This window comes from Pseudomonas sp. NPDC088429 (assembly GCF_044753305.1).
In the GTDB taxonomy this organism is placed as follows: Bacteria; Pseudomonadota; Gammaproteobacteria; order Pseudomonadales; family Pseudomonadaceae; genus Aquipseudomonas; species Aquipseudomonas rustica.
Genome location: NZ_JBIVMX010000022.1, coordinates 1 through 53,275, shown reverse-complemented (window position 1 = coordinate 53,275; position 53,275 = coordinate 1). Strand labels below are relative to the sequence as shown.

Annotated in this window: 54 protein-coding genes; 23 read left to right on the top strand and 31 right to left on the bottom strand. The window is 60.3% G+C overall.

Annotated features, from left to right (window positions below; all coding sequences use genetic code 11):
* The 7 genes from ACIP66_RS13840 to bioB form a co-directional block, all read right to left on the bottom strand.
* A partial coding sequence (locus tag ACIP66_RS13840; RefSeq protein ID WP_400648757.1) for a phenylacyl-CoA dehydrogenase occupies positions 1 to 1,212 on the bottom strand: 1,212 nt, incomplete at its 3' end.
* A gap of 275 nt (positions 1,213 to 1,487) precedes the next feature.
* Positions 1,488 to 1,784 (bottom strand): hypothetical protein, encoded by a 297-nt coding sequence (locus ACIP66_RS13835; RefSeq protein WP_053124459.1) that lies wholly within the window; start codon positions 1,782 to 1,784, stop codon positions 1,488 to 1,490.
* Between the two features lie 108 nt (positions 1,785 to 1,892).
* The gene (gene bioD, locus ACIP66_RS13830) at positions 1,893 to 2,573 is read right to left on the bottom strand and encodes a dethiobiotin synthase (protein ID WP_400648756.1); all 681 of its coding nucleotides are present in this window, start codon (positions 2,571 to 2,573) and stop codon (positions 1,893 to 1,895) included.
* The gene (gene bioC / locus ACIP66_RS13825) at positions 2,570 to 3,379 is read right to left on the bottom strand and encodes a malonyl-ACP O-methyltransferase BioC (protein ID WP_400648754.1); all 810 of its coding nucleotides are present in this window, start codon (positions 3,377 to 3,379) and stop codon (positions 2,570 to 2,572) included. Before bioC ends, bioD begins: the two co-directional genes overlap by 4 nt.
* The gene (locus tag ACIP66_RS13820) at positions 3,372 to 4,103 is read right to left on the bottom strand and encodes an alpha/beta fold hydrolase (protein ID WP_400648753.1); all 732 of its coding nucleotides are present in this window, start codon (positions 4,101 to 4,103) and stop codon (positions 3,372 to 3,374) included. The genes bioC and ACIP66_RS13820 overlap by 8 nt, the downstream gene beginning before the upstream one ends.
* Complete coding sequence (gene bioF / locus ACIP66_RS13815) at positions 4,096 to 5,274, bottom strand: 8-amino-7-oxononanoate synthase (protein WP_400648751.1); 1,179 nt, start codon at positions 5,272 to 5,274, stop codon at positions 4,096 to 4,098. The genes ACIP66_RS13820 and bioF overlap by 8 nt, the downstream gene beginning before the upstream one ends.
* Before the next feature lie 130 nt (positions 5,275 to 5,404).
* Positions 5,405 to 6,460: a biotin synthase BioB gene (bioB, locus tag ACIP66_RS13810; RefSeq protein WP_008084274.1), complete on the bottom strand. Its 1,056-nt coding sequence runs from the start codon at positions 6,458 to 6,460 to the stop codon at positions 5,405 to 5,407.
* Positions 6,461 to 6,551: 91 nt separating this feature from the next.
* Between bioB and ACIP66_RS13805 the strand changes: the two genes are divergently transcribed.
* The 4 genes from ACIP66_RS13805 to ACIP66_RS13790 all read left to right on the top strand — a co-directional run bounded on the left by ACIP66_RS13805 (position 6,552) and on the right by ACIP66_RS13790 (position 11,340).
* A complete protein-coding gene (locus ACIP66_RS13805; RefSeq protein WP_400648749.1) occupies positions 6,552 to 7,286 on the top strand; it encodes a ComF family protein in 735 nt (244 codons plus the stop codon).
* A gap of 176 nt (positions 7,287 to 7,462) precedes the next feature.
* The gene (locus tag ACIP66_RS13800) at positions 7,463 to 8,227 is read left to right on the top strand and encodes a TOBE domain-containing protein (protein ID WP_159815399.1); all 765 of its coding nucleotides are present in this window, start codon (positions 7,463 to 7,465) and stop codon (positions 8,225 to 8,227) included.
* Positions 8,228 to 8,296: 69 nt separating this feature from the next.
* Positions 8,297 to 10,198, top strand: a complete 1,902-nt coding sequence (locus ACIP66_RS13795; protein WP_400648747.1) for a PhoX family protein — start codon at positions 8,297 to 8,299, stop codon at positions 10,196 to 10,198.
* 167 nt (positions 10,199 to 10,365) lie between these two features.
* Positions 10,366 to 11,340: a serine/threonine protein kinase gene (locus ACIP66_RS13790; RefSeq protein WP_400648745.1), complete on the top strand. Its 975-nt coding sequence runs from the start codon at positions 10,366 to 10,368 to the stop codon at positions 11,338 to 11,340.
* A 12-nt stretch (positions 11,341 to 11,352) separates the two neighbouring features.
* On the opposite strand, the gene mtgA is transcribed toward ACIP66_RS13790, so the two are convergent.
* The gene (gene mtgA, locus ACIP66_RS13785) at positions 11,353 to 12,075 is read right to left on the bottom strand and encodes a monofunctional biosynthetic peptidoglycan transglycosylase (RefSeq protein ID WP_008083830.1); all 723 of its coding nucleotides are present in this window, start codon (positions 12,073 to 12,075) and stop codon (positions 11,353 to 11,355) included.
* A gap of 74 nt (positions 12,076 to 12,149) precedes the next feature.
* Between mtgA and ACIP66_RS13780 the strand changes: the two genes are divergently transcribed.
* From ACIP66_RS13780 to trmB, 4 genes are all read left to right on the top strand, one after another.
* Positions 12,150 to 12,521 carry a DUF423 domain-containing protein gene (locus tag ACIP66_RS13780; protein WP_201228806.1) on the top strand — a complete coding sequence of 124 codons (372 nt, stop codon included), beginning with the start codon at positions 12,150 to 12,152 and terminating at the stop codon, positions 12,519 to 12,521.
* 248 nt (positions 12,522 to 12,769) lie between these two features.
* Entirely contained in the window at positions 12,770 to 12,970 is a 201-nt protein-coding gene (gene thiS / locus ACIP66_RS13775; RefSeq protein WP_122604433.1) for a sulfur carrier protein ThiS, read from the top strand.
* Positions 12,971 to 13,030: 60 nt separating this feature from the next.
* On the top strand, positions 13,031 to 13,825 hold the full coding sequence (locus ACIP66_RS13770) for a thiazole synthase (RefSeq protein ID WP_007913621.1): 795 nt from the start codon (positions 13,031 to 13,033) through the stop codon (positions 13,823 to 13,825).
* A gap of 9 nt (positions 13,826 to 13,834) precedes the next feature.
* Positions 13,835 to 14,560 (top strand): tRNA (guanosine(46)-N7)-methyltransferase TrmB, encoded by a 726-nt coding sequence (trmB, locus tag ACIP66_RS13765; protein WP_008083818.1) that lies wholly within the window; start codon positions 13,835 to 13,837, stop codon positions 14,558 to 14,560.
* A 134-nt stretch (positions 14,561 to 14,694) separates the two neighbouring features.
* Here the strand turns inward: trmB and ACIP66_RS13760 are convergent, their stop codons facing one another.
* The 10 genes from ACIP66_RS13760 to ACIP66_RS13715 all read right to left on the bottom strand — a co-directional run bounded on the left by ACIP66_RS13760 (position 14,695) and on the right by ACIP66_RS13715 (position 21,669).
* On the bottom strand, positions 14,695 to 15,018 hold the full coding sequence (locus tag ACIP66_RS13760; protein WP_007913629.1) for a DUF3392 domain-containing protein: 324 nt from the start codon (positions 15,016 to 15,018) through the stop codon (positions 14,695 to 14,697).
* Between the two features lie 34 nt (positions 15,019 to 15,052).
* A complete protein-coding gene (gene hemW, locus ACIP66_RS13755; protein ID WP_249342500.1) occupies positions 15,053 to 16,258 on the bottom strand; it encodes a radical SAM family heme chaperone HemW in 1,206 nt (401 codons plus the stop codon).
* A complete protein-coding gene (rdgB, locus tag ACIP66_RS13750; RefSeq protein ID WP_218959280.1) occupies positions 16,255 to 16,848 on the bottom strand; it encodes an RdgB/HAM1 family non-canonical purine NTP pyrophosphatase in 594 nt (197 codons plus the stop codon). The genes hemW and rdgB overlap by 4 nt, the downstream gene beginning before the upstream one ends.
* The gene (locus tag ACIP66_RS13745) at positions 16,848 to 17,282 is read right to left on the bottom strand and encodes a DUF4426 domain-containing protein (RefSeq protein ID WP_400648741.1); all 435 of its coding nucleotides are present in this window, start codon (positions 17,280 to 17,282) and stop codon (positions 16,848 to 16,850) included. The genes rdgB and ACIP66_RS13745 overlap by 1 nt, the downstream gene beginning before the upstream one ends.
* Positions 17,283 to 17,308: 26 nt before the next feature.
* Positions 17,309 to 17,929, bottom strand: coding sequence for a methionine biosynthesis protein MetW (gene metW, locus ACIP66_RS13740; protein ID WP_053124483.1), 621 nt, complete (start codon positions 17,927 to 17,929; stop codon positions 17,309 to 17,311).
* A gap of 7 nt (positions 17,930 to 17,936) precedes the next feature.
* Entirely contained in the window at positions 17,937 to 19,076 is a 1,140-nt protein-coding gene (locus ACIP66_RS13735; RefSeq protein ID WP_053124485.1) for a homoserine O-acetyltransferase, read from the bottom strand.
* A 179-nt stretch (positions 19,077 to 19,255) separates the two neighbouring features.
* Positions 19,256 to 19,543, bottom strand: coding sequence for a DUF167 domain-containing protein (locus ACIP66_RS13730; protein ID WP_095121519.1), 288 nt, complete (start codon positions 19,541 to 19,543; stop codon positions 19,256 to 19,258).
* Positions 19,540 to 20,130, bottom strand: a complete 591-nt coding sequence (locus ACIP66_RS13725; protein ID WP_053124487.1) for a YggT family protein — start codon at positions 20,128 to 20,130, stop codon at positions 19,540 to 19,542. Before ACIP66_RS13725 ends, ACIP66_RS13730 begins: the two co-directional genes overlap by 4 nt.
* 10 nt (positions 20,131 to 20,140) lie before the next feature.
* The gene (gene proC / locus ACIP66_RS13720) at positions 20,141 to 20,959 is read right to left on the bottom strand and encodes a pyrroline-5-carboxylate reductase (protein ID WP_212545013.1); all 819 of its coding nucleotides are present in this window, start codon (positions 20,957 to 20,959) and stop codon (positions 20,141 to 20,143) included.
* A 23-nt stretch (positions 20,960 to 20,982) separates the two neighbouring features.
* Complete coding sequence (locus ACIP66_RS13715; RefSeq protein WP_400648739.1) at positions 20,983 to 21,669, bottom strand: YggS family pyridoxal phosphate-dependent enzyme; 687 nt, start codon at positions 21,667 to 21,669, stop codon at positions 20,983 to 20,985.
* 56 nt (positions 21,670 to 21,725) lie between these two features.
* On the opposite strand from ACIP66_RS13715, the gene ACIP66_RS13710 reads away from it, so the two are divergent.
* Both ACIP66_RS13710 and rarD read left to right on the top strand, forming a co-directional pair.
* Positions 21,726 to 22,760, top strand: coding sequence for a type IV pilus twitching motility protein PilT (locus tag ACIP66_RS13710; protein ID WP_400648737.1), 1,035 nt, complete (start codon positions 21,726 to 21,728; stop codon positions 22,758 to 22,760).
* A 132-nt stretch (positions 22,761 to 22,892) separates the two neighbouring features.
* Positions 22,893 to 23,780 carry an EamA family transporter RarD gene (gene rarD / locus ACIP66_RS13705; protein WP_400648736.1) on the top strand — a complete coding sequence of 296 codons (888 nt, stop codon included), beginning with the start codon at positions 22,893 to 22,895 and terminating at the stop codon, positions 23,778 to 23,780.
* Between the two features lie 223 nt (positions 23,781 to 24,003).
* Here rarD and ACIP66_RS13700 read toward each other — a convergent pair whose 3' ends face one another.
* Positions 24,004 to 24,522 carry a glycine cleavage system protein R gene (locus ACIP66_RS13700; protein ID WP_400648734.1) on the bottom strand — a complete coding sequence of 173 codons (519 nt, stop codon included), beginning with the start codon at positions 24,520 to 24,522 and terminating at the stop codon, positions 24,004 to 24,006.
* A 668-nt stretch (positions 24,523 to 25,190) separates the two neighbouring features.
* Here ACIP66_RS13700 and ACIP66_RS13695 point away from each other — a divergent pair.
* A complete protein-coding gene (locus tag ACIP66_RS13695; protein WP_400648733.1) occupies positions 25,191 to 27,368 on the top strand; it encodes a malate synthase G in 2,178 nt (725 codons plus the stop codon).
* A 258-nt stretch (positions 27,369 to 27,626) separates the two neighbouring features.
* Here ACIP66_RS13695 and ACIP66_RS13690 read toward each other — a convergent pair whose 3' ends face one another.
* Positions 27,627 to 28,073, bottom strand: a complete 447-nt coding sequence (locus ACIP66_RS13690) for a response regulator (RefSeq protein ID WP_053124502.1) — start codon at positions 28,071 to 28,073, stop codon at positions 27,627 to 27,629.
* A 258-nt stretch (positions 28,074 to 28,331) separates the two neighbouring features.
* Between ACIP66_RS13690 and ACIP66_RS13685 the strand changes: the two genes are divergently transcribed.
* The 8 genes from ACIP66_RS13685 (at position 28,332) to ACIP66_RS13650 (ending at position 37,584) form a co-directional block, all read left to right on the top strand.
* The gene (locus tag ACIP66_RS13685; RefSeq protein WP_400648731.1) at positions 28,332 to 30,266 is read left to right on the top strand and encodes a DUF294 nucleotidyltransferase-like domain-containing protein; all 1,935 of its coding nucleotides are present in this window, start codon (positions 28,332 to 28,334) and stop codon (positions 30,264 to 30,266) included.
* Entirely contained in the window at positions 30,263 to 30,970 is a 708-nt protein-coding gene (locus ACIP66_RS13680; RefSeq protein WP_400648729.1) for a PolC-type DNA polymerase III, read from the top strand. The genes ACIP66_RS13685 and ACIP66_RS13680 overlap by 4 nt, the downstream gene beginning before the upstream one ends.
* Before the next feature lie 332 nt (positions 30,971 to 31,302).
* The gene (locus ACIP66_RS13675; protein ID WP_400648776.1) at positions 31,303 to 31,779 is read left to right on the top strand and encodes an RNA polymerase sigma factor; all 477 of its coding nucleotides are present in this window, start codon (positions 31,303 to 31,305) and stop codon (positions 31,777 to 31,779) included.
* On the top strand, positions 31,776 to 32,750 hold the full coding sequence (locus ACIP66_RS13670; RefSeq protein ID WP_400648727.1) for a FecR domain-containing protein: 975 nt from the start codon (positions 31,776 to 31,778) through the stop codon (positions 32,748 to 32,750). Before ACIP66_RS13675 ends, ACIP66_RS13670 begins: the two co-directional genes overlap by 4 nt.
* Positions 32,751 to 32,958: 208 nt before the next feature.
* Positions 32,959 to 35,397, top strand: coding sequence for a TonB-dependent siderophore receptor (locus ACIP66_RS13665; RefSeq protein WP_400648725.1), 2,439 nt, complete (start codon positions 32,959 to 32,961; stop codon positions 35,395 to 35,397).
* 74 nt (positions 35,398 to 35,471) lie between these two features.
* A complete protein-coding gene (locus ACIP66_RS13660; protein ID WP_400648724.1) occupies positions 35,472 to 36,602 on the top strand; it encodes a PepSY-associated TM helix domain-containing protein in 1,131 nt (376 codons plus the stop codon).
* The gene (locus ACIP66_RS13655; RefSeq protein WP_159815411.1) at positions 36,599 to 36,778 is read left to right on the top strand and encodes a hypothetical protein; all 180 of its coding nucleotides are present in this window, start codon (positions 36,599 to 36,601) and stop codon (positions 36,776 to 36,778) included. Before ACIP66_RS13660 ends, ACIP66_RS13655 begins: the two co-directional genes overlap by 4 nt.
* Positions 36,779 to 36,954: 176 nt before the next feature.
* Positions 36,955 to 37,584: a glutathione S-transferase gene (locus ACIP66_RS13650; protein ID WP_212545021.1), complete on the top strand. Its 630-nt coding sequence runs from the start codon at positions 36,955 to 36,957 to the stop codon at positions 37,582 to 37,584.
* A 181-nt stretch (positions 37,585 to 37,765) separates the two neighbouring features.
* On the opposite strand, the gene creD is transcribed toward ACIP66_RS13650, so the two are convergent.
* On the bottom strand, positions 37,766 to 39,133 hold the full coding sequence (gene creD, locus ACIP66_RS13645) for a cell envelope integrity protein CreD (protein ID WP_400648723.1): 1,368 nt from the start codon (positions 39,131 to 39,133) through the stop codon (positions 37,766 to 37,768).
* Between the two features lie 168 nt (positions 39,134 to 39,301).
* Between creD and ACIP66_RS13640 the strand changes: the two genes are divergently transcribed.
* Entirely contained in the window at positions 39,302 to 40,312 is a 1,011-nt protein-coding gene (locus ACIP66_RS13640; protein ID WP_400648722.1) for an acyltransferase family protein, read from the top strand.
* A gap of 3 nt (positions 40,313 to 40,315) precedes the next feature.
* Here ACIP66_RS13640 and creC read toward each other — a convergent pair whose 3' ends face one another.
* From creC to ACIP66_RS13625, 3 genes are all read right to left on the bottom strand, one after another.
* Positions 40,316 to 41,734 (bottom strand): two-component system sensor histidine kinase CreC, encoded by a 1,419-nt coding sequence (gene creC, locus ACIP66_RS13635; protein ID WP_400648721.1) that lies wholly within the window; start codon positions 41,732 to 41,734, stop codon positions 40,316 to 40,318.
* Positions 41,734 to 42,414 carry a two-component system response regulator CreB gene (gene creB / locus ACIP66_RS13630; protein WP_400648720.1) on the bottom strand — a complete coding sequence of 227 codons (681 nt, stop codon included), beginning with the start codon at positions 42,412 to 42,414 and terminating at the stop codon, positions 41,734 to 41,736. The genes creC and creB overlap by 1 nt, the downstream gene beginning before the upstream one ends.
* Before the next feature lie 72 nt (positions 42,415 to 42,486).
* On the bottom strand, positions 42,487 to 42,990 hold the full coding sequence (locus ACIP66_RS13625) for an ATP-dependent zinc protease (RefSeq protein ID WP_053124525.1): 504 nt from the start codon (positions 42,988 to 42,990) through the stop codon (positions 42,487 to 42,489).
* Positions 42,991 to 43,246: 256 nt separating this feature from the next.
* On the opposite strand from ACIP66_RS13625, the gene ACIP66_RS13620 reads away from it, so the two are divergent.
* Positions 43,247 to 44,134 (top strand): acyltransferase, encoded by an 888-nt coding sequence (locus tag ACIP66_RS13620; RefSeq protein WP_400648718.1) that lies wholly within the window; start codon positions 43,247 to 43,249, stop codon positions 44,132 to 44,134.
* Position 44,135: 1 nt separating this feature from the next.
* Here the strand turns inward: ACIP66_RS13620 and ACIP66_RS13615 are convergent, their stop codons facing one another.
* Positions 44,136 to 44,693, bottom strand: a complete 558-nt coding sequence (locus tag ACIP66_RS13615) for a DUF2780 domain-containing protein (protein ID WP_053124529.1) — start codon at positions 44,691 to 44,693, stop codon at positions 44,136 to 44,138.
* A gap of 148 nt (positions 44,694 to 44,841) precedes the next feature.
* On the opposite strand from ACIP66_RS13615, the gene ACIP66_RS13610 reads away from it, so the two are divergent.
* Positions 44,842 to 45,477, top strand: a complete 636-nt coding sequence (locus tag ACIP66_RS13610) for a sigma-70 family RNA polymerase sigma factor (RefSeq protein WP_400648717.1) — start codon at positions 44,842 to 44,844, stop codon at positions 45,475 to 45,477.
* Complete coding sequence (locus ACIP66_RS13605) at positions 45,474 to 46,148, top strand: anti-sigma factor domain-containing protein (protein WP_400648716.1); 675 nt, start codon at positions 45,474 to 45,476, stop codon at positions 46,146 to 46,148. Before ACIP66_RS13610 ends, ACIP66_RS13605 begins: the two co-directional genes overlap by 4 nt.
* Before the next feature lie 120 nt (positions 46,149 to 46,268).
* On the opposite strand, the gene fdhA is transcribed toward ACIP66_RS13605, so the two are convergent.
* The 6 genes from fdhA to ACIP66_RS13575 form a co-directional block, all read right to left on the bottom strand.
* A complete protein-coding gene (gene fdhA, locus ACIP66_RS13600; protein ID WP_008086916.1) occupies positions 46,269 to 47,468 on the bottom strand; it encodes a formaldehyde dehydrogenase, glutathione-independent in 1,200 nt (399 codons plus the stop codon).
* 153 nt (positions 47,469 to 47,621) lie between these two features.
* Complete coding sequence (gene purU, locus ACIP66_RS13595; RefSeq protein ID WP_008086918.1) at positions 47,622 to 48,479, bottom strand: formyltetrahydrofolate deformylase; 858 nt, start codon at positions 48,477 to 48,479, stop codon at positions 47,622 to 47,624.
* Between the two features lie 217 nt (positions 48,480 to 48,696).
* Positions 48,697 to 49,329 carry a sarcosine oxidase subunit gamma gene (locus tag ACIP66_RS13590; protein ID WP_400648714.1) on the bottom strand — a complete coding sequence of 211 codons (633 nt, stop codon included), beginning with the start codon at positions 49,327 to 49,329 and terminating at the stop codon, positions 48,697 to 48,699.
* 132 nt (positions 49,330 to 49,461) lie between these two features.
* Positions 49,462 to 52,479: a sarcosine oxidase subunit alpha gene (locus tag ACIP66_RS13585; RefSeq protein WP_159814738.1), complete on the bottom strand. Its 3,018-nt coding sequence runs from the start codon at positions 52,477 to 52,479 to the stop codon at positions 49,462 to 49,464.
* On the bottom strand, positions 52,476 to 52,805 hold the full coding sequence (locus tag ACIP66_RS13580; protein ID WP_016986286.1) for a sarcosine oxidase subunit delta: 330 nt from the start codon (positions 52,803 to 52,805) through the stop codon (positions 52,476 to 52,478). The genes ACIP66_RS13585 and ACIP66_RS13580 overlap by 4 nt, the downstream gene beginning before the upstream one ends.
* A 14-nt stretch (positions 52,806 to 52,819) precedes the next feature.
* The coding region (locus tag ACIP66_RS13575) for an FAD-dependent oxidoreductase (RefSeq protein WP_400648712.1) at positions 52,820 to 53,275 on the bottom strand (456 nt) is incomplete at its 5' end.

Genomic DNA, 53,275 nt, shown 5'->3' with positions numbered 1-53,275 from the left:
GACGTCGGTCATGAACGCTTTGGCGATCGGAGTCATGAAGGCCAGCTGTGCGTCGGCTTTCTTCTTCTCTTCTTCATCGACGCCGTATTTGACGATGTCGACCTGTTTGGCGGTGAAATACACCATCGCACGGTTGCCTTCGGCGAACGCCTTCATGGTTAACAGCATGCGGCGTACGTCTGGGTGAACGATGATCGGGTCGGCAGCTTTTTCCGGCGCTTTCGGGCCAGTCAGCGAGCGCATTTGCAGACGATCGCGAGCGTATTTCAGGCCGCCCTGGAAACCGATTTCGGCGTGGGCCAGACCTTGCAGCGCGGTACCCAGACGTGCGGTGTTCATAAAGGTGAACATGCAGTTCAGGCCTTTGTTCGCCGGGCCGATCAGGAAACCGGTAGCGCCGTCGAAGTTCATCACGCAAGTGGCGTTGCCGTGGATGCCCATCTTGTGTTCCAGCGAACCACAGGTCACTGCGTTGCGCTCACCGACGGTGCCATCGGCATTCGGCATGAACTTGGGAACGATGAACAGCGAGATGCCTTTGGTGCCAGCCGGTGCGTCCGGCAGGCGGGCCAGGACGATGTGGACGATGTTGTCGGCCATGTCGTGTTCACCGGCCGAGATGAAGATCTTGGTGCCGGAGACTTTGTAGGAACCGTCGGCCTGAGGTTCGGCCTTGGTGCGCAGCATGCCCAGGTCGGTGCCGCAGTGCGGTTCGGTCAGGCACATGGTGCCGGTCCATTCGCCGGAAACCAATTTGGTCAGATAGGCTTCTTGCTGCTCAGGCGTGCCGTGCTCGGAGATGGTGTTCATCGCGCCGTGCGACAGGCCTGGGTACATGCCCCACGACCAGTTGGCTTCGCCCACCATTTCGCTCACGGCCAGACCCAACGACTCCGGCAGGCCTTGGCCGCCGTGCTCAACGTCGTGAGCGAGGCTTGGCCAGCCGCCTTCAACGAATTGCTTGTAAGCCTCTTTGAAGCCAGTCGGGGTTTTCACGCCGGACTCGCTCCAGGTGCAACCTTCGAGGTCGCCCACGCGGTTCAGCGGTGCCAGTACCTGCTCACAAAACTTGGCGCCTTCTTCGAGAATGGCGTCAACCATGTCCGGAGTCGCGTCTGCGCAAGCCGGAAGGCTCTGATAGTGCGCTTCGTAGCCGAGCAGCTCGTCACGAACGAAGCGAATATCACGCAAGGGGGCCTTGTAGTCAGGCATAGCGATAAACCTCTGCTGATGTAACCGGGAATGAACGACCGTGTTGATTTGTTGTGACGGTCAAACAGTTGTTTGAAACATACGTTTACGCTGAAATCTTGTCAAGCGTCGATCTTTTGCCGTTCGTCATCGCAGCTTTCAAACGCCGGACACAGCAAACCGCCATGGACTCGAACGAGCCACGGGCGCTGAAAAAAGATTAGTTGAGGGAGAAGGACTTACAACGAAAAACGCCGCGACAAGGCGCGGCGTTCAGAAGGCAGGTGAAGAGGTATTCAGGCGAACGTATCGATGATCGTACCGAGCACTTCGTCGGATGCCTTGACGACCTTCGCGCCCAGATCCACCTGGAATTTGCCCTGCGCCATCTGCACCATGTCGCTGCCCGGATCCATTTGCTGGCTGCGATCCACGCCACGCAGACGATCAACCTGAGCTTCCGAGGACTGGCTGGTGACCGAACGTTCGATAGTGGTGTTGGCGATCTGGCTGGCAGCCTGATCCACACGGTTCTGCCCGCTCTGAATCGAGCTTAGCCCCGCATAAAAAGCTGTGTTACCGGAGATTTCCATAACGGTTCTCATCCTTGGGAAGGATCAATAGCCGTCATTGAAGCAGACGCGCCAGAAAAACACCCGTCAAAAACACTAATGGCACAGTGCCTGCTCATAGTGAAAAACTTAGTCGAGCAAATCCAGTTGCAGATGATCGGCCACCGCCTCTGCGCTCAACGCCTTGAGTTTCGGCACCCGGCCCAAACACGGCGCCGGGATCCGCTCGGCCAATGTCGCCAGATTCTCCTCCAGCCGCGACGTCTTCGGATCGATGATATTCGCCACCCACCCCGCCAGTTGCAGACCATCCCGGGCAATCGCCTCAGCTGTCAGCAGCGCATGACTGATGCAGCCCAAGCGCACGCCGACGACCAGAATCACCGGCAGCTTCAGCGCAATCGCCAGATCCGACAAATTATCCTGATCCGCCAACGGCACGCGCCAGCCACCTGCACCTTCGATCAGAGTGAAATCGGCATTCATCGCCAGAATCTCGCGCATCGGCCCCAGCAGCGATTGCACGGTCAACGCCACACCCGCTTCACGCGCCGCCAGATGCGGAGCGATCGCCGGTTCGAACGCCACCGGATTGACCTGTTGATAACTCAGCGGCAATGAACATTCGGCCAGCAGCGCCAGCGCATCCGAGTTGCGCAAACCCTTGGGCGTGACTTCGCAGCCGGAAGCCACCGGTTTGCCCGCCGCCGTGCTCAGCCCGGCCGAGCGCGCCGCGTGCAGCAACCCGGCGGCCACCGTGGTCTTGCCGACATCGGTATCGGTTCCGGTGATGAAATAGGCTGCGCTCATACGGGTTTCTCCAACACGGCGTAGACCACCTGATAAGTCGCCGGCAATCCCGACGCCTCACGGAACTGCTCGTAAGCTTCGACCAACCCAAGAATCCGCGCGCGCCCGGTCAAACCGCCCGGCCGCCCCGGATTCAGATTGTGTGCACCCAACGCCTTCAATTCATGGGTCAGGCTGCGCACATCCGGGTAATGCAGCACATGCGCCTGATTCTGCAGACTCAGCGTGCGCAAGCCACTCGCTGCACACAATTGTTCATAACGGGAAAACTCGCGGAAGCGGTTGACGTGCACCATCCCGTCGACCTGCCGCCAGCTGTCGCGCAACTCAAACAACGTCCCTACACAAAGACTAGCAAACGCAAAAATTCCGCCCGGTTTCAGCACGCGAAAGGCTTCGCTGAGCACCGCCTCGAAATCCGCACACCACTGCACCGCAAGGCTGGAGAAGATCAGATCGCAGGTCGAATCCTGCAACGGCAACCGCTCCGCATCACCGGCGATGAAATGCTCGGCACCACCCAATGGCCGCGCGTGATCGAGCATGCCCTCGGCAATGTCCAGCGCCAGCCCGTGGCCCTCGGCAAACCGCGAAGCCAGCGCGCGGGTGAAATAACCGGTGCCGCAACCGAGATCCAGCCAGCGCGCCGGGACAAAATCCGTTGGCAAACGCTGAATCAACTGTGTACCGACATCACGTTGCAACTCGGCGACACTGTCGTAACTGGCCGCTGCACGCGAAAAAGAGGCTGCGACCTGACGCTTGTCAGGCAAGCCGCCAGGCAGCACAAGAGACAAATCAGTCATCACCGCACTCATGTAAAAAACCCTGGATCGCGCCCGCCAGTCCGTGGGGGTCTTCCAGAAGAAACGCATGACTGGCCTGTTCGATCAGACCAATTTCGATATCCGGCAACAAAGTGAACAACTCCCCCGCTGCTTCCGCCGGCACCAGCGCGTCCTGCCCGCCGAACAGATGCAACTGCGGCCCACGAAACGCCTGCAGCGCATCGCGGGTGTCGATCTGTGCGAGCAATTCCAGCCCGGCCATCAATGCTGACGGCGCGGTATTCGGCGCGCCGCCGAGCAACAATCGCGACAAGCCGCGCGGGTCTTGCGCGCCCTGAGCACACAGCAGCGAAAACCGTTTGAGAGTGGTGCGCGGGTCGGCTTGGCAACCGGCGAGAAACGCGTCGAACGTCTCGCCCGCCATCGCACTCGGCCACTGCTCATGGGCAACAAAACAAGGATTGCTCGCCAGCGTCAGCAACCCGCAGCAATGCTCGCCACGCCGCGCCGCCAACTCGGATGCGAGCATGCCACCCAGCGACCAGCCGCCGAGCCATACATCTTGAGGAATGCTTTCATCGAGCTCGTCGAGCCAGTCTTGCAGGTCACTGGAATCCAGTTCCGGCAGCGGCTCGATTTCGACTTTCAGGTGTTCATCGAGGCCTTGCAACGCCGCGGCCAGAGGCTCCATCGGCGACACACCGAGGCCCCAGCCGGGCAGCAGAATCAGGCGATTACGCATGGCTTGGCTCCGACGAGAGTTGGGCAAAGCAATCGGCCAGTCCTTCTAACAATAGCTGCACCTGCGCCTCGCTGTGCGCTGCGGTCAGGGTCACGCGCAAACGCGCACTGCCGGCAGGCACCGTTGGCGGACGGATCGCAGTAACCATCAGCCCGCGCTCGCGCAACATCTGCGACAAACGCACCGCACGCCCGGCATCACCAATCATGATCGGCTGGATCGGCGTGAAGCTGTCCATCAGTTCCAGACCGATCTGCTCGGCGCCACGGCGGAACTGGCGGATCAGCGTTTGCAGATGCTCTCGACGCCAATGTTCAGTGCGCAGCAACTCCAGACTTTTCAGCGTTGCACACGCCAGCGCCGGTGGCTGGCTGGTGGTGTAGATATATGGGCGAGCGAACTGGATCAGGCTTTCGATCAGTTCCTCGCTGCCGGCGACGAAAGCTCCAGCCGTGCCGAAGGCTTTGCCGAGGGTGCCGACCAACACCGGCACATCCTCCTGACTTAAACCGAAGTGTTCGACGATGCCGCCGCCATTCGCGCCGAGCGGGCCGAAACCGTGCGCGTCATCGACCATCAGCCACGCGCCTTTGGCCTTGGCTGCGCGGGCGAGAGCCGGCAAATCGGCCAGATCGCCGTCCATGCTGAACACACCGTCGGTGACCACCAGCGTATTGCCGGTGGCTTTCTCCAGGCGCTTGGCCAGACTCTCGGCGTCATTGTGCAGATAGCGATTGAAACGCGCGCCGGACAACAACCCGGCATCCAGCAACGAGGCGTGATTGAGGCGGTCTTCCAGCACCGTATCGCCCTGCCCGACCAGCGCCGTGACCGCGCCGAGATTGGCCATGTAACCGGTGGTGAACAGCAGCGCACGCGGGCGACCGGTGAGGTCGGCCAAGGCTTCTTCGAGGGCGTGGTGCGGGCCGCTGTGGCCGATCACCAAATGCGAGGCACCGCCACCGACGCCCCAGCGTTCAGCGCCAGCGCGCCAGGCTTCGATGACTTGCGGGTGGTTGGCCAAGCCGAGGTAATCGTTGTTGCAGAAGGCCAGCAATGGTTTGCCATCGACCACCACTTCAGGTCCCTGCGGGGATTCGAGCAGCGGACGTTGGCGATAGAGATTTTCGGCACAACGGGCAGCAAGGCGTGCGGCGAGATCGAAAGACATGCAGGCCTCACATCTGAAAAATGACTGTGTAGGAGCTGCCGAAGGCTGCGATCTTTTGATGTTGTTTTTTAAAAGACAAGATCAAAAGATCGCAGCCTTCGGCAGCTCCTACTTGGAATCCGTGGGGCGATCAGACGGCAGCGTTGTAGAACTGCTCGCTGCTCTTCTGCTCCACCAGCGCCTGCTCGATCGCCGCCTGGTGAACCTCGTCGGCATGCTCTTCACGCGCTTCCGGCTGGATGCCCAGACGCGCAAACAATTGCATGTCCTTGTCCGCCTGCGGGTTGGCGGTGGTCAGCAGTTTGTCGCCGTAGAAAATCGAGTTGGCACCCGCGAAGAACGCGAGGGCCTGCATCTGCTCGTTCATCGCTTCGCGGCCAGCGGACAAGCGCACGTGGGATTGCGGCATGAGGATGCGCGCCACCGCGAGCATGCGGATGAAGTCGAACGGGTCGATGTCTTCGGCGTTTTCCAGCGGCGTGCCGGCGACTTTCACCAGCATGTTGATCGGCACCGATTCCGGGTGTTCCGGCAGGTTGGCCAACTGGATCAGCAGATTGGCGCGATCGTCCAGCGACTCGCCCATACCAAGAATGCCGCCCGAGCAGATCTTCATCCCCGACTCACGCACGTAGGCCAGGGTTTGCAGGCGCTCGCTGTAAGTGCGGGTGGTGATGATGCTGCCGTAGAACTCAGGCGACGTGTCGAGGTTGTGGTTGTAGTAATCGAGGCCGGCCTTGGCCAGTGCTTCGGTCTGATCCTGATCGAGACGGCCGAGGGTCATGCAGGTCTCCAGGCCCATGGCTTTCACGCCTTCAACCATTTTCAGCACGTACGGCATGTCTTTGGCGGACGGGTGCTTCCACGCCGCGCCCATGCAGAAACGCGTTGAGCCGATGGCTTTGGCGCGCGCCGCCTCTTCGAGGACTTTCTGCACTTCCATCAGCTTTTCTTTTTCAAGACCGGTGTTGTAGTGCCCGGACTGCGGGCAGTACTTGCAGTCTTCCGGGCAGGCGCCGGTCTTGATCGACAACAGGGTCGAGACCTGCACGCGGTTGGCGTTGAAATGCGCGCGGTGCACCGTTTGCGCCTGGAACAGCAAGTCGTTGAAGGGCTGTACGAAGAGTGCTCTGACTTCGGCCAGAGACCAGTCGTGACGCAGGGTGGCGGTGGTGCTCGCGCTCATGGGTAATTCCTTGGTTATGCTTGGCTCGCGACTGGGGAAACGGAATACCCACAGGCGCTACACGGATGTTCGGCATATTTAAGGAAGAGTCATGCGCTGTCAACCACGATACAAAGGCTCGGTTTACATCTGTTTAAAAAACGTACAGACATGTTTGTTGTGCGATGAGGCCGCAGAAGCAGAAATGCCAATTTGCGTCGCTTGCGAAACTGAGCTGCCATGGCTCGGAGACCACTGCGTCACCTGTGCATTGCCGCTGGCCGCAGCGGGCCTGACTTGCGGCGAGTGCCTGCTAGAGCCGCCGGCGTTCGAACAGGTCGTTGTGCCGTGGCTGTATGGCTTCCCGGTCGACAGTTTGATTACGCGGTTTAAACACAACGCGAAATGGCCGTTTGGCCACCTGCTCGCCGACGTTCTCGGGCAATACCTGCAACATCGCTTCGAAGAGGACCTGCCGAGGCCGGATGTGTTGTTGCCGGTGCCGCTGGCGAAACAGCGCTTGCGTCAACGAGGCTTCAATCAGGCGGCGATGCTGGCGCGATGGTTGAGCGCGTCGCTGGATTTGCCCTGTGAGGAACGGATGCTGCACAGGGTGCAAAACACCAGCGCCCAGCAGAATCTGGACGCCAAAGCGCGCAAACGTAATTTGCGTGAAGCGTTCAGTCTGGATCCTGACGCCAATGTCCAAGGCCGACATCTGGCGTTGGTCGATGATGTGCTGACCACCGGCGCCACGGCCCAAGCGTTAGCCCGATTGCTAATGAATGCCGGTGCAGCAAGAGTCGATGTCTACTGCCTCGCCCGCACGCCAAAACCCGGAACCTGAAACCAACACATAACCCCTGTAGGAGCTGCGGCACGCTGCGATCTTTTGATCTTCAAAAACAACATCAAAAGATCGCAGCGTGCCGCAGCTCCTACAAGGGATTGGGTTGGGCTTGACTCTCGCGTGGCAAGCGGCCAACTTCACTCCCCACCGCCACGGCTAAAAAGCACCCCTTCATGTCCATGCCTTCCCTGCTCTCCCAGCACATCGTCCGTCGTCCGCAGCGTATCGCCCTGCTGCAACACATCGCCGAACAAGGCTCGATCACCCGCGCCGCAAAAAGCGCCGGCCTGAGCTACAAAGCCGCGTGGGACGCCATCGATGAGCTGAACAATCTGGCGCAGAAACCGTTGGTTGAACGTGCCGTCGGTGGCAAGGGCGGCGGTGGCGCCAAGCTGTCCAGCGAAGGCGAACGCGTGCTGCGCCTGTATCAAAAGCTGCAAGCCTTGCAGGCGCAGGTGCTGGAAGCGGCGGAAGACGCCAGCGATCTCGATCTGCTCGGCCGATTGATGCTGCGAACCAGCGCGCGCAATCAGTTGCACGGCAAAGTCATCGCCATCGAAGCGCAGGGCCGCAATGACCTGATCCGTCTGGAGCTGGCCGAAGGCTTGTGCCTCGACGCACAGATCACCCACGACAGCACCGTGCACCTTGAACTGCAAAACGGCACCGAAGTGGTCGCCCTGATCAAGGCTGGCTGGCTGGAATTGCTCACCGCTGAACAATCTGCAACGCCGGGACACAATCTCCTCACCGGCACCATCGAAGCGATCCTTGACGCCGAAGACGGCCCGAGTGAAGTGCGAATCTCCCTGCCCAACGGCCACACACTCTGCGCACTGGCTGAGCCGATGGATCTGCGCACTCGTGGGCTGACCGTCGAACAACCGGTGCAGGTGCAGTTCTCGCCGTCGAATGTGTTGATCGGTACGCCGCTCTAAATCGAGCCTGCAACAAAAACGTCATAGACCCTGATTAAGGTGGCTGCCAAACCAAGCAGGGAGCCTGACGTGAGCCTATTAGAAGAAAACCAATCCACTGACCTGGAAAAAATGGTCGGCCTCAGCCGTCGCGGCTTCATCAGCGCCGGCGCGTTGTGCGGCGCGGCGATGTTCCTTGGCGGTAACCTGCTGAGCCGCAGCGTGCTGGCCGCCAGCGTCAGCGCCGGCAACAGTCGCCTGCTCGGTTTCGACAGCATTCCCGCCGCGACCAGCGACGTCATCAGCCTGCCCAAAGGCTACAAGTCATCGGTGCTGATCAGTTGGGGCCAGCCGCTGAGCAAGAACGGCCCGGCCTTTGACCCGAGTGGCAACGGCAGCGCCGCCGCACAGGAAGTGCAGTTCGGCGACAACAACGACGGCATGAGCCTGTTCGCCTTCCCCGACGACAAAAACCGCGCGCTGATGGCGATCAACAACGAATACACCAACTACCGCTACCTCTACCCGCACGGCGGCATGCCGCAGTCGGCCGAAGAAGTGCGCAAGGCACTGGCCTGTGAAGGCGTGTCGGTGATTGAAGTGCAGCGCAAGAGTGGTCAGTGGCAGTTCGTTCAGGGCTCGCGCTACAACCGCCGAGTTCACGGCAACTCGCCGTTGCGCATTGGCGGCCCGGCGGCTGGTCACGCGTTGCTGAAAACCAGCGCCGACCCGAGCGGCAAAAAAGTCCTCGGCACCTTTCAGAATTGCGCCAACGGCAAAACGCCGTGGGGCACTTACCTGACCTGCGAAGAGAACTTCACCGACTGTTTCGGTAGCAGCAACGCCGAGCTGAAATTCGACGCCGCGCAAAAACGCTACGGCGTGGTCGCCACCAGCAAAGAGATCAACTGGCACCCGCACGATCCGCGCTTCGACATGGCGAAGAATCCCAACGAGCTCAACCGTCACGGCTGGGTGGTCGAGATCGATCCGTTCGATCCGCAATCGACGCCGGTCAAACGCACCGCGCTGGGCCGCTTCAAACATGAAAACGCCGCACTGGCGGAAACCGCTGATGGCCACGCCGTGGTGTACATGGGCGACGACGAGCGCGGCGAGTTCATCTACAAATTCGTCAGCCGCGACAAGATCAACCACCGCAACGCCAAGGCCAATCGCGACATTCTCGATCACGGCACCTTGTACGTGGCCAAGTTCGACGCCGGCGACAGCAACCCCGATCACCCGAAGGGCCAAGGTCAGTGGATCGAACTGAGCCACGGCAAAAACGGCATCGACGCCAGCAGCGGTTTTGCCGATCAGGCCGAAGTGCTGATTCACGCGCGCCTCGCCGCCAGTGTCGTCGGTGCCACGCGCATGGATCGCCCGGAGTGGATCGTCGTCAGCCCCAAGGACGGCCAGGTTTATTGCACCCTGACCAACAACGCCAAACGTGGCGAGGACGGGCAACCGGTGGGCGGGCCGAACCCGCGTGAGAAGAATGTCTACGGGCAGATTCTGCGCTGGCGCACCGACCGTGATGATCACGGCTCGAACACCTTCGCCTGGGATCTGTTTGTAGTCGCCGGCAATCCGGGTGTGCACGCCGGAACGCCGAAGGGCGGTTCGTCTAACATCACCCCGCAGAACATGTTCAACAGCCCCGATGGTTTGGGTTTTGACGATGCCGGGCGCTTGTGGATTCTGACTGACGGCGATTCGAGCAACGCCGGGGATTTTGCCGGAATGGGCAATAACCAGATGTTGTGCGCCGACCCTGTGACCGGTGAGATTCGCCGGTTTATGGTCGGGCCGATTGGTTGCGAGGTGACGGGGATCAGCTTCTCGCCGGATCAGAAGACGCTGTTTGTCGGGATTCAGCATCCGGGGGAGAACGGTGGGTCGACGTTCCCTGAGCATTTGCCGAATGGCAAACCGCGGTCGTCGGTGATGGCGATTTCCCGTGAGGATGGCGGGATCGTCGGCGCCTGAGCCAATGCCTTCGCGGGCAAGCCTTGCTCCTACGGGTCTTGCGCCTGATCTGTAGGAGCAAGGCTTGCCCGCGATAGCGTCAGCCCAGACACCAACCCCCTAAGGGCCTGCCATCTGCGCTACCATGCTGGGCCGGACGCGGCAGCCTGCTGCGCGCAGGAGTCAGCATGGCCCACCCGTTTGAAACCCTCACACCCGATCTCGTGCTCGATGCCGTTGAAAGCATCGGTTTCCTCAGTGATGCGCGCATTCTGGCGCTCAACAGCTACGAGAACCGCGTCTATCAGGTCGGCATCGAAGACTCCGAACCGCTGATCGCCAAGTTCTATCGCCCGCAACGCTGGACCAACGAAGCCATCCTCGAAGAACACAAGTTTACCTTCGAGCTGGCCGACGTCGACATCCCGGTGGTTGCGCCCATGATCCACAACGACGAAACCCTGCACGAACACGCCGGTTTCCGCTTCACCCTGTTTCCGCGTCGTGGCGGCCGGGCGCCGGAGCCGGGCAATCTTGATCAGCTGTATCGCCTCGGCCAGTTGCTCGGGCGCATTCACGCGGTCGGCGCGACCAAGCCGTTCGAACACCGTGAAGCGCTGGGCGTACAAAACTTCGGCCACGCCTCGCTGAACACTTTGCTCGAAGGCAATTTCATTCCGAAAAGTTTGCTGCCGGCTTATGAGTCGGTGGCCCGCGATCTGCTCAAACGTGTCGAGGATGTCTACGCCGCGACGCCGCACCAGAACATCCGCATGCACGGCGACTGCCACCCCGGCAACATGATGTGCCGCGACGAGATGTTCCACATCGTCGACCTCGACGACTGCCGCATGGGCCCGGCGGTGCAGGATATCTGGATGATGCTCGCCGGCGACCGTCAGGAATGCCTCGGGCAGTTATCGGAATTGATGGATGGCTACAACGAGTTTCACGATTTCGACCCGCGCGAACTGGCGCTGATCGAACCGCTGCGCGCCTTGCGTCTGATGCACTACAGCGCGTGGCTGGCACGACGCTGGGATGACCCGGCGTTCCCGCACAGTTTCCCGTGGTTCGGCACCGAGCGTTATTGGGGCGATCAGGTGTTGGCGTTGCGCGAACAACTGTCGGCCCTCAATGAAGAGCCGCTGAAGTTGTTCTGACACAGGAAAGGATCAGCGCGCCCACGGTGCCCGGCGCGAATCGTTGAGACCCAGCAGATAGCTGTCGCCACCCAACTGGCTCATCTGCTGGCGAATCCAGCCGGCGCGGCGCGACACGTAAGCGGTCGGATGGCTGGCGCTCCACACGCGTGGATTCGGCAACACCGCCGCCAGATAACTCGCCTGCTGGCGAGACAGCGACTTGGCGCTCACACCGAAATGATGACGGGCGGCAGCTTCGGCGCCAAATACACCGTCATCCCACTCGACGCTGTTCAGGTACACCTCAAGAATCCGCTGCTTGGGCCAGAACACCTCGATCAACGCGGTGAACCAGGCTTCGAGGCCTTTGCGCAGATAGCTGCGCCCGGCCCACAGAAACAGGTTTTTCGACACTTGCTGGCTCAACGTACTGGCGCCACGAATCGAGCCGCCGAGTTCGTTGTGCGCCAGTGCGGCCTGGATCGCGCTGAAATCAAAACCCCAATGCTCGGGGAATTTCTGATCTTCACCGGCCATGACCGCGACTTTGAGATCGTCGGAGATCTCGTCCCACGGCTTCCACGTGCGTTGCAGATCAATAGGCTCGCCGTCAACCCACGACTCGACCTTGCGCTCGACCATCAGCGCCGTGCCCGGCGGCGGTACGAAACGAAAGATCAGCACCAGCACGATGCTGCCGCCCGCGAACCAGAGTAGGGCCTTCGTAAGACGACGGAAAATTGTACGCAGCATAGAGATGGCTTGGCCGAACCCGTGGAGCGGGCCATTATACAGACCCTGCCGATCGAGTCTGACTGGAGTTCTTCATGTTGCGTGGCTTTCTGCTGCTGGCCGCTTTCTTTGGTTTTACCGGTGTCGCGCTGGGCGCATTCGCCGCCCACGGCCTGAAAAACCGCCTGACGCCGGAATATCTGGCGATTTTCCACACCGGCGTCACCTATCAATTGGTGCACACTCTGGCGCTGTTTGGCGTCGCGCTGCTGGCCACGCAGATTCAGGGCCGACTGGTCGCCTGGGCCGGCGTGTCCTTCACTGTCGGCATTCTGCTGTTCTCCGGCAGCCTGTATGTGCTGACCACCACCGGCATCAGCAAGCTCGGCATCATCACCCCGTTCGGCGGCCTCGCCTTCCTGATTGGCTGGCTGTGCCTGGGCCTCGCCGCGTGGCGCCTGACCTGAGCCACCCTCCGACCTGAACTGATCGCAAACCGCTCCCTGTATCTGGTCGCAAACCGCTCCCTGTAGGAGCTGCCGAAGGCTGCGATCTTTTGATCTTGAAAAACAACATCAAAAGATCGCAGCCTGCGGCAGCTCCTACACGGGCCTGGGCATTTCAGCGGGGCAGCGGGTTTCAAGACGAATGGCTTGGGTCACCCTGTCTGATCGGGCTAGAATGCCAGCCCCTAAAAATGATGGCGGCATTGCGCATGCGCATTCAGTTGAACGGCGAATCCCTTGAACTGCCCGACGGTGAAACCGTTGCGGCCCTGATCACCCGTCTGGAACTGACCGGACGCCGGGTGGCAGTTGAACTCAATCTGGATATCGTCCCGCGCAGCCAGCATGCCGACACCACGCTCAACGACGGCGACAACGTCGAAGTCGTGCACGCCATCGGCGGCGGCTAAGCGGGCGGCCCGCAAGGGCACAGAATTCTGCAAGACCCTCACTCCTAAAGAGGATTCCCCATGAGCATCGTTCGTAGCGACAAGCCTTTTGTGCTGGCCGGTCGTACTTACCAGTCGCGTTTGCTGGTTGGTACCGGCAAGTACCGTGACATGGAAGAAACCCGTCAGGCCATCGAAGCCTCGGGTGCCGAGATCGTCACCTTCGCCGTGCGCCGCACCAACCTCGGTCAGATCGAAGGCGAGCCGAACCTGCTCGACGTGCTGTCGCCGGAGCGCTACACCTTCCTGCCGAACACCGCCGGTTGCTACGACGCCATCGAAGCCGTGCGCACCTGCCGCCTGGCCCGTGAGCTGCTCGACGGTCACAACCTGGTGAAGCTGGAAGTCCTGGCTGACCAGAAGACCCTGTTCCCTAACGTCATCGAAACCCTCAAGGCTGCCGAAACGCTGGTCAAGGAAGGTTTCGACGTGATGGTGTACACCAGCGATGACCCGATCATCGCCCGTCAACTGGCGGAAATCGGCTGCATCGCGGTGATGCCGCTGGCCGGTCTGATCGGTTCCGGTCTGGGGATCTGCAACCCGTACAACCTGCAGATCATCCTTGAAGAAGCCAAGATTCCTGTGTTGGTCGATGCCGGTGTCGGCACTGCGTCCGACGCAACCATCGCCATGGAACTGGGTTGCGATGCGGTGCTGATGAACTCGGCCATCGCCCACGCCCAGCAGCCGGTGATGATGGCTGAAGCCATGAAACACGCCATCGTTGCAGGCCGTCTGGCCTACCTCGCTGGCCGTATGCCGAAAAAACTCTATGCCAGCGCCTCTTCGCCGCTGGATGGTCTGATCAAGTAAGAGCCATTGATGACTGAATCGAACGACACGCCTATCCAGCCGGAAGAAGGCGACGAGCGCCAACACCGCCGCATCAAGAGTTTCGTGATGCGTGCCGGGCGCATGACCGAAGGCCAGCAAAAAGGTCTGGATCAAGGCACCCCGCTGTTCGTGCTGCCGCTGGCCGACGCGCCGGTGGATTACGATCAAGTGTTCGGCCGTTCGGCGCCGCGCTCGCTGGAGATCGGTTTCGGCATGGGCCACTCGCTGCTGGAAATGGCTGCAGCGGCACCGGATCAGGATTTCATCGGCGTTGAAGTTCACCGTCCGGGTGTCGGCGCGCTGCTCAATGGCGTGCTGACCCAAGGCCTGACCAACCTGCGGGTCTACGATTGCGACGCGATCGAAGTGCTCAACCGCTGCATCGCCGACAACAGCCTCGATCGCCTGATGCTGTTCTTCCCGGATCCGTGGCACAAGAGCCGTCACCACAAGCGTCGTATCGTTCAGGCCTCGTTCGCTGAACTGGTACGCAGCAAGTTGAAGGTCGGCGGCATTCTGCACATGGCCACCGACTGGGAACCGTACGCTGAATACATGCTGGAAGTGATGAACGTCGCGCCGGGTTACCGCAACCTCGCCGAAGACGGCAAGTGTGTACCGCGCCCGGCCGAACGCCCGATCACCAAGTTCGAACGCCGCGGCGAACGTCTTGGCCACGGCGTGTGGGACCTGAAGTTCGAAAAACAGTCCTAAGCATCACGCGATGATCGTTCCCACGCTCTGCGTGGGAATGCTGCCCGGGACGCTCTGCGTCCCACAGCGGACGCAGAGCGTCCATTGAGGCATTCCCACGCGGAGCATGGGAACGATCAAAAGCGGCCGAAAGATCAGCGGCGGTCGGCGACTACGCCGATGAGGACGAGGACTACCAACAGCACTGGCGCCAGGCTGTAGTTGTTGAACTGGCTCAAGCCTTTGATCACCCACGGTGTCGCGTAGATCAGCGCCGCGCCGCTGCCGATCACGCACAGCAGCGCCATCAGCGGTACGCGCAAAGCGCCGGCGATGCTGCCCAGACGTTGCTCGACCCAGCCTTTGAAGTCGGCGCCGAACAACACCAGCAGGCAACCCACCAGCGCCAGGGCGATTTCCGAGAGGTTGCTGCGGCTCCAGCGGGAGACGGTGGCGAGCAGGTCGAGTATCAAATCCATGGTTTTTCCTTAGGGCTGCCGTTGGGCGTTGGGCTCAGCTCAGAAATTTCTGCAGCAAATCGTTGAGGAACAATTGTCCGCGCTCGGTGGCCGCCAGACGTGACGGTTCGACCTGCAACAGACCGCTTTGTTCTGCATCTGCCCGCGCCTCGGCAAGACTGTCGAGCGACAGCCCGGTACGCTGCGGATAGAGCCGCGATTCCACGCCATCAGTCAGGCGCAACGCGTTCATCAAAAAGTCGAAGGGCAGCTCATCATTGCTCAGCGATTTCTCGCCAGCCTGAAAGTTTTTCGCCGGATTCAGATAGTCCTTCGGCAGCCGCGTCTTCCACGTCCGCACGATGCGCCCGTCCGGATGACTCAACTTGCCATGCGCGCCCGCACCAATGCCGATGAAGTCGCCAAAACTCCAGTAATTGAGGTTATGCCGCGCCGGACGTCCGGCCTGTGCATAAGCCGAGACTTCGTATTGCGCGTAACCGTGCTCGGCCAACAGCGCCTGTCCGGCTTCTTGAATGTCCCACAGCGTGTCGTCTTCCGGCAGCACTGGCGGCTGATTCCAGAACACCGTGTTCGGCTCCAGCGTCAGTTGATACCAGGAAATGTGTGTCGGATTCAGTTCGATGGCCTGGCGCAAATCGCTCAAGGCATCGTCCAGCGACTGATCGGGCAAACCGTGCATCAAGTCGAGGTTGAAGTTATCGAAGCCAGCCTGCCGCGCCATCCCCGCCGCGCGCACCGCTTCGTCACCGTTGTGAATCCGGCCCAGCGCCTTGAGTTTTTCCTGCTGAAAGCTCTGGATACCGATCGACAGACGATTGATCCCCAACTTGCGGTAGGCGACAAACTTTTCTTGCTCGAAGGTGCCCGGATTGGCTTCCAGAGTGATTTCGATGTCGTCAGCAAACGGGATGCGCTGCTCGACGCCTTCAAGCAAACGCCCAAGCGCTTCAGCGCTGAACAGGCTCGGCGTACCGCCACCGAAGAAAATCGACGTCAGCTCTCGGCCATATACCGCGTGCAGATCCTGATCGAGATCGGCCAGCAAGGCGTCGACGTATTCCTGCTCCGGCAACACCGGGCTGGCGGTGTGCGAGTTGAAATCGCAATACGGGCATTTGCGCACACACCACGGGATGTGGATGTACAGCGACAAGGGCGGCAGCGTTGGCAGCGGCGCCCGAGGCGAAGAAGCGGCGCCGCCGACAATCAGCGACGACGCAGAGGAATCACGGGTCATTTCAAGCCCAGACGCTGGCGCAGCAGATCCATTGCACGGGCGCGGTGGCTGATCTGGTTCTTGTCGGCCGGGCTCAGTTCGGCGCTGGACACATCACGCTCCGGCACCCAGAACAGCGGGTCATAACCGAAACCGTGTTCGCCACTGGCAGCGGTCAGAATGCGCCCGTGCCACAAGCCTTCGCAGAGGATCGGCAACGGATCGTCGGCGTGACGCACCAGCGCCAGCACGCACACGAACTGCGCACCACGTTCGGCCTCCGGCACGTCCTTCAAGGCGTCGAGCAGTTTGGCGTTGTTCGCCGCATCGCCCTTGCCGTCGGCATAACGCGCCGAATAGATGCCCGGCGCACCGCCAAGGAAATCCACCGCCAGACCGGAATCGTCGGCCAGCGCCGGCAACCCGGAAATGCGTGCGGCGTTGCGTGCCTTGAGGATCGCGTTCTCGACGAACGACAGGCCGGTTTCTTCCGGCTCGACCTTGCTCCACTCGCCAATCGAGCGCAGTTGCACCGATTCGCCGAGCATGGCCTGAAGTTCTTTGAGTTTGCCGGCGTTATGGCTGGCCAGTACGAGCTGCTTGATGTTCATTATTCGCCGGGAAAAAGTTCTTGGTTGAAATTGATGGTGTTGATCTTGTCGCCGTTCTGCACCTTGATTTCAAAGGTGCGGGTTTCCTGTTGTTCCACCGGGTATTGGGCGATGTAGTACACCGCGCCCTGTTCGGTGACCTGACGGAAATTCAGCGGCACGCTCTTGCTGGTCAGGTCTTTGACTGCGCCGGTGACGCTGGCGATCAGCGGTTTGCCGTCCTTGATCACCGAGACATTGATCACGCCCTGATTCTTGCTGCGGATCAGTTCCGCCGCTTTAGCGATGTCCGGTTGCAGGTACGTCGAGTTGAAAGTGTTGTAGTGCACCGTCACGTCGCCAAAGGTTTCCTGACGCTCGCCTTTGATGACGTCGGCCGCCAGAGCGCTGGCGCTCAGGCAGGCAGTCAATAACAACAACGCTAAACGACCCATGATCGTGCTCCTCGAAATGGCGTGGCTCAGACCGCGACCTTGTGGTCTGCGAGCACCGGGCTGCTGACGCGGTAGATACCAATCTCACCTAATAGATTAGGCCATAGCTTACTGGCCCACCCGTGACGGTGCTGTTGATCCACGGCAAGCCGATCAATGACCTTCGCGTCACGTTCGCGGCAAAGTGCCTCAAAGTCTTCGAAGGTGCAGAAGTGAATGTTCGGCGTGTTGTACCAGGTGTACGGCAGAAATTCCGAAACCGGCATGCGGCCCTTGCTCGCCAGATACCAGCGGCAGCGCCAGTGGCCGAAGTTCGGGAAGGTGATGATGCACTGACGGCCGACCCGCAGCATTTCGTCGAGGATCTTGTCCGGGTAGTGCACGGCTTGCAGGGCCTGGGTCATGACAACGATGTCGAAACTGTTGCTGGCGAAGTTGCCCAGCCCCTTGTCCAGATCCTGCTCGATAACGTTGACGCCTTTGGCCACGCATTGGGCGATGTTGTCGGCGTCGTTTTCCAGGCCATAACCGGTGACGTTCTTGTTGTCGCGCAGCCAGGTCAGCAGTTCGCCGTCACCGCAACCGAGGTCGAGGACGCGGCTGCCGGCGGGGATCCATTCCTGGATGATTTCCAGATCAGCTCTCATGGCTTTCTCACAACGTGATGCGGTTCATGTAATTGCCGAACGCCTGCAAGTAGCGCGGGATCGGAATCAGGAAGGCGTCGTGGCCCTGCGGTGCGTCGATTTCCAGATAGCTGACGTCTTTGCGCGCTGCCATCAGCGCATCCACCAGCTCACGCGAACGCGCCGGGGAGAAACGCCAGTCGGTGGTGAACGACATCACGCAGAACTTGGCCGTGGCGTTTTCGAAGGTTTTCGCCAGATCATCGTCGAAGTTCGCCGCCGGATCGAAGTAATCCAGCGCCTTGGTCATCAACAGATAAGTGTTGGCGTCGAAGCGTCCGGAGAACTCTTCGCCCTGATAACGCAGGTAGCTTTCGACCTGGAACTCGACACTGTGGAAGTCGTAGTTAAGCTTCTCGCTCTTCAGGCCACGGCCGAATTTCTCGCCCATCGAATCGTCGGACAGGTACGTGATGTGCCCGACCATGCGCGCCAGCATCAAGCCGCGCTTGGGGATCACGCCCGCTTCCTGGAACGAACCACCGTGGAATTCCGGATCCGTGAGGATCGCCTGACGCGCGACTTCGTTGAAGGCGATGTTCTGCGCCGACAGTTTGGGTGCCGAGGCGATGGCCAGGCAATGACGCACGCGATCCGGATAGGTGATCGTCCATTGCAGCGCCTGCATGCCGCCGAGGCTGCCGCCGATCACCGCCGCCCACTGGCCGATGCCGAGCAGGTCAGCGAGACGCGCCTGGCTGTGCACCCAATCTTCCACGGTAAGTACCGGGAAGTCGGCACCGAACGGTTTGCCGGTCTCCGGGTTGATGCTGCTCGGGCCGGTGGAGCCGTTGCAGCCGCCGAGGTTGTTCAGGCTGACCACGAAGAATTTATTGGTGTCGATCGGTTTGCCGGGGCCGATGCAACTGTCCCACCAACCGGGTTTGCGGTCGTCAACGCTGTGATAGCCAGCGGCGTGATGGTGGCCGGACAAGGCGTGGCAAATCAGTACGGCGTTGCTCGCTTGCGCGTTCAGCGTGCCGTAGGTTTCGTAGATCAGGTCATAGGCGGCCAGCGACCGGCCACAGGCCAAGGCCAGCGGTTCGCTGAAGTGCGCGGTTTGCGGCGTCACCAGACCAACAGAATCGGGGGGAAAGGCAGTTGGCATCGACCCTGCTCTCGTTGAAATGAGGCGTAAGTCTAAAGACCGGGGGGGTTAGCGGCAAGCAACTACCTGCGCTCGTTCCCACGCTCTGCGTGGGAATGCCTCATTGGACGCTCCGCGTCCGCTTCGGCGGGGGACGCGGAGCGTCCCGGGATGCATTCCCACGCGGAGCGTGGGAACGATCAGCGCACCAGGTCAGGCAAATCCGGCAACTTCTTCGGCGAGCAAATCTTCACTCGCTTCTGCCGGTTCAGCTCACCACTGAGCAAACTCACCTGACTCTTCGAAACCCCAAACGCCTTGGCCAGAAAGCCCATCAGATAAGCATTGGCCTTGCCCTCGACCGGCGGCGCGGTCAGGCGAATCTTCAGGCGATCACCGTGCAGCCCGGCGAAATCATCGCTGCGGGCTGCCGGTTGCAGGTGACACTCGAGGATCAAGTCGTCACCGTCCCATCGAAACCAGCTCACATCAGCAGACGGAGGATTTCCGGCATCATCGTCATCGCCGCCAGATTGTTGATCACCAGCATGTCGATCAGCTTCAGCGCGAGGAAGGCGAAGATCGGCGACAGATCCAGACCGCCAAGGTTTGGCAGGATTTTGCGGAACGGCGCCAATGCCGGCTCGCAGATCTGATTAACCAGCTCAGCACCCGGATTGTGGCTGCCCGGCGCAACCCACGACAGAATCACGCTGATGATCAGGGCGAAGAAGAAAATCTTCAGGAACAGCGCGGTCACGCCGATCAGCGACCAGATAAACAGTTGCAGCGGGTTGCCAGTGGTGCCGTACGTCAGCAGCAGGGTCAGCGCCATCAGCGCCAGTTGCACCAGAATTGCCAATACCAGCGAGGACATGTCCAGACCGAACACGCTCGGAATGATCCGGCGCAGCGGTTTGAGCAGAGGCTGGGTCGCTTTGACGATGAACTGGCACAGCGGGTTGTAGAAATTCGCCCGCACCAGTTGCAGCACGAAACGCAGCAGCACGATCAGCAGGTACAGACTGCCGAGGGTTTGCAGCACGTAAACCGCTGCAGTGTTCAATCCAATCATGTAAGGCTCCTTATTTGCCCAGTTGTTCGGCCATTTCGGCCGAGCGGTGCGCGGCGGCGCCGAGTGCGGTTTCGACCAGGGCTTCGAAGCCATTGGCCTGGAAAGATTTGATGGCAGCTTCTGTGGTGCCATTTGGCGAAGTCACCCGGCGACGCAGTTCGGCGGCGTCGACATCGCTTGCGACGGCCATGTGCGCGGCGCCCAATGCGGTTTGCAGCGTCAGTTGTTCAGCAACTTGCTTCGGCAGACCGAGTTTGACGCCGGCAGCGGTCATCGCTTCGATCAGCAGGAAGAAGTACGCCGGGCCGGAGCCGGACACTGCCGTCACCGCATCCAGTTGCTGTTCTTCGTTCAGCCACAGGGCGATGCCGACGGCGGACAGCAGCTCTTCAGCTTGCTGACGCTGCTCGGCAGTCACTTCGCTGGTCGCGTACAAACCGCTGACGCCCTGACGCAGCAGCGCCGGGGTGTTCGGCATGCAACGCACGATCGGCTGCTCGCCCAACCAAGCGGTCATGCTCGCGCAGGTGATGCCAGCGGCAATCGACACCACCAGTTGATTCGGTTTCAGGCTCGGGCGAATCGCTTCGCACACGGTTTTCATGGCTTGCGGCTTGACCGCCAGCACGATCACGTCGACGCCGTCGATGGCTTGAGCGTTGTCGGCAAACGTTTCGATGCCGTGCTCAGCGCTGACCTTGGCGCGGGTTTCTTCGCCCGGATCGCTGGCACGGATGTGTGCAGCTTCCAGACCTTTGGCGCGCAGGCCGCCGATCAAACTGGCCGCCATGTTGCCCGCACCGATAAACGCAATACGTGTGTTGCTCATGTGTGGTCCTTATCTGCAAACGTTCAAGATTGGGAATAGTCGCGGGCGCCAAACAGGGCCGTACCGATACGCACCCAAGTGGCGCCTTGGGCGATGGCCGACTCAAGGTCGTGACTCATGCCCATGGAAAGTGAGTCGAGCGGCAGATCAAGGCTCGCCTGCATTTTCTGCACGGCGGCGAAGGCCGCGTCTTGCTCGGCGCGGTCGTCGGTCGGCTCGGGAATCGCCATCAAGCCGCGCAGTTTCAGGCGCGGCAAAGTGCTGATGGCCGCGGCCAGCGCCGGCAGATCGTCAGGCGTGCAGCCGGATTTACTCGCCTCACCGCTGACGTTGACCTGAATGCAGATGTTCAGCGGCGGCAGTTCAGCCGGGCGTTGTTCGGACAGACGTTGAGCGATTTTCAGGCGATCCACGGAGTGCACCCAGTCGAAATGCTCGGCAATCGCGCGAGTCTTGTTCGATTGAATGGGGCCGATGAAGTGCCAGATCAAGGGCAGGTCGGCCAGTTCGAGCTGTTTGCTCAAGGCTTCCTGCAGGTAGTTCTCACCAAAGTCGCGCAGGCCGGCGGCATACGCTTCGCGCAGGGCCTCGGCGGGTTTGGTCTTGCTCACGGCGAGCAACTGGACGCTGTTTTCAGGACGGTGTGCGGCTTGGGTCGCGGTCTGGATGCGCGAACCAACGTGGGAAATGTTGTCTGCTATCGTGGACATCAAGAGGCGCCAGCGGTCTGAAGGTTCGCGGCATTCTACTGGAATTGAGGAACGCTATGGATATCACTGAACTGCTGGCCTTCAGCGCCAAACAAGGCGCGTCCGACCTGCACCTGTCGGCCGGTCTGCCGCCGATGATCCGCGTCGACGGCGATGTACGGCGGATCAATCTGCCGCCGCTGGATCACAAGCAAGTGCACGAACTGATCTACGACATCATGAACGACACCCAGCGGGTCGACTTCGAGAAACATCTGGAAACCGACTTTTCCTTCGAAGTCCCCGGCGTGGCGCGCTTTCGGGTCAACGCGTTTAACCAGAACCGTGGCGCCGGCGCCGTATTCCGTACCATTCCGTCAAAAGTGCTGAGCATGGACGACCTCGCCATGGGCGATGTTTTCCGCAAGATCACCGACGCGCCGCGCGGGCTGGTGCTGGTCACCGGGCCGACCGGCTCGGGCAAGTCGACCACGCTGGCGGCGATGATCGATTACCTCAACAACCATCGCCATCACCACATCCTGACCATCGAAGACCCGATCGAATTCGTTCACGAATCGCGCAAATGTTTGATCAATCAGCGCGAAGTCCACCGCGATACGCGCAGTTTCGCCACGGCGTTACGTTCGGCGTTAAGGGAAGACCCGGACGTGATTCTCGTCGGTGAGATGCGCGATCTGGAAACCATTCGCCTGGCGCTGACCGCTGCTGAAACCGGGCATCTGGTGTTCGGCACCCTGCACACCACGTCGGCAGCGAAAACCATCGACCGGGTGGTGGACGTGTTCCCCGGTGACGAGAAATCGATGGTGCGCTCGATGCTCTCGGAGTCCTTGCTGGCGGTGGTCTCACAGACGCTGATCAAGAAGATCGGCGGCGGCCGGATCGCGGCGCACGAGATCATGCTTGGTACATCGGCGATCCGTAATTTGATCCGCGAAGACAAAGTCGCGCAGATGTATTCGGCGATTCAGACCGGTGGCTCGCTGGGCATGCAGACCCTCGACATGTGCCTGAAAGATTTGGTGAGCAAAGGCTTGATCAGCCGCGAGCATGCGCGGGAGAAAGCGCGGACGCCGGATAATATCTGATCGCTTTTACTCAGCCTCCCCGGTGGAGGCTCAATCCTTCGTTCACACATTCCTGACCAATCAGCTACGGCATTCGCTGGCAAACCTCCTTACAATCCCCTCCTTTGTTAGCTGCCTAAGCAAGGATTCTGCATGCAAGCTGCCAACCCGCGTCGCGGGTATATTCTGGGCCTCACGGCCTACATCATCTGGGGCCTGTTCCCGATCTATTTCAAAGCCATCGCCGAAGTACCGGCAGTCGAGATCATCATCCATCGGGTGCTGTGGTCGGCGCTGTTCGGCGCGTTGCTGCTGATGGTGTGGAGACACCCAGGCTGGCTGCGCGAGTTGCTCGACAACCCCAAGCGTCTGGCGATTCTGGCCTTGAGCGGCACGCTGATCGCGGCCAACTGGCTGACGTATGTGTGGTCGGTGAACAACGGACGCATGCTGGAAGCCAGCCTCGGTTATTACATCAACCCGCTGGTCAACGTGCTGCTGGGGATGATGATTCTCGGCGAACGACTGCGGCGGATGCAGTGGATTGCGGTTGGGCTGGCCGCGGTGGGTGTGGCGCAGCAGGTCTGGCAGGTCGGCAGTCTGCCGTGGGTGTCGCTGGTGCTGGCGCTGACCTTCGGTTTTTATGGGCTGATCCGCAAACAGGCGCCAGTCAAGGCGTTGCCGGGTCTGGTGGTGGAAACCTGGATGCTGGTGCCGATTGCCATCGCCTGGCTGCTGTTCAACCAGACCGCGACCAGCGCGCAACCTGAGTTCTGGACAACCTCGCAAGCCTGGTGGCTGGTCGCCGCCGGCCCGGTGACGCTGGTGCCGCTGGTATGTTTCAACGCAGCCGCGCGGCATTTGCCCTACACCACGCTGGGCTTCCTGCAATACCTCGCGCCGACGCTGGTGCTGCTGCAAGCGGTGCTGCTGTTTGGCGAGCACTTGTCGTCCAGCACGCTGGTCGCGTTCATGTTTATTTGGGCCGGTCTGGCGGTGTACAGCGTCGATGCGTGGATAAGTTTGCGCCGGCGCAGCTGATCAAAAAACACACAAACCTCCGCAGGCCACGGTTCTCGTGGCCTGCAACGTTCCGCCCCAAGGTTATCCACAGCGTGATCCCCGCCGTTTGTGTGCAAGTTACTGAATGCTGGCGGTTTTTTGATCAACTCCAGCAAAGCCACGGCGGGCGTGGCGTTGCGCGCAGTCTCTACAGGTTATCCACAGGCAGGTGCACGTTAAAACTGGATAACCTGATTGGCGTTTAAAGGTCTGTGCGTAACACCAATTCGACCATCAAATCATCAGCCAGGGTTTCCAGACGCGACTGCAACACGTCGAGCGACAAGGTTAACGGCACGGCGAGAATCGCCTCGGCGTGGAACAGCGGTTCGCTGCTCATCGGCGCCGGACGTACTTCGGTCACCAGCCGTTCGAGGTTCACACCCTGCTCGCTGAGCAAACGGGTGATGTCGCGCACAATCCCCGGACGGTCGTTACCGACCAGATCCATGGCGATCGGTTTCCAGGTGCAGGATTGTTCGATACCGCTTTCGGCGATCAACACGCGAATGCCGTGAGTCGACAAGGCTTGTAGGGCATCGACCAATTCGTCGTAAGCCTCTGCCGGCACGCCCACCCGCAAAATCCCGGCAAACTGCCCGGCCATCCGCGACATGCGACTTTCCAGCCAGTTACCGCCGTGCTCGGCAATGCATTGGGCAATGCGCTCGACCTGCCCGGGCTTGTCCGGGGCGAAAACGGTGAGTACGAGATGATCCATGGCGCCGCCCTCTTGTCATGACTGTTGTTATAGAAGGGGAAGTATAGGCAAGGGCGTTGATTCAGCCCGGCCCGACCTGCCGTGCTGGAAAACTGTGGCTGGGTTTGGGTATGAACCTGTGGCGAGGGGATTTATCCCCGATGGGTGGCGAAGCCGCCCCCTGCTTTCCCCAGCCAGACCGAGCTGGCAGGTTTTGCGACTGCTGCGCAGCCGGTCGGGGATGAATCCCCTCACCACAATTAACCTCGCCACATGGCCCTCTGCGACAGAAGTCATAGGCCATAGCAGCCAAATAGTATTTATGTGTACAACTTTTGATATTTAGCTGGAACAATCCAATGGTTTTTTGAGAACATCCCGTTCCGCGATGTGACCGCAATGCGACATGAGGTCGCAGAACGACGTAATTAGTCTGATTTTCACAAGCGCAACTCATCATGTAGTATGCCGCAGCGCGCACTACATAACGCTGAACCGATGTCTGCCCGAAGCCTGTTCGCAACCCTGAAAGCCCCGTCAGCAAGGCCCCAAGCCGTTGATTGGTCCCAGCCCAGCCGCCAGCAATGGCATGTACTGGTCGGCAGGTTTGTGGTTTAAATGGCCCAGAGGCTTCATTGTCAAAATTGAAGAGCTGAAAAGCGAAATAGCTGAGCAGAGTGAGGCAAGCAATGACTGAACACGTTCAAGTCGGTGGCCTGCAGGTCGCCAAAGTCCTGTTCGACTTCGTGAACAACGAAGCCATTCCCGGTACCGGCCTCACCGCCGAAAAATTCTGGGAAGGTGCCGACAAGGTCATTCATGACCTGGCGCCGAAGAACAAAGCCCTACTCGCCAAACGCGATGACTTCCAGGCTCGTATTGACGCCTGGCATCAGGAACGCAACGGTCAGGCGCACGACGCCGTGGCCTACAAAGCCTTCCTGCAAGAAATCGGTTATCTGCTGCCAGAAGCGGCTGATTTCCAGGCAACGACGCAAAACGTCGATGATGAAATCGCCCGTACCGCCGGCCCGCAACTCGTTGTGCCGGTGATGAACGCTCGCTTTGCTCTCAATGCTTCGAACGCCCGCTGGGGTTCGCTGTATGACGCCCTCTACGGCACCGACGCGATCAGCGAAGAAGGTGGCGCGGAAAAAGGCAAAGGCTACAACAAGGTGCGTGGCGACAAAGTCATCGCCTTCGCCCGCGCGTTCCTCGACGAAGCCGCGCCATTGGCGGCTGGCTCCCACGTTGATTCGACCGGCTACAAAATCGCCGACGGCAAACTCGTGGTCACCCTCAAGGGCGGCAGCAACAGTGGCCTGCGCGATGATGCACAACTGATCGGTTTCCAGGGCGACGCCAACGCGCCAATCGCGATCCTGCTGAAACACAACGGTCTGCATTTCGAAATCCAGGTCGACGCTACTACCCCGGTTGGCCAGACCGACCCGGCCGGCGTCAAAGACATCCTGATGGAAGCGGCGCTGACCACCATCATGGACTGCGAAGACTCCGTGGCCGCCGTCGATGCTGACGACAAAGTGGTGATCTACCGCAACTGGCTCGGCCTGATGAAGGGCGACCTGTCGGAATCCGTTTCCAAGGGCGGTCAGACCTTCACCCGCACCATGAACCCGGATCGCACCTACGCCGCGCCAAATGGCGGTGAAGTGACGCTGCACGGTCGTTCGCTGTTGTTCGTGCGTAACGTTGGTCACCTGATGACCATCGACGCGATCCTCGACAAAGACGGTAACGAAGTGCCGGAAGGCATCCTCGACGGTCTGGTCACTTGCCTCGCGGCGATGCACAACCTCAACGGCAACACCTCGCGCCGCAACACCCGCACCGGTTCGGTCTACATCGTTAAACCGAAGATGCACGGCCCGGAAGAAGCGGCGTTCACCAACGAGCTGTTCGGTCGCATCGAAGAGGTGCTGGGCCTGAAGCGCAACACCCTGAAAGTCGGGATCATGGACGAGGAGCGCCGCACCACGGTCAACCTCAAGGCCTGCATCCAGGCGGCCAGCGAGCGCGTGGTGTTCATCAACACCGGTTTCCTCGACCGCACCGGCGACGAAATCCACACCTCCATGGAAGCCGGCCCGGTTGTACGCAAGGCTGACATGAAGGCTGAGAAGTGGATCGGCGCTTACGAAAACTGGAACGTCGATATCGGTCTGAGCACCGGCCTGCAAGGTCGCGCGCAAATCGGTAAAGGCATGTGGGCGATGCCGGATCTGATGGCCGCGATGCTTGAGCAGAAAATCGCGCACCCATTGGCTGGCGCCAACACCGCTTGGGTTCCATCGCCGACTGCCGCTGCACTGCACGCGCTGCATTACCACAAGGTTGACGTGTTCGCCCGTCAGGCCGAACTGGCCAAACGTGCTCGCGCGTCGGTCGACGACATCCTGACCATCCCGCTGGCGGTCAACCCGAACTGGACGCCAGAGCAGATCAAGAACGAACTGGACAACAATTCCCAGGGCATTCTCGGTTACGTGGTGCGCTGGATCGACCAGGGTGTGGGTTGCTCGAAAGTGCCGGACATCAATGACGTCGGCCTGATGGAAGACCGTGCCACGCTGCGTATCTCCAGCCAGCACATTGCCAACTGGCTGCGCCACGGCGTGGTCACCGAAGCGCAAGTGATGGAAAGCCTCAAGCGCATGGCGCCAGTGGTTGACCGTCAAAACGCCAACGACCCGCTGTACCGTCCGCTGGCCCCGAACTTCGACAGCAACATCGCCTTCCAGGCGGCGGTCGAACTGGTGGTCGAAGGCACCAAGCAGCCGAACGGTTACACCGAGCCGGTTCTGCACCGTCGTCGTCGCGAGTTCAAGGCGGCTAACGGCCTGTAAATTTGCGTAGAAGTGAAAAAGCCCTGATCTTTGGATCAGGGCTTTTTTGTTTGGACGGCGGATTGGATTTTTGTGCTGGGCTTGAGATCCATCCCCCTCACCCCAGCCCTCTCCCCCAAGGGGTAGAGGGGGAAAGGGAGCCGATCTTCATGGTTTTCAGAATCGGAGTTCGACCGAAGAATTTCACGTCGGCGTATCTCGAACATCCGCCTCGGTCAGTCCCCTCTCCCTCCGGGAGAGGGCTAGGGTGAGGGGCTCTTAAGGCTCAATCCCCAACTCGCGCTTCACCAGCGCCAGCAACTGCGTCGTATCAATCGGCTTGAGCAGAAAATCCACCACGCTCAAATGCATCGCAGCAATCGCGTCCTTCACATCGGCATCGCCCGAGACAATGATGATCGGCATCGCCGCCCGCACCGACTCGCGCACCTGCCGAATCAAGTCCAGCCCATCGACATTGCCCATGCGCAGATCGGTAATCACCAGGCCAATCGAAGGCTTTTCAGCGAGCATCTTCAACGCCGTCTCACCACTCGCCGCGGTCATGCAGCGAATGCCGTCCAACGCGAGAATCTCCGACAACAGCTCCCGGGCGTCTTTGTCGTCATCGACGATCAGCACACGCTGCGGCGGCAGGTCGGGTTCGAGCATCACTGCGCTGAGCGCTTCTCGCTCGGCGTCGCTCAAAATATCGTGGTCGGACATGGCGTTCTCTAAGTATTCAAATCAATCCCTTGGCAAGTGGTCAGACAGCGCTGGGCAGAGCTTCAATGTGCACTTCGTCGGATTTTTTTCCAAGGGGGTAACCGAGGGAATTTCCGACTGTTTGCGTAGGGCATCTCCGAAACTTCGCCAATGGTGGCAAAACCTAGACTTACGTCCAATGGGCACCCTGTCCGTAGGGGTCGACCATGGCCATAACGATCCGACAACAACAATTCGAAAAAGACTGCGGTAATGGTTATGAGTAAAGCGGACGCCTTCACCCAGGCAGGGAAAACCGCGGTATTGCAGAACATTCAGGGCACCCTGCAATTCCTCCAGCGCTTCCCGCCCTTCAATCAGATGGAACACGCCCACCTCGCTTATCTGGTGGAGCAATGTCAGCTGCGGTTTTACGCTCAGGGCGAGAGCATCATCAAACCCACTGACGGCCCGGTCGAACACTTCTATATCGTCAAACAGGGCCGGGTGGTCGGCGAACGCCAGCACATCACCAAACCCGGCACCGAGACCACGTTTGAAATCACCACCGGCGAGTGTTTTCCGCTGGCCGCCCTGCTCGGCGAACGCGCGACCCGCACCGAGCATTTGGCCGGCGAAGATACCTTCTGCCTGCAACTGAACAAACTGGCGTTCATCAAACTGTTCGCCCTCTCCAACGCCTTCCGTGATTTCGCCTTGCGCGGGGTCAGCAGCCTGCTCGATCAGGTCAATCAGCAAGTGCAGCAAAAAGCCGTGGAAACCCTCGGCACGCAGTACTCGCTGAACACCCGACTGGGCGAACTGGCGATGCGTCACCCGGTGACGTGCAGCCCGGACACGCCGCTGCGCGAAGCGGTGAAGCTGATGCACGAGCAACAGGTCGGTAGCATCGTCGCCGTAGACGAAAACAAGGCACCGCTGGGGATTTTCACCCTGCGCGACTTGCGCCATGTCGTGGCCGAAAGCGTCGGTGATTTCAGCGATGCCATCGAGCGCCACATGACCCGCGCGCCCTTCTATCTCTCGCCGGATCACAGTGCGTTCGATGCGGCGATTGCCATGACCGAACGGCACATCGCCCACGTTTGTCTGGTCAAGGATCAGCGCTTGTGCGGCGTGGTTTCCGAGCGCGATCTGTTTTCTCTGCAACGGGTCGATCTGGTGCATCTGGCGCGGACGATTCGCAGCGCGCAACGCGTCGAACAACTGGTGACCCTGCGCGGCGAAATCGGCCAACTGGTCGAACGCATGCTCGCCCACGGCGCCTCGTCGACGCAGATCACCCACATCATCACCCTGCTCAACGACCACACCGTATGCCGGGTGATCGAGCTGACCCTCGCCGAAAAAGGCGACCCCGGCGTGCCCTTCAGTTGGCTGTGTTTCGGCAGCGAAGGCCGCCGCGAGCAAACGCTGCACACCGATCAGGACAACGGCATTTTGTTCGACGCTCGCGATGCTGCGCACGCCGCAGAGATTCGCGGCAAACTGCTGCCGATTGCGCAGCAGATCAACCAGAGCCTGGCGCAATGCGGCTTCACCCTGTGCAAAGGCAACATCATGGCCGGCAACCCCGAGCTGTGTTTGTCGCGGGCGGAATGGGCGCGGCGCTTTGCGGCGTTTATTCGCGAGGCGACGCCGGAGAACCTGTTGGGGTCGAGTATTTATTTCGATCTGCGCGTGGTCTGGGGCGATGAAACAAGCTGCGAACAACTGCGTCGAGGCATTCTTGATCAGGTCGGTGACAACCGTTTGTTTCAGCGCATGATGGCCGAGAACGCCCTGCGCAATCGTCCGCCGGTGGGGCGTTTCCGTGAGTTCGTGTTGGCGCGCAAGAACGGCGAGAAAGCCACGCTGGATCTCAAGGTTCAAGGCCTGACGCCGTTCGTGGATGGCGCACGCTTGCTGGCGTTGGCCAACGGCATCGACGCCAACAACACCCTCGAGCGCTTCCGTCAGTTGGTCGATAAAGAAGTGATCGAACGGCTGGACGGCGCGGCGTACGAAGAGGCGTATCACTTCATTCAGCAAACGCGCATGCAACAGCATCAGTTGCAGACGCGCGAGAATCTGCCGTACTCCAACCGCGTCGATCCCGACAGCCTCAATCATCTCGACCGGCGCATCCTCCGCGAATCCCTGCGTCAGGCGCAGCGCCTGCAAAGCAGCCTGACGTTGCGGTATCAGCTATGAGTCTGTTTTCGTGGCTGCGCCCGGCGAGCCCGGTGGTGCCGGTGGATTTTCAGCAGCGACTGGCGAAGCTGCCGGCGATCACTGAACTGCGCGAATGCACCCTGCGCGAACAACGCTGGGTGGTGCTGGATCTGGAAACCACCGGGCTCAATCTGAACAAGGATCGCGTGTTGTCGATTGGTGCGGTGGTGATCGAGGACGGCGCGATCGACTTCAGTCAGCAGTTCGAACGCACCTTGCAGTGCCGGGAGTTGAAGCTCAGCCCCAGTGTGTTGATTCATGGGTTGGGGCCGAATGCGATTGCCGCTGGCAGCGAGCCGGCCGAGGCGTTGCTGGAATTGCTGGAGTTTATGGGCGACAGCCCGGTGCTGGCGTTTCATGCGCCGTTTGATCAGCACATGCTCGGGCGTGCGGTGAAGGAGCATCTGGGGCACAAGTTGCAGCAGGTGTTTCTGGATGTCGCCGATATTGCGCCGCTGGTGTGTCCGCAAGCGCAGATCCGCGAGGCGGGGCTGGATGAGTGGATCGAGTGGTTTCGGCTGGAGGTGTTTGAACGGCATAACGCGAGCGCCGATGCGTTGGCCACGGCGGAGTTGGCGTTGATTCTGTTTAGCCGGGCGCGGGGGCAGCAGATTCATAGTCCGTTGAATTTGCAGCAGCGGTTGAGCCAGTGGAAGCGTCGCCAGCAAGCTCCATCGTTTTAAAAGCACCCTCACCCCAGCCCTCTCCCGGAGGGAGAGGGGGCCGACCGAGGTGTTCGAAGCTTTGCATCGACCTGAAGGATCCAGTCGATTATGGATTCAGCAGACATCGTTCACGTCGGCGTATTGCGTCAATATCCCCCAATCAGTCCCCTCTCCCCCCGGGAGAGGGTTAGGGTGAGGGCAACCCTTCAAAAACCAACCCGACCAGTGGCCAATTGCTAACCATTCCCACCTCTGCGAGAATCGCGAACAATTCGCGTTAGTTAATACTTCCCAATCGGTGATATTCGGTGCCTGCAGCCCAAAGCCCTCACAGTGAACTCGTTGGTGCGATGTATCGCGACCATCGCGGTTGGCTATTGACGTGGCTGCGGCGCAATGTGGCATGCCCGCAACGGGCCGAAGATCTGAGTCAGGACACCTTCGTACGCCTGCTCGGTCGTGATGAGTTGCTGACACCCCGCGAACCGCGCGCCTTTCTGGTGGCGATTGCCAAAGGCCTGCTGTTCGATTACTTCCGCCGCGCCGCGCTGGAACAGGCTTACCTCACCGAATTGATGCTGATCCCCGAAGGCGAACAACCGTCGGTGGAAGAACAGCAACTGATCCTCGAAGACCTCAAAGCCATCGACCGCTTGCTCGGCAAACTGTCGACCAGGGCTCGCGCTGCCTTCCTTTATAACCGCCTCGACGGCCTCGGCCACGCCGAGATTGCCGAGAAGCTCGGCGTTTCGGTGCCGCGTGTGCGCCAGTACCTCGCGCAAGGCATCCGTCAGTGCTACATCGCCCTGTACGGTGAGCCGACGTGAGCCCGGCCAGTTCCAGACCGGTTCAGGCCCACGTGCTGGACGCGGCGATTGCCTGGCAGTTGACCCTCGACTCCAGCAGTCCGCTGGAGCGCGAAGAATTCGCCAAATGGCACGCGGCCAATGAAGAACACGCCCGGGCCTGGCGCCAGTTGGGCATGCTTGATCAGCGCTTCAGCGTGGCCAAAGGCCCGGCCCGCAGCGCCTTGCTGCAATCACGGGAAGGTATTCGCCGCCGTGTGCGCAAATTGGGCAGTGGTCTGGCGAGCGTTGTGGTGGTCGTCGGCGTGGCGCTGTTTGCTGGCGAACGTTATCTGCCGCTGGATTACTGGCTCGCCGATCAGCGCACCGCCACCGGTGAACAGCGCATCGTGCGGCTGTCCGATGGCACCGTGCTCAACCTCAATACCCACAGTGCGGTGGACGTGCGATTCGATGACAAGCGCCGACTGATCGTTCTGCAGGAAGGCGAAATCCTCGTGGAAACCGGTCACGGCGATGCGCGGCCCTTCATCGTCGAAACCCGTGAAGGCAGCATGCGCGCGTTGGGCACGCGGTTTTTGGTCAAGCGAGAAGACGAAGGCACGCGTCTGAGCGTGTTGCAGTCGGCTGTCGCGGCGCATCCGCAATCGAACCCTCAGGAGCAAATCCTCCACGAAGGCCAGCAGGTATTTATGCGCAGTGATGGGCTCGACGCAATCGTCGCCCTCAACCCCGGCGCCGATGCCTGGACGCGCGGCATGTTGGTGGTTGACAACGCACGGCTGGGCGATCTGGTGCATGAGCTTGGGCGTTATCGTCGCGGGTATCTGGGTGTGGCGCCGGAAGTGGCGGATTTGCGCATTACTGGCAGCTTTCCGCTGCATGACACCGATAAGGCCTTGAGCGCGCTGCTACCAACCTTGCCGGTGCAGATTGAGCAGCACACGCCTTATTGGGTGACGGTCGCGAAGGCAGATTCCAAGCCTGAGTGATGTGGTGCCCGAGCTATGGCTATCGCGAGCAGGCTCACTCCTACAGTTGAAATGCGTTCCCCTGTAGGAGTGAGCCTGCTCGCGATGGCGTCATCCGCCACAACGCTATTTCCCGCAAATCGAAATTATTTTCATCCAGCCCTATCACTTTTTGATTTTCATCCGGCAAGCAGGCAATTGAGAAATATTTCCATTCAGGAGCCGCCGTATGTCCCGTTCGCTAGACACCTTGTTGCGCCCCAGTCTGCTGGCCGTCGCCATTGCTCTCAGCACCCCGCTGATCAGCAGCCCGTTGCTCGCCGCTGAACAAGCGTCCAGCGTTCGCGCTTACAACCTGCCGGCGGCGCCTCTGTCGACCACCCTGAACCAGATCGCCAGCCAGGGCGGCCTCGCGCTGTCGCTGAACCCGTCGCTGGCAGCGGGCAAGACTTCGGCGCCGGTCAAAGGCCAGTACGACGCGGCCGGCGCGCTGCGTGCAGCCTTGAGCGGCACCGGTCTGCAACTGGAACAAAGCACTTCCGGCACCTACAGCCTGGTCGCCGTACCTGAAGGCGTGATGGCCCTGCCGGAAACCGCGATCATCGGCGTGGAGAATCTGGAAACCGCGTGGAGCCCGGTCGAAGGCTACACCGCCACCCGCACCGCCGCCGGCACCAAGACCGACACCGCGCTGGTTGAAGCACCGCGCTCGATCTCGGTGGCGACCCGTCAGCAAATGGACGACCGCAGCGTGCACAGCCTCGACGACGCCGTGCGCTACATGCCAGGCATCACCGCCAGCAGTTATGGCAGCGACACCCGCGCTGACTGGCTGCGCGTGCGCGGTTTCGAACCGACGCAGTTCCTCGACGGCCTGCCGCTGCCGCGTGGCATCTACGCCAACCCGAAACAGGAAACCTGGAACCTCGACCGCCTCGCCCTGCTGCGCGGCCCGGCGTCTTCAGTTTACGGCCAGACCCCGCCGGGTGGTCTGCTCGACATGGTCAGCCGCCGTCCAAGTGCCGAAGCCAGCAGCGAAATTCAGCTGCAATACGGCAGCGACAACCATCGCCAGATCAACTTCGCCAGCACCGGCAAGATCGATGAGGCCGGTCAGTTCCTGTACGGCATCAGCGGCGTCGTGCGCGACAGCGACACGCAGATCGACCACATCGAAAACAAGCGCTACAACATCGCGCCGAGCCTGACCTGGAATATCGACGACGACACCAAGCTGACCCTGCTCACGCAATTCACCCGCGACGATACCGGTGTCACCAGCCAGTTCTATCCGATTCAAGGCACCAAGATCGATATGCCGTTCGGCAAGATCTCCCACCACAAGAACCTCGGTGATCCAGACTACGACTTCTACGACCGCACCTACTACGCGCTCGGTTATGCCTTCGAACATCGCCTGAACGATGTCTGGCAGTTCAAACAAAACCTGCGTTACACCAAGTCGGATCTTTCGTTCCAGACCGTCACCGTGAACAGCTACAACACGAATTTCGCCGGTTTCACCGTTGACGATCAGGGTAATGTCGGTCGCGGCACCACCAACGTTGACGAAGACATCAGCCAGTTTGCCGTGGACAACAACTTCCAGGCTGACTTCGCCACCGGTGATATCCGCCACACCCTGTTGCTCGGTCTCGATCATCAACGCAGCAACGACAATTACACGTCGATCTTCGGCGGCGCGACGGACATCAACGTCAACAACCCGATCTACGGCCAGCCGATCGTGCGTCCAGCGCGCTCCAGCGCTTTTTATGATTACGACCAGAAGACCTACCAGACCGGTCTCTACGTGCAGGATCAGATGGCGCTCGATCAATGGCGTCTGACCTTGGGCGGTCGCGAAGACTGGGTGCACACCAGCACCAAGTTCTTCAACAAGGGTGACGCCACCAACACCCAGCGGGACAAGGCGTTCAGCGGCAACGCAGCGATCAGCTATGTCTTCGATTCGGGCTTCGTACCGTATCTGTCGTACGCCGAATCCTTCCAGCCAACCAGCGGCGCCGACGCCACGGCCACCGATTCGCTCAAGCCAACCGAAGGCAAGCAGTGGGAACTGGGCATCAAGTACCAACCACCGGGCAGCAAAACCCTGCTCAGCGCGGCGGTGTATGACCTGACCCAGAAGAACGTTTCGGTCAACAGCATCGTCAACAACGTGAACATCACCAGCCAGACCGGCGAAGTGAAAGTCAAAGGCCTGGAACTGGAAGCCGTTTCGGACGTGACCGATAACCTCAAGGTCATCGCCGCCTACACCCTGGCCAAGTCCGAAGTGCAGAAAGGCGTCGACAAGGGCAACCGCCTGCAACTGATGCCGAACCAGCAAGCCTCGCTGTGGACTGACTACACCTGGCACACCGGCGTGCTCGACGGTTTCGGCGTGGGTGCTGGCGTGCGTTACACCGGCAACACCTACGGCGACAAAGGCAACACTTGGCTGGGCAAGGCGGATGCCTATACCGTGTTCGACGCGAGCGTGCATTACGACCTCGGCCGTCTCGACAACAGCCTCAAAGGCGCGTCGCTGGCACTGAATGCGACCAACCTGTTCGACAAGGACTACATTTCCACCTGCGACGGTTTCTATTGCTACTACGGCGATCAACGCAGCGTCGTCGCCAGCGCCACTTACAAGTGGTAAGCGACTGAGCTGAAACAGGCCCTGTTACCAGGCCGTCCCTCGTGGACGGCTTTGGTGTTTTTGAAGGTCATGAAATGAAAAGTAAAACAATTCGTCGCTGGTCGTTTATCCACACCTGGACCAGCCTGATCTGCACCGTGTTTTTGCTGATGCTGGCATTGACCGGTTTGCCGTTGATTTTCAGCCATGAAATCGATCATCTGCTGGGCAATGCCCCCGAGTTGCGAGAGATGCCGGCCGACACGCCGCAACTCAACCTGCAACAACTGGTGGATGCCGCGCAGAAACATCGGCCGGGCGAGGTCATGCAGTACTTCGGTTACGACGACGAAGAGCCAAACGCTGCGTTTGCGATCATGGCGAAAACCGCCGGCACCGAACCGAACTCCTCGCACACCTTCATGCTCGATGCGCGCACCGGTGAAGCACTGGAAACCCCTTCGGCCAACGGCGGTTTGATGCTGTTTATCCTGCGCCTGCACGTCGACATGTTTGCCGGGTTGCCGGGCAAATTGCTGCTGGCGTTTATGGGTTTATTGTTTGTCATGGCGATTGTTTCGGGCACGGTGTTGTACCTGCCGTTCATGCGCCGGCTGAAGTTCGGCACGGTGCGTCAGGACAAATCCACGCGGCTGCGCTGGCTCGACCTGCATAACCTGATTGGCGTGGTGACGCTGACCTGGGCCTTGGTCGTCGGCGTGACTGGCGTGATCAGTGCCTGCGCCGATCTGCTGATCGCCGCATGGCGCAACGAGGCCCTGACCGCGTTGATCGAACCCTACCGCGACGCGCCACCGCTGACACAACTGGCGCCCGCCACGCGTTTGCTCGACATTGCCGGCGAAGCTGCGCCGGGTATGAAACCGGATTTCATTGCCTTCCCCGGCACGCGCTTCTCCAGCGAACACCATTACTCGGTGTTCATGAAGGGTGGCACGCACCTGACGTCGCATCTGCTGACGCCGGTGCTGATCGACGCCACCACGCTGAAGGTCACCGCGGTGGCGGAACGGCCGTGGTACATGGACGCGATGGGCATGTCGCAACCGCTGCACTTTGGTGATTACGGCGGCATGCCGATGAAGATCCTTTGGGCCACGCTCGATGTGCTGACCATCATCGTTCTCGGCAGCGGCGTGTACCTGTGGGTGGTGCGGCGCAAGGCGGCCAAGCCTGTGCTGGAAACGACGGAGGCGACGGTATGAAGCCGCGTCAGTCGAATTTCTGGAAAGTCTTCAGCACGCCGTTGGTGATTGGTCTTCTGAGTGCGGCGGGACTGTTTGCGGCGTTGCTGGGGGACGGGATCTGGGATGCCCTGAGCTGGGTGGGGTTGGGTGTGCCGGCCTTCCTGGCCCTAAAAGGATTACTGCTGCGAAGCTGAGAAACCACTGTAGGAGTGAGCCTGCTCGCGATAGCGCAATCACATTCAACATCAACGTTGACTGAACCACCGCTATCGCGAGCAGGCTCACTCCTACATTTGCTTCAGCGCAAGGCTTGAGCTCGCATCCTGACAGGCTATGCTGCCCGTTCACCATTCTGATCGAGACCCTGCCAATGTCCGCCCCCAGCATGACCCTGTACCACAACACCCTCTCCCCGTTCGTGCGCAAAGTGATGGTGCTGCTCCACGAAACCGGTCAGCAGGATCGCGTTGCCCTGCAAGACTGCGTGCTCTCCCCGGTCAGCCCGAGCGCCGAGCTCAATGCCGACAACCCGCTGGGCAAGATCCCGGCCCTGCGCCTGGCCGACGGCACGGTCATCCATGACAGCCGCGTGATCCTCGAATACCTCGACCACCAGCACGTCGGCAACCCGCTGATCCCGCGCGAAGGCTCGGCCCGCTGGCGCCGTCTGACCCTCGCCTCGCTGGCCGACGGGATCATGGACGCCTCGGTGATGGTGCGTTACGAACAAGTCCTGCGCGCCCCGGAAAAACACTGGGATGAATGGCTCGAGGCGCAACGCGAGAAGATCCGTCGTGCGCTGAATCTGTTGGAGCACGATGCGATTGCCGAGCTGACCAGCCACTTCGATGTGGCCGCGATCAGCGTGGCCAGTGCGCTGGGTTACCTGGATCTGCGCTTCCCCGACCTGGGCTGGCGCGAGGCTAATCCGCAACTGGCTAACTGGTTTTTTGAAGTGAGTCAGCGACCGTCCATGATTGCGACGATGCCCAAGCCTTAGTTTTTGGGTGCCTGCTCCGGCCTCTTCGCGAGCAGGCTCACTCCTACAGTTGACCGCATTTCCCTGTAGGAGTGAGCCTGCTCGCGATGGCGGCAACTCGCTTCCACAGGCAAATAGCCGATAATCCGCGTCACCAACCCATCCTTCCAACGCTGATCCTCGCGCAACCCCAGCGACCGGCTCATTCCACCACCCCGATATCAAACTCCAACGGTTTGGCCGGCTTCTGCCCGATCCCGTACCAATCCAGTTTGCGCGTCAGCACCATAAACACGCCGAGCAAGCCGAACAGCAGCAACGAGCCCATCAACAACGCGTAATCCTCCGCGCTCAACAGCCCATAAAGCAGTCCATACAACGCCGCCAACCCCGCCGAAAAACTCAAGCCATGGCGCACGCTGCGCAGCACGTGGCAGACGTAAAAGCCGATCAACAACACACAAGCACTGGCCGACAGCAGATACGCCAGGGCAAAACCGATGTGCTCCGACAACGACAGCAGCAACAGATAGAAAAACGCCAACGCGACACCGACCAACGCGTATTGCACCGGGTGCACCGCGAGACTTTTCAGTACTTCGAAGAGAAAGAAACCGGCGAACGTCAGGACGATAAACAGCAACGCATATTTGATCGCTCGGTCACTCTTCAGGTACTGATCCACCGGGTCGATAAAACTCACGCCAAAGCTGCGGCTGTTGAACGCCTCGCAATCGCCCATCACACAGCGATGCATTGCTTCCTGCAGGTTGGTGGAGAAAAACGAGGTCTGCCAATCGGCCTTGAAACCCTGATCGTTGATCTCGCGTTTGGCCGGCAGGAAGTTACCGATGAAGCTCGGATGCGGCCAATTCGCGCCGAGGCTGACACTGCTGGTCTTGCCCACCGGCAGCACGCGCAACGAACCGGTGCCCTGCAGTTGCAGATCGAAGGCGAACGCCAGCTCGGTGGTTTTGCTGGTATCCAGCGTCGGCAGCGTGACCCGCACCCCCTCACCGAGCCAGGCCACTTCCGTGCCCGGAACAAAGTCCAGACGCTGACCATCAAGCTCCAGTTTCAACGCGTTTTCGATGCCGCGAATGTCGCTGATGCCGACGGCGAGAAACGGCGCGTCAAACTGGTAGTCCGCGAAATCTTCCTTGATGCCCAACTGCGCCGGCAGTGAGAAATGGCCATTGATACGGTTGTCGGCATGGAACAGTCGCGCCTCGTAGATCCCGCGTTTACGCAGTTCAGTTTGCACTTGGCCGTCGAGCTCAAAACGCTCGGGCAGGAAATACAAACGCCCGCGCTCTTCGCCGATTTCCTGGTAACGCTTATTGGTTTTTTCGTTGGTTTTCCAGGTGCGCACCACTTTGCGATACGGCACCACCATCACCGGGCCGCTGACCTGCTGGCTGTAACTGGAACTGCGGGCGATGTCTTCGAGCACGCCGTCGCGCAGCTGTTGGCGCTCGTCGATGACGCCATCGATCATCAACAGCGGGATCAGCAATAGCAGGATCAGCAGCGCGATGGCGCCGAGTTTGATGGTCAGGCTTCGGTTCATAAGGACGCTCCCTCGTTGGAATGGAAGCGAGTCTGAAAGCGCTCTGTGGTTTTGTGATGGAGGGTGTGTGGGAATTGTGTGGAAATACCTGTAAAACGCTTCTTCCCGCAAACGCGGCCAAGGTCAGCTCGGCTCAGCGGAGCAATTTTCAGACAAAGGATCATCACGTTGCGCAACAACTCATTCGATTTGATCAGGCATATCGCCGCGTTCCTCGTGCTGTTCAGCCACCACTTTGCGCTGTCGGGCCTGCAGGAGCCGGGCATTGCCGGTTTCAACTCGCTGGGCGGCATCGCGGTGATCGCGTTCTTTTCAATATCGGGTCTGCTGATCACTCAGAGTTACATCAGCTCGCGCAGCTTCGGTGATTACCTCAGCAAGCGTGTCGCGCGCATCTTTCCCGCGTTGATCCTCTGCGCGTTTGTCATGACCTACATCGGCGGGGCGCTATTTGCCGAAGGTTATGTGAGCAGCTCAAGTGCGCTGGTCGATTTCCTGCGGATTTCGGTTTTCGGTCGAGCGAACATCGAGCCGATTACCGATGGCTTCATTTTCAATGAGTCTTTCAATGGCAGTTTGTGGACGCTGAAGATCGAGTTCGGCTTCTATCTGTTGCTGGCGGTCGCACTGCTTATCTATCGCCGGGCCTTGATGCCCTGGGTATTACTGGCCGCATTCGGTTTGGCCACGTATGTTTTGGGCAATTACGCACAGGGCGCACTGGCGCAGAAACTCGCGGTTTATAGCGCCGCTGGGATCGCCTTCTTTGCAGGTTCGGTAATTGCCATGCACAAGCAGCACTTTGGCGACAAACGCGTGCTGGCGCTGACGCTACTGGTGGGGGTCGCGCTGGTGCTGGTCAGCATTGGCACCGCGCTTGCCGGGGTGCTGGCAACTCTGGGCTTCTGCCTCGCAACCCTGAGCATCGGCCTGCTGTATGTCGACAAAAGTATTCGCGGGCGTTTCGACATTTCCTACGGCACTTATCTCTATGCCTTCCCGGTGCAGCAGTTGGTGATCAACAAGACATCGCTGGGCTTTTTCCCGTCGATGCTGGTGTCCGCACTGATCGTGGTTGTTCTGGCGATCATTTCGTGGCGTCTGGTCGAGCAACCGGCCCTGCGGTTTGTGCATCGCAAGAAACACGAGCGCGCGGTACAGGCTACGACTCCATCCTGAGCCTCAGGGCAGGCTCAGCATCACTAGCACACCGCCTTGCACATTGCGGATGGCCAGACGGCCGCCATGCAGTTTGGCCACTTCCTCCACGAAGTTAAGCCCCAAACCGGTGCTTTTACGCCCGCTGTCCGGGCGCGGCAGGGAATAGAATCGCTCGGTCAAACGTGGCAAGGCGTAATCAGGAATTGGCGCTGTTTCATTGAACAGGCTCAGCTCGATCTGCTCATCGCGTCGTACCGCATTAAAGCGCAACGTCCCCTGCTTCGGGGTGAAATCCAGCGCATTCTCCAACAGATTACCCAGCGCCTGACGCAACAGAAACGGCTCGCCCATCAGCAGCAGATCCGCCGTAATCGTCTGCTCGATTCGCAACTGCTTGCCTTCAATTCGCGCGGTCTGCGCCTGCAACAACTCATCCACCAACACCGCCAACGGCACCGCGACCCGCTCTTCCAGCCCTTGCCGTTGTTCGACCTGCGCCAAGTTCAACAGCCGCTCGATCAACTGCTGCATCCGCGCACTTTCGCTGTCGATGTTGCCGACAAAACGCAGGCGCTGAATCGGCGGCATGTCGCCTTGCAGCAATTCCGCCGCGCCACGAATCGCCGCCAGCGGACTTTTCAGTTCATGGGTCAACGTATGCACGTAACGCTCGACGTAGGCCTTGCCTTCCAGTTGCGTGCGCATCTGTTCCACGGCGGTGGCGAGCTGCTCCAGTTCGCCACCGCGATAGTGCGGCACTTCCACGCGACGGCCTTCGCTGACGGCTTGGGCATAACCGGTCAAGCGATGCAGCGCACGACTCAGCCACCACGACAGCAACGCGCCAAACAACAGGCCGAGGCCGATCAAACCGGCGCCGTAAAACAGCAAACGTCGCTCGGTGCGATCGACGTAAGGCTGCAATGAGCTGTTGGGTTTGGCCACGGTGACCACGCCGATGATTTTGCCGTTATCGCGGATCGGCGCGCCGACATGCATCACCGACGAGCTCGCGTCGTTCGGATCGCTGCGGGTCGAACGTGCGCCGTATTCACCGCGCAAAGTCAGGTAGACGTCGTTCCAGCGCGAGTAATCCTGACCCACCGCAACGCCGCTGGAATCGAGTACAACGATGCCTTTGGCGTCGGTCACATAGATACGGTGATTGACCTGATTTTTCGGCAAGCCCCAGATCGTCGCTTGCGGCTGGCGATCACCATAAGCGCGGAGCAATTGGGGCCAACGATTTTCGCTGAGGGTGCCGGCCTTGAAATCGTCACGAAGTATTTCCGCCATCAAATTCGCGGTATCAACGAGGGTTTCTTCGGTGGACTGGCGCACGCCGGGGCGAATTTCTTCCATCACCGTGTTGAGCACGAAATAACCGGTCAGGCCGATAAACAGCACGTACACCAGAAAAATCCGCAGCCCCAATGACATCAGCTGTGCCCCGGGCTGTAGCTGTAACCGAGGCCGCGATGGGTCTGGATCGGTTCGGCTTCGGCGCGCACCAGCCGCAGTTTGGCGCGCACGCTTTTGATATGGCTGTCGATGCTGCGTTCGTAACCGGCATCGGCCGCGACGCCCAGCGCATCGAGCAATTGCTCGCGGCTGAACACCCGTTCGGGTTGTTCGAGCAGGCATTGCAGCAGACGGAATTCGTGGCGGGTCAGGCTTAACGTCTGGCCGCGATAGATGATTTGTACGCGTTCGGGGTCGATACGAAACAGTGCCGAAGTGGCTTCAATCGGCGGACGCGGCGCCATGCGTTTGAGGATCGCTTTGACCCGCGCCGCGACTTCTCGCGGACTGAACGGCTTGACCACATAGTCGTCGGCGCCGATCTCCAGCCCGACCACGCGATCAATCTCGGCATCGCGAGCGCTGAGGAACAGCACCGGCACTTCGCTGAAACGTCGCAGCTGTTTGCAGGTTTCGAAGCCGCTGATGTCCGGCAGGCCGATGTCGAGGATGATCAGATCGGCCGGCGTCTGCCGCTGATGTTCCAGCGCCGCCGCGCCAAGGCTCAGCCACGTGGTGGCGAAGCCCTCGCCTTGCAGGGCGAAAATCAGCGTGTCGGCAATCGCCGCTTCGTCTTCGACAATCAGGATATGAGGCATGGCGTCCGAGCCCGTGGTTGAGTGCGCGAACGGTGCCCCAAGCCTGACGTCACGTCAATGAGACCACTTGGCTCAGCAGTCAGGTTTGTCAGCGGTGAAGCGCCGTGCCGGGTTTACCGCAGCGCCAAATTCACGCAAGGCTTTGGCACCGATCAGCAACGGGTAATTGAAGTTGCTGCGGTCGGTCAGGTTGACCTCAACGGTACGCTTGACGTCGCCCAGGCACAGCTCCAGATCGACCACCGGGCGTTTGGCGACTTCGGTGCTTTCACCCTCGTCCTCTTCATCCGAACGGCTCTTGATCTTGCTGATCCGCGCGACTTTGTGTTCGTAGACTTTGTTGCTGGCGTCTTTGGTGCCGAGGCGGAAACGCACCCAGTCTTCGCCGTCGCGGGTGAAGGTCTCGATGTCCTTGGCCGACAGCGAGGCGGTCAGCGCGCCGGTGTCCATCTTGGCCTTGAGCACTTCACCGCCGATTTCCGGCAGCGCGATGTATTCGTAGCGGCCGTACAGGGTCGGCTCGGCGGCCATGACCGGCAGGGCGACGAGGGCAAACAGTGCAAGGAGGGATTTCACGTAAGGGCTTCCTTGGGGAGTTGGACAACGGGATTTTAGACCGTTGCGCGCTTGATCGTTCCCACGCTCTGCGTGGGCATGCATCCAGTGACGCTCTGCGTCACAGGGACGCGGAGCGTCCCGGGCGGCGTTACCACGCAGAGCGTGGGAACGATCAGGTTAACGCGAATAAAGTGAAACATTCGTCAGCGCCGATTTGGCCTGCCGCGCGAAGCTGCTTATCATGACGCGCCCAACCCACGTCATAGAGTTGCTTATGCGCCGCCTGCTCACCGGCTGTTTCGTCACCCTGCTGCTGTTGCTCAACACCCTGATCCTGATCGGGCCGTTGCTGGTGTTTGCCCTGCTAAAACTGGTCGCGCCGGGCCGCTGGCGCGACTACGCGTCGGGGGCGGTAATGTGGATTGCCGAGACCTGGGCCGAAATCGACAAGCTGATTTTCCGCCTGTGCATTCCCACCCAATGGGACATTCGCGGCGGCGAAGGCCTGCGCGGCGACACGTCGTATCTGGTGATCAGCAACCACCAATCGTGGGTCGACATTCCGGCGCTGATCCAGACGCTGAACCGACGCACGCCGTTTTTCAAATTCTTCCTCAAGAAAGAACTGATCTGGGTACCGTTTCTGGGGCTGGCGTGGTGGGCGCTGGATTACCCGTTCATGAAACGCTACACCAAAGCCTTTCTGGCGAAGAATCCGGAATTGGCGGGCAAGGATCTGGAAATCACCAGACAGGCCTGCGAGCTGTTCAAGCGCCAGCCGGTGACGGTGGTGAATTATCTGGAAGGCACGCGCTACACGGCGGCGAAAAGTACCGAACAGCAATCACCGTTCAACCACTTGCTCAAGCCCAAGGCCGGCGGCGTGGCGTTTGTGTTGGCGGCGATGGGTGAACAGCTGGATGCGATCCTCGACGTGACGGTGGTTTATCCACAGGCACGGATTCCAGGATTCTGGGATTTGATCAGCGGCAACGTGCCGAGAGTCATCATCGACATCAAGACCCGCGAACTCGACCCGGCGCTGTGGCAGGGCGATTACGAAAACGATCCAGCGTTTCGCCAGACCGTCCAGAGCTGGGTCAACCAGCTCTGGAACGAGAAGGATCAGCGCATCGCCGAACTGCGCGACGAGCGGCGCTGACTCAGCTACCGGCGCCGACGCCCCAGATGCTGCCCAGGCTGGTCAGCAGCGAACCGCCGACGCCTTGGTCACCCAGGTACTTGAGCAGCACCGGGGCAAACTGGCCGACCATGCCGCTGTCCATGCCCAACGCACCAAAGGCGTTGTTCAGGTCATTGGTGTCCTTGACGTTACCCAAGGCATTTTCCAGACCGGCGGATTTGCCGGACTGACCCAGCAACCCGCTCAACGCCGCCAGGTTGCCGCTACCGCCCGACAGCTTGTCGATGCCCGGCACTTCTTTGGCCAACTGCGAATAATCAGTGCTGCTCAATTGGTTCTTGGCCAGACCCAACATGGCGCTGGTGCCGCCGACGGCTTGTTGTGGCGTAACCCCCAGACCGGTGACGGCTTGCAGCAAACCGGCCGTTTCCGAGGTCGGCGCTGCGGCAGTGGCAGCGTTGCCGCCCTGCATGCTGGCAGCGGCCTTGGTGACGTCGTCCAGACTGAAACCGGCAAACGCCGGGCTCGCCGCCAGGGTCATGAGTGATGCCAAGGCAAAACCGCGTGAAATCTTCATTCAGACATCCTCTTGCGCTGTGAAAACTACCCGTCAATGGGCAGCGAAACTGCCGGTTTGACCGAGGATACGCCGGCATGTTCCGGTGCAGAGCATCCATTTTCCCCCGTCTCACGTATATGAATCGTGAAACCCTGGAATTGTCGCGATGAATGGCACAACCGCTGTCGCTGAACTAGCCTGTGAACAGCCCGAGTCTAGCCCTCGTCGCCCATCCATTGCCTGGAGAGTCGTTATTTCCGCCGCCGAGACCGATCAGCTAAGGCAGCTGTTGGCCCAGTGTTCACTGGGTGATCGGCGCGCCTTCGAAACCTTGTACCGCAGCGTCGGCCCGCGCCTGCACGGCGTGGCCCTGCGTTTCATGGGTCGCGCGGATCTGGCCGAAGAAGTGTTGCAGGAAGCCTTCGTACGGATCTGGAACAACGCCTCGCGCTACGAATCGCATCTCTCGGCGCCGATGACCTGGATGATCAACATCACCCGCAATCAGGCCATCGACCAGTTGCGCAAACACCGCGACCGGCCGCTGACCGACCTCGAACAGGACGCCCTGCAGGACGAAAGCCCCTCGGCCCACGATCAATTGAGCAGCGCCCGTGAGGCTCACGCACTCAACCGTTGCCTGGAAACCCTCGAAGGCATGCAGCGCCAATCGATCACCGTCGCCTACTTTCAGGGTTTGTCCTGCTCGGAACTCGCCGAACATTTGGCCGCGCCGCTGGGCTCGGTGAAGTCGTGGATCCGCCGAGGCATGGAACGCCTGCGCCGGTGCCTTGAATCATGAACTACCAGACCCCTGCCCTGCGCCGCGTGCTCGCAGCCGATTACGCGATTGGTCTGATGTCAGCGCCTGCGCGGCTACGCTTTGAGCAGCTGCTGCTGGACGACGCGGCGTTGCGAGCGGAAGTCGCGCAATGGCAGGAAACGCTGGTGAGCCTTACCGAATCCCTGCCGGAACATCCGGTGCCCGATCGCGTGTGGCAAGGCATTACCGCGCGCATCGAACCGCAAGAGCTGCATGTGCCCGAGAAGCGTCCGTTCTGGAACTGGCTTCGCGTTATGGCGGCGGTCTGTTCAATTGTTGTGCTGGTGTTCCTCGGTTCGCTGTACAACCGTGATGATGCTCGGTACACCGCGACGCTGTTGACGGCCAGTGCGCAACCGGCGCTGAAGGTCGAGGCGCATGAAGATTATCTGCAGGTCGAGCCGCTGACGCTGGCGGCGGTTGATGCGGATCGCAGTCTGGAACTGTGGGCGATTCCGGCGGATGGCAAGCCGATTTCGCTGGGGATGATTCCGGCGGGGGGTAAAGGCAAGGTTGAGTTGAGCGAGGCGCAGCGGGGGTTGATTGGGCAGCCGATTGCGTTGGCGGTGAGTCTGGAGCCTAAGGGTGGTTCGCCGACCGGGCAGCCGACTGGGCCGGTGTTGTATCAAGGGGCCTTGGCGGCTCTCTGATTGCTTAAGATCAAAAGATCGCAGCCTTCGGCAGCTCCTACATTGATCCGTGTAGGAGCTGCCGAAGACTGCGATCTTTTGATCTAAAAAAAAGGCGACCCGAAAGTCGCCCTTTTTTACTTACGCCGCACTGAACAACTTATGCGGATCAATCACAAACTTCTTCGGCACGCCCGCATCGAACTCGCCGTACCCTTCCGGCGCCTGATCCAGACTGATCACCTGCACACCCACCACTTCGGCAATGTTGATGCGATCCCACATGATCGCCTGCATCAGTTGGCGGTTGTACTTCATCACTGGGGTTTGCCCGGTGTGGAAGCTGTGCGACTTGGCCCAGCCCAGACCGAAGCGGATGCTCAGGCTGCCCATTTTCGCGGCGGCGTCGACGGCACCCGGATCTTCGGTCACGTACAGGCCCGGGATACCGATTTTGCCGGCTACGCGCACCACGCCCATCAGCGAGTTGAGCACGGTGGCCGGGGCTTCCGATTTCGCGCCGTCGTGGCCGTGACCGCGTGCTTCGAAGCCGACGCAGTCCACCGCGCAGTCGACTTCCGGCTCGCCGAGCAGCGCGGCGATTTGTTCGTGCAGCGGCGCGTCTTTCGACAGGTCGACGATTTCAAAACCTTGCGCCTTGGCGTGGGCCAAACGGATGGTGTTGACGTCGCCGATGATCACCACCGCAGCACCGAGCAGACGTGCAGAAGCGGCAGCGGCCAGACCGACCGGGCCAGCGCCAGCGATGTAAACGGTGCTGCCCGGACCAACGCCGGCAGTAACGGCGCCGTGATAACCGGTCGGGAGAATGTCGGAGAGGCAGGTCAGGTCGCGGATTTTCTCCATGGCCTTGTCGCGATCCGGCAGTTTCAGCAGGTTGAAGTCGGCGTATGGCACCAGCACGTATTCGGCCTGGCCGCCGGTCCAGTCGCCCATGTCGACGTAACCGTAAGCGCCGCCGGCACGGGCCGGGTTGACGGTCAGGCAGACGCCGGTGTGTTGCTCTTTGCAGGAACGGCAGCGCCCGCAGGCAACGTTGAACGGTACGGAGACCAGATCACCGATTTTCAGGTTTTCGACGTCGGAGCCTTTTTCGATCACCTCGCCAGTAATCTCGTGGCCCAGCACCAGACCGGTCTGCGCCGTGGTACGGCCGCGCACCATGTGTTGGTCGGAGCCGCAGATGTTGGTGGAAACCACTTTTAGAATGACCCCGTGCTCGATCTTGCGACCGCGCGGGTCCTGCATTTTCGGATAGTCGATTTTCTGTACTTCGACCTTGCCAGCGCCGAGATACACCACACCACGATTGCCAGACATGCTTTCACCTCGCTGTTGTTTTTATGGAACCGCGTTGCCCAGGCAGGCAGCGCGTTAAGTGCTCGGTAAATCAAAAGATCGCAGCCTTCGGCAGCTCCTACATGAATCGCACCCTCCTGTAGGAGCTGCCGAAGGCTGCGATCTTTTAGCGATTTAAAGAACAACCGTGCGATTGGCGTTAAGGAACACCCTCCGCTCAATGTGATACCCCACTGCCCGCGCCAGTGTCAGGCCTTCAATATCGCGCCCCTTGGCGATCAGATCCTCAGGGTAATGACTGTGATCCACCGCCTCGACACCCTGGGCAATGATCGGCCCTTCATCCAGATCGTTATTGATGTAATGCGCCGTCGCGCCCACCAGTTTCACGCCCTTGTTATAAGCCTGGTGATACGGCTTGGCGCCCTTGAAACCCGGCAGCAGCGAGTGATGAATATTGATCGCTTTACCATCGAGCTTGCGGCACAACTCCGGCGACAGCACCTGCATGTAGCGGGCGAGGATCACCAGTTCGGCGCCGGATTCTTCGATCACCTGCCACACCTGACGCTCCTGCGACGGCTTGTCGTTGGGGTCGAGGGGGAAATGGTAGTAGGGAATCTGGTGCCAGTCGGCCAGCGGCTTGAGGTCAGGGTGATTGGAAACCACCGCCGCGACGTCCATCGACAACTGGCCGATGCGCTGGCGGTAGAGCAAGTCGTTAAGGCAGTGATCGGCCTTGGAAACCATGATCACCACTTTTGGCCGGTAGTTCGGCGCGGTCAGTTCGAAGATCATGCCGAAGGCCTGGCCGCGTTCGGCGAGGCCTGCGCGGAAGGATTGCTCGTCGAAACCGTCGGGCTGACGGAATTCCACGCGGATGAAAAAACGCCCGGAGAGGCGGTCATCGAACGAATGGTGCTCGGTGACGTAGCAACCCTGCTCGAACAGAAAACGCGTGACCGCGTCCACGGTGCCGAGGACGCTGGGGCAGTCGGCGGTCAGAATCCATGTGTCTGGGGCGCGGCTCATGGTGCGGTGACTCCTGTTCTTGTGCGGGGTGTCAGGTTTTTCCCTCACCCTAGCCCTCTCCCAGAGGGAGAGGGGACTGACCGAGGTGTTCTTTCGAGCTACGCCAACCTGAAAATATGAAGGTAACTGCAGATCGCAAAAACACCCGAGATCGGCTCCCTTTCCCCCTCTCCCCCCTGGGGGAGAGGGCTGGGGTGAGGGGGTGGCTCTTGATCTATCAGGCCTGAACGCTCAACCCGTACTCAGCCGAAGCATCCTGCAACCACAACCACCAGTAATCCGAAAAACTGCGACGAATCAGCAATTCCCAAGTGTCCTCAGCCGTATGCCGAATCATCAGCTGCGACTTGGCGAACACCGTGCCCACCGCTTTACCCACCGGGAAGTTATTCGGGTGCACGTCATAACTGGTCGACTTCATCAGCACCTGACGCACGTTCGGCCCGCTCAGTTCGAGCACTTGCTGGCCGCCGCTGACGTTGACGATCGCAACGTGCAGATCGCCCAGCGCTTCACGCAGATTCTGTTCGGCGGCGAACTCTTCACCGCTAGGCACGATCAGCAGCCACTCGTCCGGGCCCATCCATTGCAGGCTGGTTTCACCTTTGACGATGACGCTCAGCGCGCCGGGCAGTTCGATGCCCAGCGCTTTATGGACACCGGCGGCGAACGCCGCATCGTGGCCATCGCCACGGATGGTCAGGTGACCGAGGAGTTTCTTTTCCCGCACGATCACGCCGGCGTTCTTGCGACCCTTGCCGACCAGGCTGGCGAGGTCGGCATGGTGCAGCGACGACTCGGCCTTGGCCCCGGTGGTTGGGCGTTGTTGGTACACGTTGGCTGTGGTCATAAAGCACCTTCCTGAATTCTTGATCGTTCCCACGCTCTGCGTGGGAATGCCGCCATGGACGCTCTGCGTCCGCTCTTGGGACGCAGAGCGTCCCGGGATGCATTCCCACGCAGAGCGTGGGAACGATCAGTGTCAGATGTTCTGGCGATCCCCCTTCGGATCGAAGAACACCGAAGAAACGATTTCCGCCTCGATCACGCTGCCATCGGCCAGCGGCGCAAACACCCGCTCACCGAGGCGCTTCAGACCGCCCTTGACCACACCCATGGCAAACGAATAACCGAGGGAGTTGTGCGCGTAACTGGAGGTCACGTGGCCAACCATGGTCATCGGGATCGCCTGCTTGGTGTTGAACACCAACTGCGCACCTTCCGGCAGCCACACGTTCGGATCGATCGGCTTCAGACCGACCAGTTGCTTACGCTGATCCTTCACGCAGTCTTCACGGTTCATGCCACGCTGGCCGATCCACGAGAACGGTTTGGTGCGACCGACACACCAGCCCATGTTCAGATCGTCCGGAGTCATCGAGCCGTCAGTGTCCTGGCCAACGATGATGAAACCCTTCTCGGCACGCAGAACGTGCATGGTTTCAGTGCCGTACGGGGTCAGGTTGTACTGCTTGCCGGCCTCGACGATTTTCTCCAGCACGCCCATCGCATAGTCGGCCTGCACGTTGACTTCGTACGACAGCTCACCGGTGAACGAAATGCGGAACACCCGCGCCGGCACGCCGCCGACCAGACCTTCCTTCCAGGTCATGAACGGGAACGCTTCGTTGCTCAGATCAATGTCAGTCACGGCGCTGAGCAGCTGGCGGCTGTTCGGCCCGGACAGGGTCATGGTCGCCCAGTGGTCGGTGACGGACGTGAAGTAGACCTTCATGTCCGGCCATTCGGTCTGGTGGTACAGCTCCAGCCATTGCAGCACGCGAGCCGCGCCGCCGGTGGTGGTGGTCATGACGAAATGGTTGTCGGCCAGACACGCCGTGACACCGTCGTCGAAGACCATGCCGTCTTCTTTGCACATCAGACCGTAGCGAGCCTTGCCCACGTCGAGTTTGGTCCAGGCGTTGGTGTACACGCGGTTAAGAAACTCGCGGGCATCCGGGCCTTGAATGTCGATCTTGCCGAGGGTCGAGGCGTCGAGCAGGCCGACGCTGTCGCGCACGGCTTTGCATTCGCGCTTCACGGCGGTGTGCAGGTCTTCACCGTTTTTCGGGAAGTACCATGGGCGTTTCCACTGACCGACGTCTTCAAACTCTGCGCCGTTCTTCACATGCCAGGCATGCAGCGCGGTGTGACGCACCGGCTCGAAGATGTGCCCACAGTGACGACCGGCCACGGCGCCGAAAGTCACCGGCGTGTAGTTCGGGCGGAACATCGTGGTGCCCATCTGCGGGATGGTCACGTTCAGCGAACGGGCGGCGATGGCCAGACCGTTGACGTTGCCGAGCTTGCCCTGATCGGTGCCGAAGCCCAGCGCGGTGTAGCGTTTGACGTGCTCGACCGACTCGAAACCTTCGCGAGTTGCCAGCTCAATCGCTGCAGCGGTGACGTCGTTCTGCAGGTCGACGAATTGCTTCGGCGCCCGTGCGGTGTTCTTTTCATGCGGCACCTGAAACAGCGCCAGCGTCGGTTCTTCATGACGGCTGAGGGCTTTCGGCAAGGTGCCTTCGACCGCAGCGAAACCGGCTTCACTGGCAGCGCGCACGCCACCTTCAAAACCGTCAGCCAGCGAATCGCCGAGACCGTAAACACCGTTGATGCCACCGACGCACACACGCTTCTGCGGCGCTTCGCCCGGTACGAAACCGAGGATGTCTTCACGCCAGGTCGGCTTGCCACCGAGGTGCGAAGCCAAGTGAACAACCGGGCTGTAACCGCCGGAACTGGCAACCACATCGCAATCAAGCCATTCGCCCGGACTGGTCACGGCGTGGGCTTTGACATCAATCGCGGCAACACGAGCAGCGGTAACACGCTTGCTGCCACGGGCTTCAATCACGGCGCTGCCAGTGAGAATCCGAATGCCTTTGGCGCGTGCTTCTTCCACCAATGCACCACGCGGATTGCTGCGCGCATCGGCGATGGCGACCACTTGCAGACTGGCATCGAGCCAATCCAAAGCAACGCGATAAGCGTGATCGTTGTTGGTCGACAGCACCAGTTTCTTGCCCGGTGCCACGCCATAACGGCGTACGTAAGTCGACACCGCACCGGCAAGCATGTTGCCCGGCACATCGTTGTTGCCGTAAACCAGCGGACGCTCGCAGGCACCGGTCGCCAGCACGACACGCTTGGCGCGAACGCGGTGAATACGCTGACGCACCTGACCGATCGGCGCGCGGTCACCGAGGTGATCGGTAAGGCGTTCGTGAATGGTCAGGAAGTTGTGGTCGTGGTAACCGTTGACCGTGGCGCGCGGCAACAGCAGCACGTCCGGGGTGTTCTTCAGTTCAGTGATGACGCTGGCGACCCATTCCATCGCCGGTTTGCCGTCGAGGCTTTCACGCGAGTCGAGCAGACTGCCACCGAACTCCTCCTGCTCATCGGCCAGAATCACTCGGGCACCGCTGCGCGCAGCGGCCAAGGCAGCGGCGAGACCGGCAGGGCCAGCGCCGACGATCAGCACGTCGCAATGCTGGTTCATGTAGTCGTAGGTGTCCGGATCGACTTCGGTCGGCGAGCGGCCAAGACCGGCAGCCTTGCGAATGTACTTCTCGTAGGTCATCCAGAACGATTGCGGGTACATGAAGGTTTTGTAGTAGAAACCCGGCGGCATCAGCTTGCCGCCGACCTTGCCGAGAATGCCCATCATGTCATTGTTGACGCTCGGCCAGCCGTTGGTGCTGGTCGCGACCAGACCTTGATACAGCGCCTGTTGCGTGGCGCGCACGTTGGGGATCTGCGTAGCTTCGGTCGCGCCGATCTGCAGCACCGCGTTCGGTTCTTCGGCACCGGCAGCAAAGATGCCGCGAGGACGCGAATACTTGAAACTGCGGCCAATGATGTCGACGCCGTTGGCGATCAGCGCGGCGGCTAGCGAGTCACCCTCGAAGCCTTTGTAGCTCTGACCGTTGAAGGTGAAGCTCAGCACTTTGTTGCGGTCGATCCGTCCACCGTTGGACAGGCGATTGGTCTGGCTCATACCTTCTCTCCCAGCGCCGTCGTGGCTGTTTTCGCCGTATCAGCCTTGTCGGTGAATTGCGGCTTGGTGCCGATCTTGTAGGTTTCGAGAATCTCGTAGGTCACGGTGTCGCGGGTGACGTTGAAGTACTGACGGCAACCGGCGACGTGATCCCACAGTTCGTGGTGCAGACCGCGCGGGTTGTCGCGGAAGAACATGTAGTCACCCCACTCCTCGTCGGTGCAGGCGCCTGGATCGAGCGGGCGCGGAATGTGCGCCTGACCGGATGCGTGGAATTCCTCTTCGGAGCGCAGTTCGCCGCAGTGAGGACAGAAGATATGCAACATGGGGATTTCTCCTGTTAGTGGGCGACGGCAGCAGCGCCGTGTTCGTCGATGAGTGCGCCGTTGTGGAAACGGTCGATGGAAAACGGTGCGGCCAACGGGTGCATTTCACCCTTGGCCAGACTCGCGGCAAACACGTTGCCCGAGCCAGGTGTGGCCTTGAAGCCACCGGTGCCCCAACCGCAGTTGAAGAACATGTTCGGTACCGGGGTTTTCGAAATGATCGGGCACGCATCTGGCGTGGTGTCGACGATGCCGCCCCACTGCCGGTTCATGCGTACGCGGGACAACACCGGGAACATCTCGACGATGGCCTGAATGGTGTGCTCGATCACCGGGTACGAACCGCGCTGGCCGTAGCCGTTGTAGCCGTCGATACCGGCGCCGATCACCAGGTCGCCCTTGTCGGACTGGCTGATGTTACCGTGCACGGGGTTGGACTTGATCACGCTGTCGATAATCGGCTTGGTCGG

What these genes read in the sequence shown, in the direction of transcription:
- ACIP66_RS13835 (WP_053124459.1), bottom strand. Translation starts at nt 1,784, where the DNA reads ATGGAAATCTCCGGTAACACAGCTTTTTATGCGGGGCTAAGCTCGATT.
- bioD (WP_400648756.1), bottom strand. Translation starts at nt 2,573, where the DNA reads ATGAGCGCAGCCTATTTCATCACCGGAACCGATACCGATGTCGGCAAG.
- bioC (WP_400648754.1), bottom strand. Translation starts at nt 3,379, where the DNA reads ATGACTGATTTGTCTCTTGTGCTGCCTGGCGGCTTGCCTGACAAGCGT.
- ACIP66_RS13820 (WP_400648753.1), bottom strand. Translation starts at nt 4,103, where the DNA reads ATGCGTAATCGCCTGATTCTGCTGCCCGGCTGGGGCCTCGGTGTGTCG.
- bioF (WP_400648751.1), bottom strand. Translation starts at nt 5,274, where the DNA reads ATGTCTTTCGATCTCGCCGCACGCCTTGCTGCCCGTTGTGCCGAAAAT.
- bioB (WP_008084274.1), bottom strand. Translation starts at nt 6,460, where the DNA reads ATGAGCGCGAGCACCACCGCCACCCTGCGTCACGACTGGTCTCTGGCC.
- ACIP66_RS13805 (WP_400648749.1), top strand. Translation starts at nt 6,552, where the DNA reads ATGCGCTGTCAACCACGATACAAAGGCTCGGTTTACATCTGTTTAAAA.
- ACIP66_RS13800 (WP_159815399.1), top strand. Translation starts at nt 7,463, where the DNA reads ATGTCCATGCCTTCCCTGCTCTCCCAGCACATCGTCCGTCGTCCGCAG.
- ACIP66_RS13790 (WP_400648745.1), top strand. Translation starts at nt 10,366, where the DNA reads ATGGCCCACCCGTTTGAAACCCTCACACCCGATCTCGTGCTCGATGCC.
- mtgA (WP_008083830.1), bottom strand. Translation starts at nt 12,075, where the DNA reads ATGCTGCGTACAATTTTCCGTCGTCTTACGAAGGCCCTACTCTGGTTC.
- ACIP66_RS13780 (WP_201228806.1), top strand. Translation starts at nt 12,150, where the DNA reads ATGTTGCGTGGCTTTCTGCTGCTGGCCGCTTTCTTTGGTTTTACCGGT.
- thiS (WP_122604433.1), top strand. Translation starts at nt 12,770, where the DNA reads ATGCGCATTCAGTTGAACGGCGAATCCCTTGAACTGCCCGACGGTGAA.
- ACIP66_RS13770 (WP_007913621.1), top strand. Translation starts at nt 13,031, where the DNA reads ATGAGCATCGTTCGTAGCGACAAGCCTTTTGTGCTGGCCGGTCGTACT.
- trmB (WP_008083818.1), top strand. Translation starts at nt 13,835, where the DNA reads ATGACTGAATCGAACGACACGCCTATCCAGCCGGAAGAAGGCGACGAG.
- ACIP66_RS13760 (WP_007913629.1), bottom strand. Translation starts at nt 15,018, where the DNA reads ATGGATTTGATACTCGACCTGCTCGCCACCGTCTCCCGCTGGAGCCGC.
- hemW (WP_249342500.1), bottom strand. Translation starts at nt 16,258, where the DNA reads ATGACCCGTGATTCCTCTGCGTCGTCGCTGATTGTCGGCGGCGCCGCT.
- rdgB (WP_218959280.1), bottom strand. Translation starts at nt 16,848, where the DNA reads ATGAACATCAAGCAGCTCGTACTGGCCAGCCATAACGCCGGCAAACTC.
- ACIP66_RS13745 (WP_400648741.1), bottom strand. Translation starts at nt 17,282, where the DNA reads ATGGGTCGTTTAGCGTTGTTGTTATTGACTGCCTGCCTGAGCGCCAGC.
- metW (WP_053124483.1), bottom strand. Translation starts at nt 17,929, where the DNA reads ATGAGAGCTGATCTGGAAATCATCCAGGAATGGATCCCCGCCGGCAGC.
- ACIP66_RS13735 (WP_053124485.1), bottom strand. Translation starts at nt 19,076, where the DNA reads ATGCCAACTGCCTTTCCCCCCGATTCTGTTGGTCTGGTGACGCCGCAA.
- ACIP66_RS13725 (WP_053124487.1), bottom strand. Translation starts at nt 20,130, where the DNA reads ATGATTGGATTGAACACTGCAGCGGTTTACGTGCTGCAAACCCTCGGC.
- proC (WP_212545013.1), bottom strand. Translation starts at nt 20,959, where the DNA reads ATGAGCAACACACGTATTGCGTTTATCGGTGCGGGCAACATGGCGGCC.
- ACIP66_RS13715 (WP_400648739.1), bottom strand. Translation starts at nt 21,669, where the DNA reads ATGTCCACGATAGCAGACAACATTTCCCACGTTGGTTCGCGCATCCAG.
- ACIP66_RS13710 (WP_400648737.1), top strand. Translation starts at nt 21,726, where the DNA reads ATGGATATCACTGAACTGCTGGCCTTCAGCGCCAAACAAGGCGCGTCC.
- rarD (WP_400648736.1), top strand. Translation starts at nt 22,893, where the DNA reads ATGCAAGCTGCCAACCCGCGTCGCGGGTATATTCTGGGCCTCACGGCC.
- ACIP66_RS13700 (WP_400648734.1), bottom strand. Translation starts at nt 24,522, where the DNA reads ATGGATCATCTCGTACTCACCGTTTTCGCCCCGGACAAGCCCGGGCAG.
- ACIP66_RS13695 (WP_400648733.1), top strand. Translation starts at nt 25,191, where the DNA reads ATGACTGAACACGTTCAAGTCGGTGGCCTGCAGGTCGCCAAAGTCCTG.
- ACIP66_RS13690 (WP_053124502.1), bottom strand. Translation starts at nt 28,073, where the DNA reads ATGTCCGACCACGATATTTTGAGCGACGCCGAGCGAGAAGCGCTCAGC.
- ACIP66_RS13685 (WP_400648731.1), top strand. Translation starts at nt 28,332, where the DNA reads ATGAGTAAAGCGGACGCCTTCACCCAGGCAGGGAAAACCGCGGTATTG.
- ACIP66_RS13680 (WP_400648729.1), top strand. Translation starts at nt 30,263, where the DNA reads ATGAGTCTGTTTTCGTGGCTGCGCCCGGCGAGCCCGGTGGTGCCGGTG.
- ACIP66_RS13675 (WP_400648776.1), top strand. Translation starts at nt 31,303, where the DNA reads ATGTATCGCGACCATCGCGGTTGGCTATTGACGTGGCTGCGGCGCAAT.
- ACIP66_RS13665 (WP_400648725.1), top strand. Translation starts at nt 32,959, where the DNA reads ATGTCCCGTTCGCTAGACACCTTGTTGCGCCCCAGTCTGCTGGCCGTC.
- ACIP66_RS13660 (WP_400648724.1), top strand. Translation starts at nt 35,472, where the DNA reads ATGAAAAGTAAAACAATTCGTCGCTGGTCGTTTATCCACACCTGGACC.
- ACIP66_RS13655 (WP_159815411.1), top strand. Translation starts at nt 36,599, where the DNA reads ATGAAGCCGCGTCAGTCGAATTTCTGGAAAGTCTTCAGCACGCCGTTG.
- ACIP66_RS13650 (WP_212545021.1), top strand. Translation starts at nt 36,955, where the DNA reads ATGTCCGCCCCCAGCATGACCCTGTACCACAACACCCTCTCCCCGTTC.
- creD (WP_400648723.1), bottom strand. Translation starts at nt 39,133, where the DNA reads ATGAACCGAAGCCTGACCATCAAACTCGGCGCCATCGCGCTGCTGATC.
- creC (WP_400648721.1), bottom strand. Translation starts at nt 41,734, where the DNA reads ATGTCATTGGGGCTGCGGATTTTTCTGGTGTACGTGCTGTTTATCGGC.
- creB (WP_400648720.1), bottom strand. Translation starts at nt 42,414, where the DNA reads ATGCCTCATATCCTGATTGTCGAAGACGAAGCGGCGATTGCCGACACG.
- ACIP66_RS13620 (WP_400648718.1), top strand. Translation starts at nt 43,247, where the DNA reads ATGCGCCGCCTGCTCACCGGCTGTTTCGTCACCCTGCTGCTGTTGCTC.
- ACIP66_RS13615 (WP_053124529.1), bottom strand. Translation starts at nt 44,693, where the DNA reads ATGAAGATTTCACGCGGTTTTGCCTTGGCATCACTCATGACCCTGGCG.
- ACIP66_RS13610 (WP_400648717.1), top strand. Translation starts at nt 44,842, where the DNA reads ATGAATGGCACAACCGCTGTCGCTGAACTAGCCTGTGAACAGCCCGAG.
- ACIP66_RS13605 (WP_400648716.1), top strand. Translation starts at nt 45,474, where the DNA reads ATGAACTACCAGACCCCTGCCCTGCGCCGCGTGCTCGCAGCCGATTAC.
- fdhA (WP_008086916.1), bottom strand. Translation starts at nt 47,468, where the DNA reads ATGTCTGGCAATCGTGGTGTGGTGTATCTCGGCGCTGGCAAGGTCGAA.
- purU (WP_008086918.1), bottom strand. Translation starts at nt 48,479, where the DNA reads ATGAGCCGCGCCCCAGACACATGGATTCTGACCGCCGACTGCCCCAGC.
- ACIP66_RS13590 (WP_400648714.1), bottom strand. Translation starts at nt 49,329, where the DNA reads ATGACCACAGCCAACGTGTACCAACAACGCCCAACCACCGGGGCCAAG.
- ACIP66_RS13585 (WP_159814738.1), bottom strand. Translation starts at nt 52,479, where the DNA reads ATGAGCCAGACCAATCGCCTGTCCAACGGTGGACGGATCGACCGCAAC.
- ACIP66_RS13580 (WP_016986286.1), bottom strand. Translation starts at nt 52,805, where the DNA reads ATGTTGCATATCTTCTGTCCTCACTGCGGCGAACTGCGCTCCGAAGAG.